Annotated in this window: 52 protein-coding genes, 1 other RNA gene, 1 pseudogene and 1 riboswitch; of the genes and pseudogenes, 34 read left to right on the plus strand and 20 right to left on the minus strand. The window is 61.4% G+C overall.

What is annotated here, in order from left to right:
• Positions 1-308: 308 nt before the first annotated feature.
• The 13 genes from JMA46_RS04190 (at position 309) to ssrA (ending at position 10,997) form a co-directional block, all read left to right on the plus strand.
• Positions 309-569, plus strand: a complete 261-nt coding sequence (locus JMA46_RS04190) for a hypothetical protein (protein WP_247647062.1) — start codon at positions 309-311, stop codon at positions 567-569.
• Positions 570-574: 5 nt separating this feature from the next.
• Positions 575-1,045 carry a TadE/TadG family type IV pilus assembly protein gene (locus JMA46_RS04195; RefSeq protein WP_207344049.1) on the plus strand — a complete coding sequence of 157 codons (471 nt, stop codon included), beginning with the start codon at positions 575-577 and terminating at the stop codon, positions 1,043-1,045.
• A complete protein-coding gene (locus tag JMA46_RS04200) occupies positions 1,026-1,544 on the plus strand; it encodes a hypothetical protein (RefSeq protein WP_207344050.1) in 519 nt (172 codons plus the stop codon). Before JMA46_RS04195 ends, JMA46_RS04200 begins: the two co-directional genes overlap by 20 nt.
• On the plus strand, positions 1,541-2,011 hold the full coding sequence (locus JMA46_RS04205) for a pilus assembly protein TadG-related protein (RefSeq protein ID WP_210768546.1): 471 nt from the start codon (positions 1,541-1,543) through the stop codon (positions 2,009-2,011). The genes JMA46_RS04200 and JMA46_RS04205 overlap by 4 nt, the downstream gene beginning before the upstream one ends.
• Before the next feature lie 48 nt (positions 2,012-2,059).
• A complete protein-coding gene (gene prfB / locus JMA46_RS04210) occupies positions 2,060-3,178 on the plus strand; it encodes a peptide chain release factor 2 (protein ID WP_207344051.1) in 1,119 nt (372 codons plus the stop codon).
• Positions 3,179-3,290: 112 nt separating this feature from the next.
• Positions 3,291-4,151 carry a VanW family protein gene (locus JMA46_RS04215; RefSeq protein WP_207344052.1) on the plus strand — a complete coding sequence of 287 codons (861 nt, stop codon included), beginning with the start codon at positions 3,291-3,293 and terminating at the stop codon, positions 4,149-4,151.
• A 143-nt stretch (positions 4,152-4,294) separates the two neighbouring features.
• A complete protein-coding gene (ftsE, locus tag JMA46_RS04220) occupies positions 4,295-5,227 on the plus strand; it encodes a cell division ATP-binding protein FtsE (RefSeq protein WP_207344153.1) in 933 nt (310 codons plus the stop codon).
• The gene (gene ftsX, locus JMA46_RS04225; protein ID WP_207344053.1) at positions 5,224-6,138 is read left to right on the plus strand and encodes a permease-like cell division protein FtsX; all 915 of its coding nucleotides are present in this window, start codon (positions 5,224-5,226) and stop codon (positions 6,136-6,138) included. The genes ftsE and ftsX overlap by 4 nt, the downstream gene beginning before the upstream one ends.
• Positions 6,139-6,226: 88 nt before the next feature.
• Positions 6,227-7,747 carry a M23 family metallopeptidase gene (locus tag JMA46_RS04230; protein ID WP_247647039.1) on the plus strand — a complete coding sequence of 507 codons (1,521 nt, stop codon included), beginning with the start codon at positions 6,227-6,229 and terminating at the stop codon, positions 7,745-7,747.
• Positions 7,748-7,865: 118 nt separating this feature from the next.
• Positions 7,866-8,339 carry an SsrA-binding protein SmpB gene (smpB, locus tag JMA46_RS04235; protein ID WP_207344054.1) on the plus strand — a complete coding sequence of 158 codons (474 nt, stop codon included), beginning with the start codon at positions 7,866-7,868 and terminating at the stop codon, positions 8,337-8,339.
• A 3-nt stretch (positions 8,340-8,342) separates the two neighbouring features.
• Positions 8,343-9,224 (plus strand): cytochrome c oxidase assembly protein, encoded by an 882-nt coding sequence (locus tag JMA46_RS04240; protein WP_207344055.1) that lies wholly within the window; start codon positions 8,343-8,345, stop codon positions 9,222-9,224.
• Positions 9,225-9,239: 15 nt separating this feature from the next.
• Positions 9,240-10,514: a glycoside hydrolase family 3 N-terminal domain-containing protein gene (locus JMA46_RS04245; protein ID WP_247647040.1), complete on the plus strand. Its 1,275-nt coding sequence runs from the start codon at positions 9,240-9,242 to the stop codon at positions 10,512-10,514.
• A gap of 116 nt (positions 10,515-10,630) precedes the next feature.
• Positions 10,631-10,997: a transfer-messenger RNA gene (gene ssrA / locus JMA46_RS04250) on the plus strand.
• Positions 10,998-11,269: 272 nt separating this feature from the next.
• On the opposite strand, the gene JMA46_RS04255 is transcribed toward ssrA, so the two are convergent.
• From JMA46_RS04255 to JMA46_RS04265, 3 genes are read right to left on the minus strand one after another with little or no spacing between them, the layout of a single operon-like run.
• Entirely contained in the window at positions 11,270-11,977 is a 708-nt protein-coding gene (locus JMA46_RS04255) for a hypothetical protein (protein WP_207344056.1), read from the minus strand.
• Positions 11,974-12,708 (minus strand): hypothetical protein, encoded by a 735-nt coding sequence (locus JMA46_RS04260; protein ID WP_207344057.1) that lies wholly within the window; start codon positions 12,706-12,708, stop codon positions 11,974-11,976. The genes JMA46_RS04255 and JMA46_RS04260 overlap by 4 nt, the downstream gene beginning before the upstream one ends.
• Before the next feature lie 54 nt (positions 12,709-12,762).
• Positions 12,763-13,155 carry a hypothetical protein gene (locus JMA46_RS04265; protein ID WP_207344058.1) on the minus strand — a complete coding sequence of 131 codons (393 nt, stop codon included), beginning with the start codon at positions 13,153-13,155 and terminating at the stop codon, positions 12,763-12,765.
• 291 nt (positions 13,156-13,446) lie between these two features.
• Here JMA46_RS04265 and JMA46_RS04270 point away from each other — a divergent pair, with 291 nt between their 5' ends.
• The 3 genes from JMA46_RS04270 to JMA46_RS04280 all read left to right on the plus strand — a co-directional run bounded on the left by JMA46_RS04270 (position 13,447) and on the right by JMA46_RS04280 (position 15,897).
• Positions 13,447-13,746 carry a DUF4193 domain-containing protein gene (locus JMA46_RS04270; protein WP_203313340.1) on the plus strand — a complete coding sequence of 100 codons (300 nt, stop codon included), beginning with the start codon at positions 13,447-13,449 and terminating at the stop codon, positions 13,744-13,746.
• A 63-nt stretch (positions 13,747-13,809) separates the two neighbouring features.
• Entirely contained in the window at positions 13,810-15,480 is a 1,671-nt protein-coding gene (locus JMA46_RS04275; RefSeq protein ID WP_207344059.1) for an AMP-binding protein, read from the plus strand.
• Between the two features lie 15 nt (positions 15,481-15,495).
• A complete protein-coding gene (locus JMA46_RS04280; protein ID WP_207344060.1) occupies positions 15,496-15,897 on the plus strand; it encodes a YrdB family protein in 402 nt (133 codons plus the stop codon).
• 50 nt (positions 15,898-15,947) lie between these two features.
• Here the strand turns inward: JMA46_RS04280 and JMA46_RS04285 are convergent, their stop codons facing one another.
• The 8 genes from JMA46_RS04285 to JMA46_RS04320 all read right to left on the minus strand — a co-directional run bounded on the left by JMA46_RS04285 (position 15,948) and on the right by JMA46_RS04320 (position 24,741).
• Positions 15,948-16,715, minus strand: a complete 768-nt coding sequence (locus JMA46_RS04285) for an iron dependent repressor, metal binding and dimerization domain protein (RefSeq protein WP_207344061.1) — start codon at positions 16,713-16,715, stop codon at positions 15,948-15,950.
• Between the two features lie 17 nt (positions 16,716-16,732).
• Positions 16,733-17,986: an Nramp family divalent metal transporter gene (locus JMA46_RS04290; protein ID WP_207344062.1), complete on the minus strand. Its 1,254-nt coding sequence runs from the start codon at positions 17,984-17,986 to the stop codon at positions 16,733-16,735.
• A 120-nt stretch (positions 17,987-18,106) separates the two neighbouring features.
• Positions 18,107-18,877, minus strand: coding sequence for a class I SAM-dependent methyltransferase (locus JMA46_RS04295; protein ID WP_207344063.1), 771 nt, complete (start codon positions 18,875-18,877; stop codon positions 18,107-18,109).
• A 279-nt stretch (positions 18,878-19,156) separates the two neighbouring features.
• Positions 19,157-20,572 carry an aminotransferase class V-fold PLP-dependent enzyme gene (locus JMA46_RS04300; RefSeq protein ID WP_207344064.1) on the minus strand — a complete coding sequence of 472 codons (1,416 nt, stop codon included), beginning with the start codon at positions 20,570-20,572 and terminating at the stop codon, positions 19,157-19,159.
• Between the two features lie 42 nt (positions 20,573-20,614).
• Positions 20,615-20,728, minus strand: a riboswitch (SAM riboswitch).
• Positions 20,729-20,874: 146 nt separating this feature from the next.
• Positions 20,875-21,690: a histidinol-phosphatase gene (gene hisN / locus JMA46_RS04305; protein ID WP_207344065.1), complete on the minus strand. Its 816-nt coding sequence runs from the start codon at positions 21,688-21,690 to the stop codon at positions 20,875-20,877.
• 86 nt (positions 21,691-21,776) lie between these two features.
• Positions 21,777-22,895 carry a ribosome small subunit-dependent GTPase A gene (rsgA, locus tag JMA46_RS04310; RefSeq protein WP_207344066.1) on the minus strand — a complete coding sequence of 373 codons (1,119 nt, stop codon included), beginning with the start codon at positions 22,893-22,895 and terminating at the stop codon, positions 21,777-21,779.
• A gap of 4 nt (positions 22,896-22,899) precedes the next feature.
• Positions 22,900-24,219, minus strand: coding sequence for a 3-phosphoshikimate 1-carboxyvinyltransferase (aroA, locus tag JMA46_RS04315; protein WP_207344067.1), 1,320 nt, complete (start codon positions 24,217-24,219; stop codon positions 22,900-22,902).
• A 6-nt stretch (positions 24,220-24,225) separates the two neighbouring features.
• A complete protein-coding gene (locus tag JMA46_RS04320; RefSeq protein WP_207344068.1) occupies positions 24,226-24,741 on the minus strand; it encodes a DoxX family protein in 516 nt (171 codons plus the stop codon).
• 327 nt (positions 24,742-25,068) lie between these two features.
• Here JMA46_RS04320 and JMA46_RS04325 point away from each other — a divergent pair, with 327 nt between their 5' ends.
• Entirely contained in the window at positions 25,069-25,779 is a 711-nt protein-coding gene (locus JMA46_RS04325; RefSeq protein ID WP_282099523.1) for a sigma-70 family RNA polymerase sigma factor, read from the plus strand.
• A 2-nt stretch (positions 25,780-25,781) separates the two neighbouring features.
• The gene (rsrA, locus tag JMA46_RS04330) at positions 25,782-26,042 is read left to right on the plus strand and encodes a mycothiol system anti-sigma-R factor (RefSeq protein ID WP_207344069.1); all 261 of its coding nucleotides are present in this window, start codon (positions 25,782-25,784) and stop codon (positions 26,040-26,042) included.
• 12 nt (positions 26,043-26,054) lie between these two features.
• On the opposite strand, the gene JMA46_RS04335 is transcribed toward rsrA, so the two are convergent.
• The 4 genes from JMA46_RS04335 to JMA46_RS04350 all read right to left on the minus strand — a co-directional run bounded on the left by JMA46_RS04335 (position 26,055) and on the right by JMA46_RS04350 (position 31,861).
• The gene (locus tag JMA46_RS04335) at positions 26,055-26,579 is read right to left on the minus strand and encodes a group III truncated hemoglobin (protein ID WP_207344070.1); all 525 of its coding nucleotides are present in this window, start codon (positions 26,577-26,579) and stop codon (positions 26,055-26,057) included.
• Complete coding sequence (locus JMA46_RS04340; protein ID WP_207344071.1) at positions 26,580-27,047, minus strand: hypothetical protein; 468 nt, start codon at positions 27,045-27,047, stop codon at positions 26,580-26,582. It abuts the gene before it with no gap.
• Positions 27,048-27,374: 327 nt separating this feature from the next.
• Positions 27,375-27,974, minus strand: a complete 600-nt coding sequence (locus JMA46_RS04345) for a GDSL-type esterase/lipase family protein (protein ID WP_207344072.1) — start codon at positions 27,972-27,974, stop codon at positions 27,375-27,377.
• An 83-nt stretch (positions 27,975-28,057) separates the two neighbouring features.
• On the minus strand, positions 28,058-31,861 hold the full coding sequence (locus JMA46_RS04350) for a multifunctional oxoglutarate decarboxylase/oxoglutarate dehydrogenase thiamine pyrophosphate-binding subunit/dihydrolipoyllysine-residue succinyltransferase subunit (RefSeq protein WP_207344073.1): 3,804 nt from the start codon (positions 31,859-31,861) through the stop codon (positions 28,058-28,060).
• 333 nt (positions 31,862-32,194) lie between these two features.
• On the opposite strand from JMA46_RS04350, the gene JMA46_RS04355 reads away from it, so the two are divergent.
• The 10 genes from JMA46_RS04355 (at position 32,195) to JMA46_RS04400 (ending at position 42,535) form a co-directional block, all read left to right on the plus strand.
• A complete protein-coding gene (locus JMA46_RS04355) occupies positions 32,195-33,694 on the plus strand; it encodes a GuaB1 family IMP dehydrogenase-related protein (RefSeq protein WP_207344074.1) in 1,500 nt (499 codons plus the stop codon).
• Positions 33,695-33,786: 92 nt separating this feature from the next.
• Positions 33,787-34,386 carry a gluconokinase gene (locus JMA46_RS04360; RefSeq protein WP_207344075.1) on the plus strand — a complete coding sequence of 200 codons (600 nt, stop codon included), beginning with the start codon at positions 33,787-33,789 and terminating at the stop codon, positions 34,384-34,386.
• Entirely contained in the window at positions 34,376-34,909 is a 534-nt protein-coding gene (soxR, locus tag JMA46_RS04365) for a redox-sensitive transcriptional activator SoxR (RefSeq protein WP_282099524.1), read from the plus strand. The genes JMA46_RS04360 and soxR overlap by 11 nt, the downstream gene beginning before the upstream one ends.
• A 136-nt stretch (positions 34,910-35,045) precedes the next feature.
• On the plus strand, positions 35,046-35,564 hold the full coding sequence (locus JMA46_RS04370) for a flavin reductase family protein (RefSeq protein WP_207344077.1): 519 nt from the start codon (positions 35,046-35,048) through the stop codon (positions 35,562-35,564).
• Positions 35,565-35,884: 320 nt separating this feature from the next.
• A complete protein-coding gene (locus tag JMA46_RS04375) occupies positions 35,885-37,246 on the plus strand; it encodes a hemolysin family protein (RefSeq protein ID WP_207344078.1) in 1,362 nt (453 codons plus the stop codon).
• Positions 37,243-38,301 (plus strand): CNNM domain-containing protein, encoded by a 1,059-nt coding sequence (locus JMA46_RS04380; protein ID WP_207344079.1) that lies wholly within the window; start codon positions 37,243-37,245, stop codon positions 38,299-38,301. Before JMA46_RS04375 ends, JMA46_RS04380 begins: the two co-directional genes overlap by 4 nt.
• Before the next feature lie 76 nt (positions 38,302-38,377).
• Entirely contained in the window at positions 38,378-39,319 is a 942-nt protein-coding gene (locus tag JMA46_RS04385; RefSeq protein WP_247647041.1) for a zinc ABC transporter substrate-binding protein, read from the plus strand.
• Complete coding sequence (locus JMA46_RS04390) at positions 39,316-40,155, plus strand: ATP-binding cassette domain-containing protein (RefSeq protein ID WP_348770056.1); 840 nt, start codon at positions 39,316-39,318, stop codon at positions 40,153-40,155. Before JMA46_RS04385 ends, JMA46_RS04390 begins: the two co-directional genes overlap by 4 nt.
• Positions 40,152-41,027 carry a metal ABC transporter permease gene (locus JMA46_RS04395; protein ID WP_207344080.1) on the plus strand — a complete coding sequence of 292 codons (876 nt, stop codon included), beginning with the start codon at positions 40,152-40,154 and terminating at the stop codon, positions 41,025-41,027. The genes JMA46_RS04390 and JMA46_RS04395 overlap by 4 nt, the downstream gene beginning before the upstream one ends.
• 74 nt (positions 41,028-41,101) lie before the next feature.
• Positions 41,102-42,535 (plus strand): lipase maturation factor family protein, encoded by a 1,434-nt coding sequence (locus JMA46_RS04400; RefSeq protein ID WP_207344081.1) that lies wholly within the window; start codon positions 41,102-41,104, stop codon positions 42,533-42,535.
• On the opposite strand, the gene JMA46_RS04405 is transcribed toward JMA46_RS04400, so the two are convergent.
• A complete protein-coding gene (locus tag JMA46_RS04405; RefSeq protein ID WP_207344158.1) occupies positions 42,504-42,944 on the minus strand; it encodes a Fur family transcriptional regulator in 441 nt (146 codons plus the stop codon). The genes JMA46_RS04400 and JMA46_RS04405 overlap by 32 nt on opposite strands.
• Before the next feature lie 112 nt (positions 42,945-43,056).
• On the opposite strand from JMA46_RS04405, the gene JMA46_RS04410 reads away from it, so the two are divergent.
• On the plus strand, positions 43,057-43,710 hold the full coding sequence (locus JMA46_RS04410) for an MBL fold metallo-hydrolase (RefSeq protein ID WP_207344082.1): 654 nt from the start codon (positions 43,057-43,059) through the stop codon (positions 43,708-43,710).
• 36 nt (positions 43,711-43,746) lie between these two features.
• Here the strand turns inward: JMA46_RS04410 and JMA46_RS04415 are convergent, their stop codons facing one another.
• A complete protein-coding gene (locus JMA46_RS04415; RefSeq protein WP_207344083.1) occupies positions 43,747-44,877 on the minus strand; it encodes a PLP-dependent cysteine synthase family protein in 1,131 nt (376 codons plus the stop codon).
• Between the two features lie 86 nt (positions 44,878-44,963).
• Between JMA46_RS04415 and JMA46_RS04420 the strand changes: the two are divergent.
• From JMA46_RS04420 to JMA46_RS04435, 4 genes and pseudogenes are all read left to right on the plus strand, one after another.
• Positions 44,964-45,731 (plus strand): annotated as a pseudogene (locus JMA46_RS04420) (sulfurtransferase); the annotation flags it as partial.
• Between the two features lie 63 nt (positions 45,732-45,794).
• A complete protein-coding gene (locus JMA46_RS04425; protein ID WP_207344159.1) occupies positions 45,795-46,844 on the plus strand; it encodes an NAD(P)-dependent alcohol dehydrogenase in 1,050 nt (349 codons plus the stop codon).
• A 67-nt stretch (positions 46,845-46,911) separates the two neighbouring features.
• On the plus strand, positions 46,912-47,340 hold the full coding sequence (locus tag JMA46_RS04430) for an HIT family protein (protein ID WP_207344084.1): 429 nt from the start codon (positions 46,912-46,914) through the stop codon (positions 47,338-47,340).
• A gap of 340 nt (positions 47,341-47,680) precedes the next feature.
• Positions 47,681-49,675 carry a BCCT family transporter gene (locus JMA46_RS04435; RefSeq protein WP_207344085.1) on the plus strand — a complete coding sequence of 665 codons (1,995 nt, stop codon included), beginning with the start codon at positions 47,681-47,683 and terminating at the stop codon, positions 49,673-49,675.
• A gap of 101 nt (positions 49,676-49,776) precedes the next feature.
• On the opposite strand, the gene JMA46_RS04440 is transcribed toward JMA46_RS04435, so the two are convergent.
• Positions 49,777-50,832 (minus strand): 2,3-butanediol dehydrogenase, encoded by a 1,056-nt coding sequence (locus JMA46_RS04440; protein WP_207344086.1) that lies wholly within the window; start codon positions 50,830-50,832, stop codon positions 49,777-49,779.
• Between the two features lie 357 nt (positions 50,833-51,189).
• Here JMA46_RS04440 and JMA46_RS04445 point away from each other — a divergent pair, with 357 nt between their 5' ends.
• Positions 51,190-51,396: a hypothetical protein gene (locus JMA46_RS04445; protein WP_207344087.1), complete on the plus strand. Its 207-nt coding sequence runs from the start codon at positions 51,190-51,192 to the stop codon at positions 51,394-51,396.
• 1,007 nt (positions 51,397-52,403) lie between these two features.
• Here JMA46_RS04445 and hrpA read toward each other — a convergent pair.
• The gene (gene hrpA, locus JMA46_RS04450; RefSeq protein ID WP_207344088.1) at positions 52,404-56,372 is read right to left on the minus strand and encodes an ATP-dependent RNA helicase HrpA; all 3,969 of its coding nucleotides are present in this window, start codon (positions 56,370-56,372) and stop codon (positions 52,404-52,406) included.
• Between the two features lie 135 nt (positions 56,373-56,507).
• A complete protein-coding gene (locus JMA46_RS04455; RefSeq protein ID WP_207344089.1) occupies positions 56,508-57,464 on the minus strand; it encodes a hypothetical protein in 957 nt (318 codons plus the stop codon).
• Positions 57,465-57,671: the final 207 nt, after the last annotated feature.

Raw genomic sequence — 57,671 nt, forward strand, 5'->3', positions numbered from 1 at the left:
TTGAGCTGGCCTGTAGTCTTGTTCATGTGTCCGGTCCTATTCACTGGATGCCACACCCCGGAGCGTTTGCAGCGCTGCCGGGGTATTTATTTGCCATTTAGTAATAGGAACTATGGTGCATCGTGGTTCCACTCATTTTTGGGGTGCTTCCCCTCACCGTTGTTTTTGCCGTGTTCCCCGGACTGGCACTGCTGCAGTTTGGATTCTAGCTGCGAACACTTAGGACATGGAAAGAAAACCATCATCACAACTCGCACACCACCCGTTGGAGGGAAAACACCATGGAAGTCACGAACAAGATAACGGCAATGGCATTAGCACTGCTCATAGCGCTCAATCGAGCGCTGGTCCATGTGGGCGCAAACGTGGCCGAATGGCTGCATGAGAAATTCTCGAGACTGTTTCCCAGCCAGGCCCTGCGACCCGCCACGGACAGGACACGCGGTGATGTCCCCGGCTGGGTTCTCATAACCCTCATGAGTGCTGTGCTCGTGGCCGGGTTGCTGGCCATTGCCGGACCTGCGCTCGAACGATTGTTCACCCAGGCGATGGAACAAGTTCAACCGTAGGGGCCATGGCAACGACAAAGAGCCAACCACCCGGCTTAGGCGGAGGTCTCCACCTGCCGGACGCGCCCCAAAGATTGCCCCGCCATCGGGGGAAATCTATTGCCGGCGTGCGGGAGGCGGGGGCCGCCGTTGTGGATTTCGTGCTGGTGGGCGCATTGGTGACCGTGATCTTTGTGGCCTTGATCCAGCTGGCGCTGGTGCTGCACGTTCGCAATACAGTGGCCGACGCCGCCGCCTCCGCCGCCCGTTACGGAGCGTTGGGGGACAGGACAGCAGCAGACGCCCAAGAGCGGGCCGCAATGCTGATATCCACTGCACTTGGCCCGAACTACGTCCAGGATGTTGCAGCAAACGTGGAAACACGCAACGGGCTGGCCGTGCTTACGGTGTCCATCAAAGCGCCACTGCCCGTGCTGGGATTGCTTGGGCCTGCCCGCACCTTGGAGATGACGGGCCATGCTGTCATCACGAAGTAGGACAAATCCGCCAAGACGCCGTGCCGGATTTCTGTTGCCCGGAGCCGGTGGGCCCGTGCTGGCTGCGTCCGAGGGAGAACTGGACCAGGCGCTGGAGCGCGGTAGTGCCATTGTGGAATTCATTTTTCTGGCCGTCCTGCTCATGGTGCCTGTGGCGTATCTGATTCTGACGGTCGGCCAAGTACAAGGCGGCGCGTATGCCGTGGTGGGTGCGGCCGACCAAGCCGCCAAGGTGTTCGTCTTGCACAAGGATCCGGCCTCCGCACACCAAGCAGCTGAACAAGCAGTGCAGCTGGCCGTCGAGGACATGGGCTTTAGGGCAGTCAACGCGGAACTGACCATCAGCTGCGATGGGGACTGCCTCACAGCCGGGACCACCGTCAGAGTTCGCGTGCAGTTGCGCGTGGAACTGCCCGTCGTGACTGCCTTGCCGGGCATCAACGCCACTGCCGCAACTGTCCACGCCACAGCAACGCAGAAGGTGGGCCGCTTCAAATGAGGTTGCACCCTGTGCCGCGACGTCACCGGGCAGCACCGCGCAATGAAGAAGGCCACATTATGGTGCTGCTGATCGGCTACGTCCTTCTTGCCCTGCTGCTCGTGACGGTGGTGGCGGCCGCCGGGAGCCTCTACCTCGGCCAAAAGCGGCTGCTCTCCGTTGCCGACAGCGCCGCGCTCGCAGCCGCAGACACTTTTGAACTCAACGGCGGCAGCGCCGGAAGTGACCCCGGAACACTGCTCACCGACGAAGGAGTCTTTGCGGCGGCCCAAGTCTATTTGTCCGGCATTGAACCCCGCGAAGCGCTGGGGAACATTGTCCTGAACCCGTCCACCGGAGCCGGGGATGGACGAACAGCGCAAGTGAGCATGAGCGCCGTCGTGCATCCCCTGTTCATCAACTTTCTGGTGCCAGGGGGCATCCCCATCACCGTGACAAGCACGGCCCGGGCCAATCTGGTGTTGTGAACGGTGCGAGCAGTCACCACGCCTGCTCATGCCGTAGGCTTGAATATCATGGCAGAGATTGACTTTCCCGCAGAACTCCGGGCGCTACGCGCCACTTACACTTCGATCGAGCAAGTCTCCGAGGTGGCAAAGCTCATGGAGGACATCGAGGATCTGTCCGACCAGGCCGGCTCGCCCAATTTGTGGGACGATCCCGCCGCCGCGCAAAAAGTGACCTCCAAGCTCAGCCACGCCCAGTCGAAACTGGAGAAATTGCGCACCTTGGAGTCCCGGATTGACGACCTTGAGGTGCTCGTGGAGTTGGCGCAGGAAGAGGGCGACGCTGACGCCCTCGCCGAAGCTGCCAAGGAACTTCCGGGATTGCAAAAATCGCTGCAGGACTTGGAGATCGTGACGCTGCTGGCGGGGGAGTACGACGAACGCGAGGCCGTCATCACCATCCGTTCCGGCGCAGGCGGGGTGGATGCTGCCGACTTCGCCCAGATGCTGCTGCGTATGTACCTGCGCTGGGCCGAACGCCACGGCTACCCAACATCTGTCCTGGACACGTCCTATGCCGAAGAAGCCGGGCTGAAGTCCGCCACATTCGAAGTCAAGGCCCCTTACGCCTTTGGCACGTTGAGCGTCGAGGCCGGCACCCACCGCCTCGTGCGCATCAGCCCCTTCGACAACCAGGGCCGCCGCCAGACCTCCTTTGCCGCAGTTGAAGTCATCCCGCTCATCGAGTCAACAGACAGCATTGAGATCCCTGATAACGACATCCGCGTTGACGTGTTCCGCTCCTCCGGGCCCGGCGGGCAGTCCGTGAACACCACGGACTCCGCCGTCCGACTGACGCACCTTCCCACCGGCACCGTGGTGTCGATGCAGAACGAAAAGTCGCAGATCCAGAACCGTGCCGCAGCCATGCGCGTGCTGCAGTCGCGCCTGCTTTTGTTGAAGAAGGCAGAGGAAGACGCCACGAAGAAGGCCATGGCAGGGGATGTGAAGGCATCGTGGGGCGACCAGATGCGCTCCTACGTCCTCAACCCCTACCAAATGGTCAAAGACCTGCGCACCGAACACGAGGTGGGCAACGCCGCGTCCGTGCTCGACGGGGAAATCGACGACTTCATTGACGCCGGCATCCGCTGGCGTGCAGACCAGCGCAACGCTGCGAAGGGCTAACCGCCGCGTAGCAAGCGCAACGCTGCGAATAACAAGGTCCCGGGAGCCGTCGGGGACAGTCCGTTGTCTGTCGTGGCAATCCCTGTGATTGCCGTAGAAGTGAGGTAGTTGGGTGGGGCGGAAGTTGTTTGGGGACATTTCCCCGCTGACGTATGCCATCGCCGTCAAGCGCCAAATCCTGCAGCGGAAGCTGAACGACGTCTTGAAGCGAACACGACTTTCGCAAACTCGGGACCCTCTTGATCTCCCCGTTGTTGTCTACCGGCACAATTCCTTGATTCGCCGCAAACTTGGCGACGTTGACCTCGCCTTACAGGAAAACAAAGCCGTGAGTTTGAGTTTGGCTGCCCCTCACATTGACGGGATCCTTATCCGTCCGGGGAAAACCTTTTCATTCTGGAAGCTGGTGGGTCCCTGCACTGCGGCCAAGGGATATCAAACCGGTTTGACCATCAACAACAACGGACCTGCTTCAGGGATTGGCGGCGGCCTGTGCCAATTCACGAATCTGCTGCATTGGATGGTGCTCCACAGCCCCTTGGATATTGTTGAGCACCACCACCACGGTGAAATTGATCTGTTTCCTGACTTCAACCGGCAAATCCCTTTTGGCACGGGAACTTCTGTTGTGTACAACTACTTGGACTACCGTGTACACAACTCCACGGACAACACGTTCCAATTCCGTGTTGCGCTTACACAGGAGCACCTGCGCGGGGAATTGCGGGCAATGGTGGCGCTGGGAGTGAAGTACCACATCAAGGAGCGTGAGTCATACTTCCAAGAAGTGGGAGACACGGTCTACCGGCACAACACGGTTTATCGCAGCGTCAGGGACAAGCGCACCGGCAACGAGATTGCGAATGAACTCATTGTGCAGAACAACGCCAGAGTTTTGTATGACCGCAAACTGATCAATGCCCCCATTCGCCAGGAGCAGGGCGACACATCCGATGGCCCCGCTTTGGGCTAACGCCGCCCTTAGACACACCAGCACGGAAGCGGCGTTCAGGGGCCGCTACGCGTATAGTCATTAAGCTGGTGGTTTCTTCCCCCGAGCCCCTGCCCGGCCGTCAGCTTCCCGGCGCGATCCGCTGGACGGGCAATGAAAAAGTCATGATTCGTTTTGAAAATGTGAGCATTGCTTACGACCGCAAGTCCCAACCTGCGCTCGATGACGTTTCCATCGATATCCAACGCGGCGAGTTTGTCTTCCTCGTTGGCTCCTCGGGATCAGGGAAGTCGACCATGCTGCGGTTGGTGCTACGTGAGTACAAGACCCCGCACGGTCAGATTTACGTTGCCGGCCAGAATGTGGCCAACGTGCCCAGCTGGCGCGTACCCAAGTTCCGCCGCGGCATAGGCGTGGTTTTCCAGGACTTCCGCCTGATCCAGACCAAGACTGTTTTTGCCAACGTCGCCTACGCCATGCAGGTCCTGGGGACGCCCCGGGCTACCATCCGTGCAGAAGTTCCGCGCGTCCTTGAACTCGTGGGCCTAGCCGGCAAAGGCCACCGCAAGCCGACGGAACTCTCCGGCGGCGAGCAGCAGCGCGTCGCTATTGCCCGCGCCATCGTCAACCGGCCCGCCATTCTGCTGGCCGACGAACCTACCGGAAACCTGGACCCGATTACCAGCGCGGGCATCATGGACATTCTGGAGGAGATCAACCAAAATGGCACCACCGTGGTCATGGCCACCCACGACGATGACATTGTTGACTCCATGCGCAAGCGCGTCATTGAGCTGCGCCACGGCAAAGTTGTGCGCGATGAGGCCACGGCCCAGTACACCTCGCTGATTCCGATTGTGCCGGCGGCAACTTGGCAGTCCGCCGTCGGCCCTGCAGAGAAGCCCGACCCCGGACCACAGGCCCGCCGTGAACGTGCCGACAGTGTCCCGGGAGTCAGTGACGCGCCATCAAGTGAGACCACTGCGGAGGAAGAGTCCATGCCGCCGATGTTGGAACACCGGCGGGGTCGGGAAACACCGTTAGACGGGGACGCGCACACAAGTACCGGCAATTTCATGGATGAGGACCAAAAGTGAGACTTGCTTTCATTATGAGCGAGTTGGGCAGCGGCCTGCGCCGCAACCTGACAATGGTCATTTCGGTGATCCTGGTGACTTTCGTGTCGTTGACATTTGTTGGCGCAGCGGGACTGTTGCAAATGCAGATTGGCCAGCTCAAGGGTTTTTGGTATGACAAGGTGCAGGTCACCATATACCTGTGCAACGATGTGCCGGCCAACACCAATTGCATCGCGGGTCCGGTGACCGACGAGCAAAAAAAGACCATTGAGGGGCTTTTGGAATCCGATGCAGTCAAGCCGTACATAGAGACGTGGAGCTATGAAAGCCAGGCCGAGGCCCTGGTTCACTTCCAGGAGCAGTTCATCAACTCGCCCATGGCTGATTCAGTTGAGGCCGCAAACTTGCCCTCGTCCTTCCGTATCAAGCTGACGGACCCGGAAAAGTACCAGATCATCAACGAGACATTCTCGGCCACGCCCGGCGTTGATTCGGTGGTTGACCAACGTGCTGTCCTTGAGAAGCTATTTTCATGGATGTACATAGCCACGTATGTGGCCGTTGGTGTGGCCGGGCTGATGATTGTCTGCGCCGCATTGTTGATTGCCACCACCATTAGACTCTCGGCCCAGTCGAGAACCCGGGAAATTGAAATCATGCGCTTGGTGGGCGCCTCCAGAACAGTCATCCAACTGCCGTTTGTGCTCGAAGGTGTCATTGCCGCAACCATCGGGGCGCTGTTGGCTTCGGGTGCCGTGTGGGCCATCGTGCAATTTTTCGTGGGTGGCGAGTTGGCGAGAGCCAACTCCGGTACACCGTTCATTTCCACCAGCGACGCCTTTGTGATTTACCCCGTGCTGGTCCTGCTCGGCGTGGTGCTCGCAGGAGTTGCTTCAGCGGTGTCTTTGCGAAAAAACCTGAAAGTGTAAGATTGGTGATGGTCATGTTCCGCGAGTGGCCCATGTGACTGGTGATGGCACGTTGCCCCCGACAGTAATTTTGAAGGAGTTCTACGGCATGTTTTCGAAATCAAGCGGGGGAATTGGATCCGTGAAATCCCCCCGGCTTGGGCAGATCATGCCCGCCGCCCAACCGGCGGCTCAACCCCAGTCACCCCCTCGCGGACGCGTATTGACTAGGCGTTTGACGGTGGCCGTGGCGGCCGTTCTCGCCGTCGGACTGTTGGGCCTTGTGCCACCTGCGCAGGCCAATGATTTGAACGACCAGGCAGCGGCGCTGGAACAGCAAGCCCACGAAGTGCAGTCGTCGTTGGAGTTTGTTGATTCAGGAATTGCCAAGTCGGCTGCAGACCTGGTCATGTACCAGGGTCAGCTCCCCGGTGCCCAGGCTGCCCTGGTGGACGCCCAGAACCGGGTGAGTGTCGCCACCGGTGAAGTGAATGCGCTTGCGGGAAGGATCGCACTGGCGCAGCAGAGCAAAGACAAGATCACAGCTCAAATCGCCACTGATGCCAAGCAATCCACGGAAACGAAGGCGCTGATCGGGCAGATCGCTGCCCAGTCCTATAAAGCTGGCGGACTGCCCGTGAACCTGAGGTTGATTCTCGGGGCAGACTCAACAAGCGACCTTGCCAACTCCATTGATTTGGCCGAGCAGGCGCTGCGCAGCCAAACTGCTGCACTTGAAAAATTGACTGCACAGAAGGCCACCAACCAGAATGCTGAAGCGCGCCTAGTAGCCGTGGAAGCAGAGATCAAGGATCTGAAGAAGCAGGCGGACGCCGCGCTTGTTGCCGAGCAGGTGGCACGTGATGCGGCCGCCGTGCAGAAGGCTGCTGTAGACAAGCTCATCAGCGACTCCGCCGCCTTGAACGCCAAGCTTGAGGCAGAGAAGCCGCGCATCCAAAAGCAGCTCAAGGCAGTTCAGGTGCAGCAGGATTCCGTCGCTGCACAGATCGCCGAGATCCAGCGCAAGGAACGTGAAGCCGCGGCAGCTGCCGCCAAGGCTGAAGCCGAGCGCGCCGCCCGTGCGCAGGCTGCCGCGCAGGCAGCTGCCGACGCAGCAGCCAACGCCGGCAACAGCGGCTATGTACCGCCCGCGTATGTACCACCTGCGTATGTGCCGCCAGCACTCGGGAACGTCTCAGGGTTTGGTTTGCAGCATCCCTTTGCTGCCAACGTCCCCATCACGTCCCCGTTCGTGCGCAACCGCCCCGTTCCTACGGGAACGGCTGATTTCAATGGCACAGGCTTCTACGACCACACGGGCATAGACTTTGGTGCCCCCTGCGGCACACCCATCTACGCCCCCGCCGATGGCACCGTAACCCTCGCCGGCCAGACAAACGCGGTTTCCGGCGGTGGTAACGTGTTGTGGATCAGCCATGGCGTCGTCCAGGGCAATGCGCTCATGACCGTTTACTACCACAACTCCTCCGTGCTGGTCTCCGCAGGGCAGAACGTGAAGCGCGGCCAGCTTGTTGCTTACTCGGGCAGCACCGGAAATTCCACCGGTTGCCACGCGCACTTTGAAACGTGGCTCAACGGAACACCCGTGGATCCCATGGGACTGCTCTAATCCATTGCTAAACTAAGGGCTTGTGCCGGGGAAATTCCTCCGGCGCAAGCCCTGATGCATTTCCAGCTTCTCGGCCAGCAGCGACTATGCGGTCGTGTCAAACAAAAAGGAGTCAGCTGTGCCCAAGGAAAGTGGCCTGAAAGTGGTGGCCACCAATCGCAAGGCCCGGCATGATTACCACATCATGGACACCTACGAGGCCGGCTTGGTGTTGATGGGCACCGAAGTGAAATCGCTGAGGGAAGGCCGTGCCTCGCTTGTGGACGGCTTTGCCACCTTTTACAACGACGAGTTGTGGCTTGAAGCCGTCTACATTCCGGAGTATCTCAACGGCAGCTGGACCAACCACACCGCACGCCGCCGCCGCAAGCTGTTGTTGCATCGTGAAGAGCTGGAGAAGATTGCCAGCAAGACGCGTGAATCAGGATTCACCATTGTGCCGCTGCGGCTTTACTTCCTGGACAGCCGAGCCAAGGTGGAGATCGCCATTGCCCGAGGCAAGAAGGACTACGACAAGCGCCAGTCACTGCGGGAGAAACAAGACAACCGTGAGGCCTTGCGGGCCATGCGCGAGAAGAACCGCGGACAATGACAGATGCCGACACTTGGTGATTTTCTTGGAACATGGAGCCTGGACCCTTGGGCGCTGGGCTTCATACTGGCCCTGGGCGGTCTCTATGCTTGGGGACTGGCCAAGGCCTCCCGTGCTGGTGTCAGCTGGCCGCTTTGGCGCATTGCTTCTTTCTATATTGTGGGACTGGGCTGCTATGCGGCCATCAGTTTTGGCTTCCTTGGTACCTATTCCCTTGAATTGCGCTGGGCGTTTTCCATCCGGATAGCACTTTTGCTCTTTGTGGTACCCTCGGGCTTGGCCTTGGGGCTGCCCTTGGGGTTGGCCAGGCTGACTATTCGCCAGGGACGCGTGCGCCGTGTTGTAGCCGCACTAGTCCGCAAACCGGTGCAACTATTTTCCAACAGTGCCGTCCCCCCGATCCTTGGCCTGTTGGTGCTCTCGATGATGTTGACTCCACTAGCGGGGATCACCCGCATGAGTCCGGTTTGGGAGGGTGTGTTGGGGATTGGCATCCCACTGCTGGGGTTGTTGATGGTGTTGCCCATGGTGGAAGAGAAGACTCGCGTCAGTTCTGCGTTGATCATGCTCCAGTTCGTATTTGCCTTCATTGAGCTGTTGGCTGATGCCATTCCGGGCCTGTTGATGCGCCTGACCCCCACAATTTTTGACGGTGCCACAGCTGTGGGCGGTGCCCGGGCAAGCTGGTTCCCCAGCGCCTTGGTGGACCAGCAACTGGCGGGCGACTGGATGTGGTTCATTGCCGAGATCATGGACCTGCCGATCCTGATTCTGCTCCTTGTCCGCTTGGCCAAATCTGACAAGGGCGAACGTACAATTCTGGACGAACTCACTGACGAGCAGATGGACGAACTCAACGCCGCCCACCTGCACCTGCGCGGATAAGGAGCTCCCATGGCCATGAGCAGTAAACACTGGTGGATTATTGCTCTGTCTGCAGTGGCGCTGGTGGCCGTGGTGGTCCTGGTGGTGGTTGGCTCCAACGCGCCACGTTCGACGTCGGCCAACTCCAGTCCGCCTGTCCCCGCCGCCACGATGGTGCCCAGCGCCTCAACAGCGGGACCACAGCCGGCTTCGACAACGCAAGCTCCGGCGTCGAGCCCCTCAGCGTCACCGGCGCATGACCAAGGCGTTGCCGCGCAAAAGCTGGCTGCCATGACACTGGAACAAAAGGTGGGCCAGGTGCTGATGGTCTCCTCGCCTGCTACCGGTGCCGATGCGGCTGCCCTGTATGCCCTCGACACGTTGCATGTGGGCAATGTGTTCATGAAGGGGCGCAGTGAGGCCGGAACGGCGGGGATTGCCGCAGAAGTGGGCGCTGTTGCAGGACATGTTTCCGGGGCGCGAACAGTGGGTGTGCGCCCGTTCGTTGCAACGGACCAGGAAGGCGGTTTCGTGCAGATCATGCGCGGACCGGGCTTCTCCGACATACCCCAGGGCATCGTGCAGGGGCTGCTCCCTGCTCCTGCACTGCTGGCTGATGCAGCGATGTGGGGACAGCAATTGGCAGCTGTAGGTGTGAATGTGAACTTGGCCCCTGTCCTGGACACTGTACCGAGTGCAGAATTTGCGCCGCAAAACGCCCCTATTGGTGCGTTTGGACGTGAGTACGGCTACACGCCTGAGGCAGTCTCCAGCCATGGCATAGCCTTCGCCCAAGGCATGGCTGCGGCCGGGGTCGCAGCCACCGTGAAGCACTTCCCTGGCTTGGGCCGCGTGACAGCGAATACGGACGTTGCCGCAGGGGTTGTGGATAGCACCACCGTCCGCAACGATCCCTACATTCGCCCGTTCCGCGATGCCGTGCAGGCGGGGGTACCGTGGCTGATGGTCTCCAACGCTTCCTACCCGCTGATCGATCCCAAAGCCATGGCCCCGTTTTCTTCCGTGGTCGTCCATGACATGGTCCGTGGGGACCTTGGATTCAAGGGCATCATTGTCAGCGATGATATTTGCGACGCCGTGCAGGTTGCGGTGGTGCCGGTGGCCCAACGCGGCGTGCAGTTCATAGCCGCCGGCGGGACCATGGCTCTGTGCACGAACCAGACGCTGCTGCCGCAGATGTATCAAGGGATGGTGGCTGCCGCGCAAAGTGATCCAGCTTTTGCCAAACAGGTGGATGCTGCGGCGCTTTTGGTGCTGGCGTCCAAGTCGGTCAATGGACTCATCGACTAGGTGCGTCGGCCAAGGATCTGGCAGGCCGGGAATAATTACTACCCGGGATGCGCTATGCTGAATAGTCCACGAGCAGTTCCGTCACAGGTGCTGGACGTGGGTTTGAAAAAACAATAGGGGATGATCGGTTTCGACGGTGTTTTTCGAGACAGGTGAAGCGGGTCGAGGATACAGGGTTATCTCGTTAACGATCTCTGTAAAACAATAAGTGCTGAATCAAATCGCACTGACTTCGCTCTTGCTGCCTAAGCAGTAAGACAGTCCGTCAGCCCGGGAATGCTCTCGTCCCGGATCCTGGCGTCATTTAGAGGGCCACTGCTCTAAGTTCTTGTTGTAGGCGCTTAGGGGACTTTTATACAACTGGGCCTGGCAGCTACTTGTTTGCGAGATAGCTGGGGCCGAGAAAAACCGACGCAAACTGCACCCGGAGAAGACCTGACAACACAACATCGGACGGGAGTTCAATTCTCCCCATCTCCACATCCCTATTGGGACCTGTTCCTCGCCACAGCGGCGGGGGACAGGTCCTTTTTTTGTGCGTATTGGGCGGCTATGCTCGGCCCGCAGCCTATGGGTTTTGGGTTGACCGTGGCGGTTAAATACTTGAGTGGTGGCCCGGTCATGAAGACCCGGCCACCACTCACCCCCAAAGATCGTGTAAGACATCTGGCAAACTCTGTTCACACAATCATTATTGTGTCAGAAACTAATGGATATGTGTACAAATGTCAGTGACATTGGCCAAATGTGACCAACTAGAAGCTGGCTGCGCCTTTCATGGGCCTGCGGATGAAGGACAACCACACGATGACAAAGCCTGTAGCGACGAACAAAATAGAACCAAAGGAGACCGCTTTGACGATGAAGCCATCGTGCGGCGGTAGCAACCTCAGCGGAATAGTGAGGAAGATGAGAAAGAAGCCAATGCACAGACTTGATGCTGCCGCCCGGTCAATGACCGGCCGGTTTGAAAACACAGCCTTGGCGGTGGGCTGCACGAGGCAAGCCGATGCATACCCCGGGTAACACATACCAAACCACATATAGGCAATCGCCATGGGCTGATCTCCGAATCCTACCAACCCTGGACTTGACCCGTGGAAGTCGGAAAAGAAGTAAGTGGCCAAAATACCCAACGAGCAGACGGCGATGACGGCAAGGCCAATGGGGCCGCGGATGAGACGCAACGAAGACGGAGATTTGTAGGCAGCCGCCACTTTGACAGCCATGAGGTAGAAAACTGCAAACGAGCTGAATCTAAGGATGACATTTGCAAGGTTCGCTTCGCCCAGTAAGGCATCAAACGGCAGGTATAGGGATGGAATACTCAGAGCCACGCAGGCAGAAGCCAAGAGGCAAACCCAGAACAAACCGCGGTTGCGACCCTTGACCATACTGGGGACGCGCCAGATGGTGCAGGCGAGGCAGGTGCCGAGCGCTGTCCATTGCAAAGCGGCGATCATCCGAGATTCTCCCATATGCTTCGTGCAGCGGCTGAGTCGGCTTCCGTACGCCGCAATGTCCGGCTCAGGGCATCTAGGCGTTGAGCCGCAAGAGAAACCAGCGCACTGTTGGAGGTTTCCCATAGGGCCCCTTCCCGTGCCCCCGGGGCCCACCCTGCCTCTGCAGGTGACAGGAACCCAGTGGCCACAAGGCCGTTAGTCAGCCCAACGTTGGCTATCCGAGCACTTTCGATGGCCAGCTCTGCAGTGAGGCGGTTAGCACTTATTTGAGCCGACAAATTCTGTGGAGCGATCGCCGCCTGGCGGGCAACTTTCTGCCGTAGATCGGCCGTGCCCACGGCGTCCAGCCACGCACGGACAGAAGACCTGTGGGGCACGGGAGACAGGTGCACGCGAATTGGCTCGGACAAGGTTTCTGCCGCAACATTTCGGTTCAGAATTTCCTGAAGTAGGTCGGTGTCGGAAATTTGGCTCAGCAGCTCGGCTGCGCTTGGCGGCCTCATCCCCGCCGTCAAGTCGGTAAACGTGGGAAAAACAGCCAGAGAGGCCACCACGGGAAGGTCCAAGGATCGGCTCACGGCTGCCACTGTTGCCACTGATACCCGCCCGCGCACCAGCTGTTGGGCCAAGGTTGAGCGCTTGATGCCCGCGGCCCTGCACAGCGCTGCGTGGCTGGTGGTGCCGGCCACGCTTGATAACCACTGTTGAAAGAGCTTTGCCGGGACAGTCACGGCTTGTTCCCTCCTCGCCGGTGATGGTGCACGCTGTGTTAAGTCGTTGCTTGGCTATTGATCTTGGGTGTCGACGATGCCGCGGAACCGGCTGCCGACGCCGTCGTACTCGCTGCGGCGCCAACCAGCGGGAGGATCAGGCAGTTCGTCATTGTTGTGGAAGTCGCAAATCACATAAGTGAATTCAGGCCACCACTTCTTCGGGCGGGCAACTTCCAGAAAATCACACAGGTAGCAGCGCAGGTCCACCCATACGGGGCGCTTACCGGTGAAATTTGCCCGGGACTGTGCCAGCCATGCCGGTGGATTCGCGTCCATGGCGGCGACATCAGCGGCACTCATGCGTGAGGGAATACCGTTTCGCGTTGCCATTTCAGGAGGAATGTTCAAAGCCTGCGCCACCTGGCGGCGGTTCAGTGAAGAGCGGGGGGAATTGTTGTTTACCATGTTCCTCTAAGGATAAGGCGCCCCATGGCCCATGGCGATCCGCAACGCAAGTAATGGGCTAGGCCGCGGCTGGGAAGCCACCTTGGGCAGCGTGAGAATCACCACTTTGGCGGGACAATTTAGTGTGTAATTGACAGAAGTTTCGCGACAATACACCAAAGTTGCTCTTCGTATCCTATGCTGTGGGAAAACAATACGGAGTTTAGTGCGCAATTCCAGCCTTCAAGGGCTATGATGGGGCGCTGAAACACCCCGCCAATACCACGAACACTTCAGGAGTTTGAAAACCGAATGGCAACGGATTACGACGCACCCCGCAACAAGGACGAAGACCACGAGACAGAGTCACTTCAGGCGCTGCAGGTCCAGCGTGGCGGTGCCCAAACGGCGCATATTGACGTCGAAGACTCAGACACCGCCGAAGGCACGGACCTTCCCGGCGCGGACCTCTCCAACGAGGAACTCATCATTCAGGTCATTCCGGCACAGGACGACGAGTTCACCTGTGCTTCGTGCTTCCTGGTTCGCCACCGCAGCCAGGTGGCACGTGAAAAGAACGGACTGTTCTACTGCAAGGACTGCGAAGGCTAAACTGCCGCTAACACAGCAGCACAGCCAAGCGGTGCCGCGAAACAATGTGGGGAGTGGGACACGATGGTGGATGTGCAGGAGCTATTGGACACGTTCGCAGTGCCCGGGGCCAATGCCGCGCAGCTTTTGTGCGATCGGCATCCGGCCGAGGACACGGCTTTCACCGTTATCGCAGCCGATCTGAGCTTCGTTGACCTCAGCTACGGCGAACTGCGGGAGAAGTCTACGCAGTTCGCCACTGCCTTGACTTCGCTGGGAGTCAGGCGCGGGGACCACGTTGCCACGCTCATGGGCAAATCGGCGGAGCTGGTCATCGCACTGCTGGGTATTTGGCGTGTGGGGGCCGTCAACGTGCCGCTCTTTACCGCCTTCGCCCACGACGCCATTGACTTCAGGCTCCAGGCCAGCGGTGCGCGCCTTGTCATTTGCGACGCCGACCAGCGCACGAAGCTGCTCCCGCCTGGGGAAGTTCCCACCGATGCCTCCCGGCCCGTGGTGGTTGCCCGCGGCGAGGCGTTTGGTTATGACCTCTCATTGGCTGAGATGGTGGCCGGTACGGGTTCCTTCTCGGGCCTTGAGCCCTTCGCTGTAAAGCACGACGGCGACTCTCACGACGGCGGATCCGTGGCCGCGGGTGGTGAGGGTGCACTCGTGCAGCTTTTCACCTCCGGAACCACGGGCACGCCCAAGGGTGTGCCGATTCCACTAAGTGCGGTGGCTTCCTTTGTGGGCTATCACCGCTTTGGTCTTGACGTCCGCGATGAGGACGTCTTTTGGAACGTTGCCGACCCCGGCTGGGCTTATGGACTGTATTTTGCGTTGCTGGCACCCATGGCTGCAGGCAACCGTTCCCTTTTGCTGTCCGCCGGGTTCTCTCCGGAGCTGATGTGGGCCGTCATGGGGAAATTTGGGGTCACCAATCTTGCCGCCGCACCCACCGTGTACCGTGCCCTACGTGCAGGATCTACTGGTGGCCAAGGCCATGCACTCCGCTGTGCCTCAAGTGCCGGTGAGCCGCTGACTCCGGACGTCATTTCTTGGGGACGTGAGGCGTTTGGGCTCGAGGTTCGGGACCACTATGGTCAAACAGAACTGGGCATGGTTGCTGGAAATGCTTGGGCGAAGGGATTGCAGGAGCCCCTTCGGCCCGGCTCCATGGGACGGACATTGCCCGGCTGGAGCGTTGACGTCTTGGCTGCGGACAATGATGAGCCTGCCGTCGACGGCGAACCTGGCCGTGTCGCCGTCAATGTGCCAGACAGCCCGTTCATGTGGTTTGGGGCCTATGTTGATGCGCCGGAAAAAACAGCCGAGCGTTACAGCGCCGACGGTCGTTGGTACATCACCGGGGATTCTGGACGCCGGGATGCGGACGGTTACATCTATTTCTCCTCCCGTGACGACGACGTGATCATCATGGCCGGGTACCGCATTGGTCCCTTCGACGTTGAATCCGTCCTTGTTACCCATTCCGCTGTTGCCGAAGCTGCCGTCATTGGTGCTCCCGATGAAATCCGCGGCGAAGTTCTTGAGGCTTTCGTTGTGCTCCGCGACCCGGAGGCCGCCTCGGATGCCTTGGCACATGAATTGCAGAAATTGGTTAAAACTGGTTTCGCGGCCCATGCCTATCCCCGCCGGATCCACTTTGTTGCCGAACTGCCCAAGACACCGAGCGGAAAAGTCCAGCGATACGTGCTGCGTCAGGACCGTGCGGCCATGACGGACCTTAACTAGGAGTACCGGTAAACAGTGGGACGTCGCAGTGTTGTCGGGGCGGGGGCTGCCTGGATTGACCGTGCAACCATCACGCCTGTGGTGGACATGGTCAACAAGGTTCTAGGTTTTTTGCTTGAAGTTGCCATGCTGGCAGCTTTTTTGTTCTGGGGCTTTCAGCAGGCTTCGCCCTGGAACCTGATCCTCGGACTCGGGGTTCCCGCAGCAGTGGTGGTGCTGTGGGGCGCATTTTTGGCCCCGCGCAGCCCACGCCGCCTGCCACAGGCCACAGTCAGCTGGGCCTCGTTGGGACTGTTCCTGGCTGCCGCCGCAGCGCTGGCCGGAGCCGGACTACCCGGGTGGGGCATCGCGATGGCTGTCCTGTCCATTGCCCATTTTGCGGCTACGTACTGGTTCAGCGGAACCAGCCAGGGCTGAGCCCTTCGGCCAGTGCCGCCTAGCGCTGATCCCGAGCCCTGATCCGCAGCCTAGTGCGTGGCTATCGAATTCATCAGTGAACCGCCAGTCAACTCCTGAACGGTGCAGCCCTCATGGTTTTCTGTCGAGGCCAGCCACAAGGAGGCCGAGACTTCCTCGCCCAAGGTCAGGGGGCCGACGTCGTGCGTGGAACCAGGCTGCGTGGAATCAAGAAGGGTGACTTGCAGACCGCCGCCAAAAGGCAGGCGAGGGCCGACGCGCAGCCTGGTGTCAACGCCGATGCCAAGCTTTTCAAGGTGGCGCAGTAGTTCGGGGTTGTGGTCGCTGATGCGGGTGATCCGGCCCGTGTGTCCGGGGTCGAGCTCATCGAGGCGGTGGGAAGGCGCCATGATGATCCGGCCCTGCGCATCGGGGATGGGATCGCCGTGCGGGTCCCGGTCGGGGTGTCCCAGCTTGGCGCTCATGCGTTCAATGAAGTGCTCGGACACGGCGTGTTCAAGCTGCTCCGCTTCGTCGTGGACCTCGTCCCAGGTGTAGCCAAGCTCCTGCACCAGATACGATTCCAGCAGCCTGTGCCGGCGCACCATGGAGAGCGCCAGTGCCAGCCCCTGCTCGGTGAGCCGAATGGGGCTGTACGGCTGGTGGTCAACCAGGCCCTGATCCTTGAGTTTGCGCACCATCTCCGAGACGGAAGAGTTCGCTACACCCAGCCGCGTGGCCAGCGCGGTGGATGTGATGGGCTTGTCCTGCCACTCCGTGTAGGCGTAGATGACCTTGACGTAGTCTTCGATGCTGGAGGAAGTGGCAGAGTGTTTCACGGCACCAAGCCTACCGGTTAGACGTGCCCGGTGAACGTCAGCCACAGCAGCAACACATTCAATGCCACGATGAGTGCCACGCTGATCAGGGCGGCGGTGCGCAGAACCAGTCCGTCGCGGTGTTCACCCATGACCTTCCTACTGGCGGTTAGGCGCAGCAGCGGGATGAGCGCGAAGGGTATGCCGAAGCTCAGCACCACCTGGCTGACGATCAACGCCCACGTCGGGTCCACCCCCACCCAGAGCAGGACTACGGCAGGAATAAGGCTGACGAGTCGCCGTGCCTGTAAAGGAATGCGCACCTTCAGCAGGCCGTGCATGATCGTGGCGCCGGCGTACGCGCCTACCGAAGTCGATGCCAGCCCCGAGGCAAGCAGACCCACGGCAAAAATGATGCCGATTGCCGGGCCGAGGCTGTTCACGATGGCCGCGTGGGCACCCTCGATGGAGTCGGTCCCTGGGACCCCGCTCAGCGTGGAGGCGGCCAGCAGGAGCATTCCAATGTTGACAGCGCCGGCGAGGACAAGTGCCACGACCACGTCAATGCGGGTGGCCTTGATGATCCTGCGCAGCTTCGCGGGGGTGCTGCGGGCATCGGGGTGGCGGTCCTTCGCCAGTTGTGAATGGAGGTAGATGGCGTGCGGCATCACGGTTGCGCCCAGCATGCCTGCAGCCAGCGTGACGCTCTCAACGCCGTCGAAGCGGGGGATGAGCCCGCCCACCACGCCTGCCGGATCCGGCGGGCTCAATACCAGCCCGGCCAGAAAACCGATGGTGATGATCACGAGCAGGAAGATGATGATCGTCTCGAAGCGCCGTTGGCCGTGGCGGTTTTGCACTGTCAGCAGGGCCATGGAGGCCAGCCCCACGATGGCCCCGCCCAGTGGGAGCGGGATGTGGAACAACAGGTACAAGGCGATCGCCCCGCCCACCACCTCCGCCAGATCGGTGGCCATGGCCACCACCTCGGCCTGTGCCCAGTAGAGTCTGCGGGTTGTAGTTTTGTAGCGTTCGCCCAAGTGTTGGGGGAGGGACTTGCCCGTCACCACGCCCAGCTTGGCCGATTGGTATTGGACCAGCATGGCCATGAGGTTCGCAGCCACCAAGACCCACACCAGCAGGTAGCCGTAGCTGGCGCCCGAGGTCAGATTGGCGGCAACGTTTCCAGGGTCAACGTAGGCAATGGCAGCCACGAAGGCAGGCCCCAGCAACAGGAGCAACCCTCCGCGGGGTTTGCGACGTGGCTTTACCTTGACGGTGTCCAGCACCATGCACCCTTCGCCTAGCCTGTGCCCAAAGTTTAGGCCTACCGAAATAATAGGCGCTTTAGGGTGGCGTTGTCGAGACGGGTGGCCGCTCTGGGTCGTATCGGAAGTGCGTCTGAAGGTGCGCTACAGCTTGTGCGTTCGCCAGCTTTGGCTGATGTACGGCAGTTCCAGCTCCGCACCCGGGGCATGGCCCAAATGCTCGAACAGGTACCATTGCAAATTGCCCATGACCTTGGCACGGATGTGCTCTGCAGCCTTGAGGTAATAACTGCGCGACTTGGCCAACTCCATGATGTCTTCCGGCGTCGTGATGTTCACCCACCGGGTGTTGTGGGATTGCGCCGGAGCAAACTCGTGGCCAATCTCCGGCGAGAAGTCCGCTTTATGGACGTCCCCGGCGTGCATGATCCGTGCCAGCCGGTGCACCCAAGGAATTGCGACGTCTAGCTGGTTCCACACCAATCCCAGGGCGCCTCCGGGGCGGAGCACGCGCGCGATTTCCTTGCTAGCCGCTAGGGGGTCGCACCAGTGCCAAGCTTGTGCGCATACCACCAGGTCCATGGACGACGCCGACAACTCAAGGTGCTCTGTCGTCCCCACCATGGTGGTGGCGTGAGGGAGGTTCCGGGCTAGTTCTGCCAGCATGTCCGCCGAAGGGTCCAAGGCAGTCACGTTCCAGCCCCGCTCGGCCAACAGCCGCGTGTACTTCCCCGTCCCGGCGCCCACGTCCAGCACATCGTGTACAGGGGCGGCAGCGTCCTCCAGCAACCAATCAAGGGATTCCTCCGGGTAGCCCGGGCGGACCTTCTGGTAGTGGTTGCCCCCTGCCAAGAAAGCGGCGGCCATGTGCTTGCGTCGTGCCTCGTCGAAGACCGGTCCGCCGGTGCCTGCCATGCCGCTCCCTGAAATCAAACCGAAAAGTTGTGCGATAGTGCCCCACAACTTTACCCCGCACACCCCCACCTACCGACGCTCCAGCACTTTCGGGGCAGTTCTTTGCATCGCTCCAGCTCCTTTAGGGCTGCTTTTAGGAACGCTCTGGCAACTGTTGGCAGTGCGTTCGGGAGACACCACCCAAACGTGCTGGAGCGTAGGTGAGAAGACACCCAAACGTGCTGGAGGGTCGAGGGAAAACGGCCGAAAGGTGCAGGAGCGTCGGTAGGTGGGGCTGGGTTAGTCTTCTGTGGTGCAGGGGGCGGCGCCTGCTGTGCCTGGTGTGTTCGGGGCCCAGTCGGGGTAGACGCGGTTGTCGTTTGCGGGCACCCAACGGCCGGCATCAACCACGTAGTCCCACTTCAGGCCATCGCGCAGCAAAGCGGCAATGCCGTCGATCAGTCGCTGAGCGTCCTCACGCTGTGAACCTACACCGAAGCTGGCACGCAGTGAACCGGACGGCAGTCCCAGGCGGTTGAGCAGCGGGTGGGCGCAGAATTTGCCGTCGCGAACACCCACGCCGTGCTCAGCTGACAAGTATGCCGCGACGAGTCCGGCGTCGTATCCCGTGACGGAAAAGTTCACGACGCCGATGCTTCCGCATTCGGGGTAGTCCTGGCCATCGGTGAACAACGAGTGAACGTTGACGCCGTCGATCCCTTCCAGGCCGTCAATGAGATGCTTGCGCAGCAGCTGTTCGTGGTGGTGCCAGTCGTCGGCGTCCAGCGCGGCCAGGACCGAGGCTGCCTTGGCCAAGGTGGCGGCACCCAGTACGTTGGGGGAGCCGGCCTCGTGGCGGGCCGGGCCTTCGGTCCACAGGACTGACTCGAGACGGACCTCCTTGACGGCTCCGCCACCGGACAGATGCGGTGTGCCACTGTTGAGCCAGTCGGGACGGCCCACCAGCACACCTGCTCCAAATGGGGCGTAGAGCTTGTGGCCGGAGAAGGCCAGGTAGTCGATGCCGGTTGCCGCCAAGTCGATCCGGCGGTGCGGAGCCAGCTGCGCGGCGTCCACCACAATGCGGGCACCGTACTTGTGTGCCAGAGTGGCCAGTTCCGCCACGGGCAGTACCTCTCCGGTGACATTGGAAGCTCCGGTGACGGCCAGCAGCAGCACATTGCCGGCGCGCAGCTGCGTTTCAACCCGCGCCAGCGTGGAAGCGATGGAGTGCGCGGCCACCACCGATCGGTGCGGCAGTCCCTGCCACGGCAGCAGGTTGGCGTGATGTTCAATGTCCAGGTACAGCACTTCACCGTGGACGTTGGAGCGGCCCTCGGCAAAACCGCGCTGCTTCAGGAGGCTCTCCACGCAGCCGGCCAGCAGGTTCAGCGAATCTGTGGTGTGGCGGGTGAAGATGACGGTGTCGTCGGGGCGGGCACCAACGAATTCGGCCACGATCTTGCGGGCATTTTCGTACACCGACGTGCTGACCTGGGAGGCGTAGCCGGCCCCGCGGTGCACGCTGGCGTAGTAGGGCAGGATCTCGTTCAGGTGTGCGGCCACTTCCGCAATTGCAGGAGCCGATGCGGCGTAGTCAAGGTTGGCGTACCGTACCTGCCCGCCCTGGATCAGTGGGGCAGGCAGATCCTGTCCCACCACGGGCAGCAGGGGGGAATCGGCAAGGGAGGTTTTTTCCAGCAGGGCGTAGCTCATCAGTCAATCCTTTGACACCAAGAACTCTTGGGGGTGCCAAGAAGTCCGCGCTTGCCAAGACCGCTCCGGCCTGGCCAGGTCGTCACCCGGGGCACCCCGCCGCGAAAGGAGGGTTGCCGGCCAGCAAACCGGGGTTTAGCGCTGGCACTCGTGACCCATGCACCAAAGATTAGCCCAAGAATCTCGAGGATGCATTTATTACGTTTCGTCTCGGGCCCTCATATTGCAGCCGATGCGGGTGCGCCTAAAGATTACCCGCATCGACTGCAGTTTGAACCTCGGAGGCGGGCAAAAGGCCCGGGTCAGCCCAGCAGGTCGTCCCAGTTGGGGTTCAGCCGCTGCAGAACCTCGGAGTGGAGGATGGAGTTGGTGGCCAAGGCGTTGCCACCGAACGGGCCGTCCACCCCTTCGAGGGAGGTGAAGCGGCCGCCAGCTTCGGTGATGATCGGGACCAGCGCCGCCATGTCATACAGGTTCAGTTCGGGCTCGCAGGCGATGTCCACGCTGCCCTCGGCGACCATGCAGTAGGACCAGAAGTCGCCATAGGCGCGGGTGCGCCACACATCGTCGGTGAGGGAGATGAAATCATCGCGGTTGCCACGTTCGGCCCAGCCGGTCAGGGAAGAGTAGGACAGTGAAGCGTCCTTGAGCTCTGCCACGTTGGAGACGCGGATGCGGGTGGCGGCCGCCAGTGACTTGCCCATGTAGGCGCCTGTGCCCTCCGCAGCCCACCAGCGCTTGCCCAATGCGGGGGCGCTGACCAGGCCCACCACGGGGCGTCCGTCGTCGACGAGCGCAATGAGTGTTGCCCAGACCGGGACTCCGCGCACAAAGTTCTTCGTCCCGTCAATGGGATCGATGATCCAGCGCCGTGAACCGTGTCCGGAGCTGCCGAACTCCTCGCCCAGCACGGCATCGCGGGGGCGAACCCGTGACAGCTGGCTGCGGATGGACTCCTCGGCGGCCTTGTCCGCATCCGTGACCGGGGTCAGGTCCGGTTTGGTTTCAACAGCCAAGTCGAGTGCCTTGAAACGGGACATGGTCAGTGAATCCACGCTGTCCGCCAGGACATGGGCTAGGCGGAGGTCGTCGTTGTACGTCTGGGGTTCTACGCTCATACAGATCACGCTATCGCGGTTTGCGAAAAACCCTTGACGTGACGCAGCCGGTTCCTTGCACGGTTTTGATGCGGGCCCAGGCGCGCCTAGTCGATGCTGCCCAGTTCCTTCGCCTCCGCACGGCCTTCGGTGCGGTCGCTGGTGCCCAAAAGGCGGCGCAACGAGGCAAGGCGAGCCGGTCCGGCGTCGCCTGCATGTCCGGCAGCCACATACGGGTCCAGGCCGCAGTTCACGGCGACGCTGTCATGCTTGCATCCGCGTTCGCAGTCGTCGGTCCCCGGCTGCAGATCTGGGAAGGCCTGCAGGATCCTGTCGGCATTCACGTGTGCCAGTCCAAACGAGCGGATGCCCGGGGTGTCGATGATCCATGAGCCCCGCGTGCCACCCTGTAGTTGCAGCGCCAGCGCCGAGGAGGACGTGTGGCGGCCGCGTCCCGTGACGGCATTGACGCCGCCGGTGGCCCGCTGCGACCCCGTCAAGGCGTTGACCATGGTGGACTTTCCCACGCCCGAATGCCCCACCATGACGCTGACCTTCCCGTCGAGATAACCGTGCAACTGCTCGACGGCGCCCCCGGCCAACAGGGCCGAGTCGCCGTCGTCGCTGCGCGCATCAATGCCCGAGGCACCCTCGGCCGCCGTGCGGCTGATGATGACGGTCATGTCCAGGTGCTCGTAGTTGGCGAGCAGTTCCGCAGGATCCTTGATGTCCGTCTTCGTGATGAGCAGGAGTGGTTCGATCCCGGAGTCGTAGGCCGCCACCAGCGCCCTGTCGATGAAACCTGTGCGCGGCTCCGGGTTGGCTGCGGCCACCACAATGACCAGTTGGTCAGCGTTGGCGACGACGACGCGCTCCACGGGATCGGTGTCGTCGGCGCTGCGGCGCAGCAGTGTGCGCCGCTCCTGAATGCGGACTAGCCGGGCCAGCGTGTCCGGCTTGCCGGAGACGTCCCCGACCAGTGCCACAAAGTCTCCGGCCACCACGGGGGAGCGGCGCAATTCCCTGGCCCTGGCGGCAATCAAGATGCGTTCGGTGCCCAGGTCTTCATCCACGATGGCCGTGTACCTGCCGCGGTCCACCGTGACGATCCGCCCGATCACGGCATCCTCATACGCCGGCCTGTCCTTGGTCCGCGGCCGGCTGCCCTTCTTGTTGGCCCTGACCCGAACATCGGATTCGTCCCAGTTGCTGTAGTCCTTTGCCATGTGCCTATGCCCTGGTTTCAACCGCCGCGGTCTGGGCGACCATGGCCGCCCACATGGCAGGGAAATCAGGCATGGTCTTCGCCGTGGTGGCGATGTTCTCAACTTCGACGCCGGGCACGGCCAGCCCGATGATCGCCCCGGCCGTGGCCATGCGGTGATCGTGGTAGCTGTGAAACACTCCGCCGTGCAGCGGGGCGGGGTTGATGATCAGCCCGTCCGCTGTTTCTTCGGCGTTGCCTCCCAGTGCGTTGATCTCCGCCACCAGCGCGGCCAGACGGTCGGTTTCGTGCCCGCGCAGGTGCGAGATACCGCGCAAGCGCGACGGCGTTGTTGCCAACGCGCAAATGGCAGCTGCCGACGGGGCAAGTTCGCTGGTGTCCGACAGGTCCACACCTTGGATCTCGGTGCCGCCGGTGACGGTCAGAACACCGTCATCAAGGCTCACGGTGGCACCAAACTGGGGGAGAATTTCACGCCATTTGTCACCGACCTGGGTGGTGTTGGCAGGCCAGTTGGGGATGCGCACAGTTCCGCCCGTGGCCAAAGCGGCGGCCAAGAAGGGGCCGGCGTTGGAGAGGTCCTGTTCCAGGACAACGTCGAAGGCCGACACCGGGCCGGGCTGCACCACCCAGCGGTTCGGGGTGGAGTCGTCCACCACAACGCCCACCGAGCGCAGGATCTCCACCGTCATGGAAATGTGGTCACGGCTGGGCACTGAATCACCAATGTGCTCCAGTTCCAAGCCGTTGGCAAAGCGCGAACCGACTAACAGCCATGCGGAAATGAACTGTGAGGAGCCCCCGGCATCCACTGCGACGTGGCCGCCCTCCACCTTGCCGGTGCCGTGCACCGTGAAGGACAGGAAGCCGTCGCCGCCGTCCTCCACGCGGACACCCAACGCTTCCAACCCCACCACAATGGGACCCATGGGACGCACCAAAGCCGCCGGATCGCCGTCGAACTTCACCGCCCCGGACACCAGCGCAGCAAGCGGCGGCACAAAACGCATCACCGTGCCGGCGAGCCCGCAATCAACGCTGATGCCGGAGGAGCCAGCACCAAAACCAGCCGGGATGGGCGTGACCACAAGGTCCGGGACCGCCCCGCTGCCGGGCACCTCTGAGATGGCCGCACCCATGGCCCGCAACGCGCCGATCATGAGGTCGGAATCGCGGGACTGCAACGGTGCCCGGAGGCGTGACTCACCGTCGGCAAGAGCGGCGAGGACAAGATACCTATTGGTCAGCGATTTGGAGGCCGGTATGGTGACGGTGGCATCCAAGGGTGTTGGAGAAAATGGTGCGGGCCAATGGGCGGCGGTCATGGGTAATTACTGTCCTGTCACGTCGTGGGCAAGGGCACGGACGCTCTTGTCGGCACTCTTCAATTGCTTCTTCGTGTTCTTCTTGCCGCTCTCAATGAGCTTTTCCGCCCGCCATGCCAAGCCGGGGCGTCCGGCCGTGTCCACGCTGGCCAGCAGTGCCCCGCCAATGAGACCGATGTTCTTCGTCAACTGATTGCGGCGGTGCGCACGATTTTCCTTCGTGGAAGTGTCGGCGTTGCGGTACTCCACCACAGTGGTCAGCGCGGCGGTCAGGGCGAGAATGACGGCGGCGGGCCGGGCAAGCTTGCCGGTGGCCAGCAGCACGCCTGCGCCAACCTGGGTGGCGGCCAGTGCACGGGCCAGCGTCTTTTCGCTGGCCTCAATGGGCAGCGCGGAACTGAGCGGGCGCAGGACAGGTGCCAGCTGGGCCACAGTTTGATCTGCGTGGCGCAGGCGGTCGATGCCGGCGAGGATGAACGATGATGCCAACATGGGGCGGGCTAGGGCGCGAACAATGGACAACGGGGCCTCCTAAGTGGTGCTTCGGACATCCCGTTGACGGTCGGTGCGGCCGCACGGGAGACTCATGCTGCCTCCAAGTCTGCCATGACTGCCCGGTGTGATGCAGTCTTTGCTGCAGTGTTTGCGCTGTGGCTGCGGAATATACGACGGCGTTGGCAGGTTTACATGGATAGCGGCGGCCTCACAACGGGGCTGGCCAAGTGAACTCGGATGGGACGGAAGGCGGACATGCAGACTCTGAGCCATCCGGCGGAACAAAGTCTGTTGCCGCCCTTGAGCGTTTCCCCCTCACCTCTAACAGCCAGTGTGCGCATAGACTCGTCTGTGATGAACATTTCCGAGCCTGAGCAAACCATCGAGCCAGCCGCGGCGGGACTTGGCACGATCCCCCCTCCCGTGCGAACCACCGACATGGTTGAGGTGGATGTTGCCAATGAGAGCGTTGACGAACGGCGTGCCCGTTTTGAACGCGACGCCATGGTGTACGTTGACCAGCTGTACTCTGCCGCCATGCGCATGGCCCGCAACCCCAGCGACGCAGAGGATCTGGTCCAGGAGGCATACACAAAGGCCTTCTCGGCCTTTCACCAGTACAAGCCTGGAACAAACTTGAAGGCCTGGCTGTACCGGATCCTGACCAACACCTACATCAACCTGTACCGGAAGCGGCAGCGCGAGCCCCTGCAATCCAATGCTGACAGCATTGAGGATTGGCAGCTGGCCAGGGCTGAATCACACACCTCGCACGGGCTTCGATCGGCCGAGGCGGACGCCTTGGACCATCTTCCCGACTCTGACGTGAAAAAGGCGTTGCAGGCCATCCCGGAGGAGTTCCGGCTGGCCGTGTACTTTGCCGACGTGGAGGGCTTTGCGTACAAGGAAATTTCAGAAATCATGAATACCCCCATCGGGACGGTCATGTCCCGGCTTCACAGGGGTCGGAAACTTTTGCGGGAAATGCTGTCCGACTACGCCGTGGAACGCGGATACGTCAAAGACGTCAATGGGTCAGGACAAATGAAGGAAACGGAGAATTAGACATGGGTGACTGCCAAAGCCTGGGCGATTGCGACGACGAACGCATTGCACGAATTTATGAATACTTGGATGGTGCACTCTCATGCGATGACCTCAATGAGATCAAGGTGCATCTGGATGACTGCTCGGATTGTTCACACGAGTATGACCTTGAATGCGTCATCCGCTCCGTTGTGAAGCGTTCCTGCAAGGAAGCTGCCCCGGAAAATCTCAAGGCTGCCATCCTTGCGCGGCTGCACGAAGGCAAGCCCGCCCAGGTTTAGCCCTTCCCAGGTTCAGCCTGCGGCGTCGGGCCGCATCGAGATGGTGCTGTACTGGCTTGCCGGACGTCCTGTCACCCGGCGGTGCAGCGAACCGGCAATCAGATGGGCCTGCACTTTTGCCATCTCCGCCTTTTCCCCGCTGAAGAGCTCGTCAACGGTGTTCGTCCACAATTGCAGCCACCGGTTGAAATGCTCCAGCGTGAGCGGTTCCTGAGCATGGATGTCAAAATGGATTTTCAGCGCATTCCTGCTGTACAGGCCGGCTTTGAACAGCACGGTCTGCCAAAAGTCGGCCATGATGGGCATGTGGCGCGGCAGGTCCATGTGGACAACGTCGGTGAAGATGCGCCCGATCAATTCGTCGGCAAACGCCCTGGTGTAGAACGTCTCCACCAGTGTCAGGATGTCTTCCCGGCTGGAAATATCCTTCCGTTCTGGGTCCGGGGCAGTTGCCGTGGCCGGTTCATAATGAACCAGGCGCGACGCCGTTCGTCCGGAATGCAGGGGTGCGTTGCCTTGCGCTTTTTCCCTGGCCACCTACGCCGCCACTTCCAGCAGGACAAGGATTCCAGCGATGGGCAGTGCCGCAACTTTCACCAGCTCAGCGCTGATGTACGAGATGTGCGTGAGCGTGGCTACTTTGGCTTTGACGGCAATGCTCCCGCTGTGCGTCAGAGCCGTGTCAGAGAGCGCTTTGGTGCGATGACCCATCGCAGGGCGCAGCACCACCGTTTGCAGCACAAGTGCCACCATGGACAGCGCAAGCAGGATGCCTGCCGGCAGGCTCACCATGTCTGGCTGCTGAGTCCACGCACCGAGGATCAGCACTGCCAGCACAGCCTCCACCAAGTTCAGCACTTTGAACACAATCCGTCCGATGCCCACGCCAAGCGCGTGGGTCATGCCGGGGGCTCGAAACTTCAGGGGTGTCTCGATAAACGAGATGGCCGTGATCATGCCAAACCACACGAATGGAAGGATGACCAGCAAAACGACGGCGAACATTTTTCAGCTTTCTGTCAGCGCGAAGCGGCGATGTTTCCAGCCTAGCTTTGAAACAGTATTTTCCGTGTTTAATGCCTTGACTGGTTGATCACAACGCTGGTTGGCGGCATGCAAAGGCCCGCTCTGCCTGGTGGCGGAGCGGGCCTGAGCTTTGTTACGTCAAGATTTAAGTGTTGGGACGCTTACCGTGGTTAGCGCCGCCACGCTTACGATCCCGACGCTTGCGCGAACGCTTGGACATAGCTGACTCCAATCTTCTCAAAGATCTTCAAAATCGATCCGCATCTAGTTTCGCATAAGTGGCACACCTGCACCTAATGAAGGGCCTCAGGCGGCTTCTGGCAGATCCAGCCACTGGTACCAGCCGCGGTGCAACACCAGCCACGCCATGAGGCCGTAGCCGGCCTGTCCCGGGGATCCGGCGTTCGCGGCGACGTCGTTGCGCCATTGCTCATGGTTTTGCAGGGGTGTAAATGTGTCAACGTAGTGGTGCTTGCGGCGCGTTGTGACGTCGGCGAAGGCTGTGTTGAGCTCTGCCAGCTTGCGGTTCAAGGCCGGATCCAGTGACGGCGGCGGACCCACGACGAACACCGGGATGTTCAGCTGGGTGGCGCCGTCCAGGATGTTGGCCAGGTTGAGCCGGCTCCGGGCCGTTGAAAGTCCATATTCAATGTCTCGACCTGAAAGGCCGATGACGAGGCGGTTCTCATGGAAGTCGTCAAAACGGCGGCTGGCTTCTATCAGCCACCTGCTGGCCAGTGCCTCGGTGCCTTCGCGCGGACAGGCCAGCACAAACGATTCCACCGAAACTGCCTCTGCGGGCGTCCTGGCCAGTACGCGGCCAAGCCAGCCAAGCGCGCGGGGATCACCCACACCGGCGACCAATTCCTCGCCCACAGCTATTATTCGCAGTTCCCGTTTCTCCACAACGCCCTCTTTCTAGTCTACGAATATTGAATCTACATGAGACATGCCCGGCCTGCTGGTGCAGGCCGGGCATGTCCCATGTTCTAGTTGCGCTCGAACGCCTGCATGACCAGCAGTGTTTGTTCAACGGCATGGTTCTTGGCCGAACCTGTTGCGGTGGCGGCTGATGCCGGACGTGAAACCCGGTTCAACTTCCTGTCCAGTTCCGGTGCCAGATTCAAGCCCATGAACGGCCACGGTCCCTGGTTAGCAGGTTCGTCCTGAGCCCATACGACTTCAGCGTTCGGGTACTTGGCCAGTTCAGCCTTGATTTCCTCCAGCGGCAGCGGGTACAGCTGCTCGACGCGGATAATGGCAACCTTCGTGTCCGCATGCTTGTCCCGAGCGGCGATCAAGTCGTAGTACAGCCGACCCGAGACCAGCAGGACGCGGTCGACGGCGGCGTTGTCCACTGCTGCATGCTCACCGATGACGGTATGGAAGCCGCCCTGGGTGAAGTCCTCCACCGAGGATGCGGCTGCTTTCAGACGCAACAGCTGCTTCGGGGTGAAGATGATCAGCGGCTTGCGAGGGCGGTGGTAGGCCTGGCGGCGCAACAGGTGGAAGTGTGAGGCCGGTGTGGTCGGATTGGCCACGATCATGTTGTCTTCGGCACACATTTGCATGAAGCGTTCAATGCGGGCGGAAGAGTGGTCCGGTCCCTGGCCTTCGTAGCCGTGCGGCAGCATGAGCACCAGCGAGGAGCGCTGGCCCCATTTCTGTTCGGCTGAGGAGACGAACTCGTCGATGACGGTTTGGGCGCCGTTGACGAAGTCGCCAAACTGGGCTTCCCACACGACCAGTGCGTCCGGGCGTTCCACGGAGTAGCCGTACTCGAAGGCCATGGCGGCGTATTCGCTGAGCAGGGAATCATAGATCCACAGCTTCGCCTGGTCCTCGCTGAGATCCCGCAGAGGCGTCCAAACGTCGCCGTTGGCGCGGTCGTGGAACACTGCATGGCGCTGCACGAACGTTCCTCGGCGTGAGTCCTGGCCTGCCATGCGAACCGGGACACCCTCCATCAACAGAGACCCGTAAGCGACGAGTTCGCCAAAGCCCCAGTCGATGCCGCCTTCGCGGGACATTGCATCACGCTTTTCCAGCAGTGGCTTGAGCTTGTGGTGCACCTCGAAGCCCTCGGGGACGGCCAGGTGAGTTGCCCCGATGTGGGCCAGCATGTCGGCACTGATGGCAGTGACCTGGGGATCGTTCACGCTGTCCTCTTGTTGAGACATGGGGCGCTCAAGGTCGGAGACGGAATGCGAGTCCTTGGTGATGATCGGGATCGGAGAGGTCTGGGCGGCATGCGTCTCGGCGAAGACGCGTTCCAAGCGTTCCTGGTAGTCGCGCAGCAGCTGTGTGGCTTCCTCTTCAGTGATGTCGCCGCGGCCAATCAAGGCTTCGGTGTACAGGCGGCGCACTGAACGCTTGGCCTCGATGAGGTTGTACATCAGCGGCTGCGTCATCGAGGGGTCGTCGCCCTCGTTGTGGCCGCGGCGGCGGTAGCAAACCATGTCGATGACAACGTCCACGCGGAAGCGCTGCTGGAACTGGTATGCCAGCTGGGCTGTGCGGACCACTGCTTCGGGGTCGTCACCGTTGACGTGGAAGATCGGCGCCTGAATCATCTTGGCAACGTCGGTGGAGTAGACCGATGAACGCGATGAGGACGGTGCCGTGGTGAAGCCAACCTGGTTGTTGACAACAACGTGGATGGTGCCGCCAGTGCGGTAGCCGGGCAGCTGGGACAGGTTCAGCGTTTCCGCAACCACGCCCTGGCCGGCAAACGCGGCGTCGCCGTGCACCATGAGAGGCAGCACGGGGTAGTTTTCGCGCTGGTCCAGGCGGTCCTGTTTGGCGCGCACAATGCCCTCGAGGACACCGTCCACGGCTTCCAGATGGGAGGGGTTGGCTGCCAGGTAGACCCTGGTCTCGTTGCCGGAGTCCGAGGTAAAGGTACCTGAGGTGCCCAAGTGGTACTTCACGTCACCGGAACCTTGGACGCTGCGTGAATCCTGGGTGCCCTCAAATTCGCGGAACACCTGAGCATAGGTCTTGCCGGCGATGTTAGTGAGCACGTTCAGGCGCCCGCGGTGGGCCATGCCGATCGCAACCTCATCGAGGCCGTCGTCGGCGGCGTCGGAAATGATCGAGTCAAGCAGCGGAATCAAGGATTCGCCGCCTTCAAGTGAGAAGCGCTTCTGGCCGACGAACTTCGTCTGCAGGAACGTCTCAAACGCCTCAGCCGAGTTCAGCTTGGAAACAATGCGCAGCTGCTCCTCACGGCTCGGCTTGGAGTACGGGTGCTCCAGCTGTGCCTGGAACCATTCGCGCTGTTCCGGCTCCTGAATGTGCATGTACTCAATGCCGGTGGTGCGGCAGTAGGCGTCGCGCAGAACTCCGAGGATGTCGCGCAGCAGCAACTTTTGCTTGCCGCCAAAGCCGCCGGTGGGCCATTCACGGTCAAGGTCCCACAGCGTCAGGCCATAGGTCAACACATCAAGGTCGGGGTGCTTGCGCTGGACGTATTCCAACGGGTCGGTGTCGGCCATGAGGTGCCCGCGCACCCGGTAGGAGTGGATGAGCTGCTGGATGCGGGCGACCTTGTTGATCTGGTCGGCCGGGTCCACCTGAAGGTCCACACTCCAGCGCACGGGCTCGTACGGGATGCGCAGCGATTCGAAGATCTCGTCGTAGAAGTTGTCGGCGCCGAGCAGAAGCGCGTTGATCCGCTTCAGGAATTCTCCGGAACCGGCACCCTGGATGACGCGGTGGTCGTAGGTGCTTGTCAGCGTCAGAATCTTGGAGACAGCGTTGCGCGCAATGATTTTCTCGCTGGCACCCTGGAATTCGGCAGGGTAGTCGAGGGAACCGACGCCGATGATGGCGGCTTGGCCCTTGGAGAGGCGCGGCACCGAGTGCACTGTGCCAATGCCGCCGGGGTTGGTCAGCGAAACGGTGGTGCCGGCGTGGTCGTCAGCGGTGAGCTTGCCGGCGCGGGCACGCTTGATCAAGTCCTCATAGGTGCGCCAGAACTCGGCGAAGTTCATCGTCTCTGCGCGCTTGATGTTGGGCACGATCAACAGGCGGGTGCCGTCCGGCTTGGGCAGGTCGATGGCGATGCCAAAGTTCACATGCGGTGGCTGGACGGAGACGGGCTTGCCGTCAATCTCCTCGTAGTGCACGTTCATGGACGGGAACTCGCCCAGTGCCTTGACGACGGCGTAGCCGATCAAGTGTGTGAAGGAAACCTTGCCGCCACGGGCACGGGCGAGGTTGGAGTTGATGACAACGCGGTTGTCGATGAGCAGCTTGGCCGGGATGGCGCGCACGCTGGTGGCGGTGGGCACCTCCAGGCTTGTGACCATATTGGCGGCAATGGCCTTGGCCGGTCCGCGCAGGACGCTCTTGACGGACTCTTCCGGAACGGACTTGTCCTTGGCTGTCTTGGGCAACTGGGCCGGGATGGGCACGGCGCCGGTGCGGGCTGCGTCCTTGGCGGGGGTGGGCCGGCGCGGGGCACTCGGTGCCTTGGGGGCTGCAGCGGGAGTCGCCGGAACGACGGCGGGAGCTGCCGGCGTCGTTCTCGGGGCAGCAGCGCTGGGGGCAGCGGCCGCAGGAGCTGCGGGGGCTGGAACCACGGGGATCTGGGCCGTGACGGGGGCAACGTTGGCTGCAGTGTGGCGACCATTGCCGTCTGCATCGTCGGCTGCGAACCCGTTGAAGAGCGGCCACCACTTCTTGTCTACGGAATTCTTGTCGCTTTTGTAGCGCTCATACAGTTCATCGACGAGCCACTCGTTGCCGCCAAATTCTTCGGGTAGACGGTGGATGGATTGCTCTGGCACGTGTATTACGCCTCTTCCATGAGTTCTTGTTGCCCGCTGTGCAAGTATCAGCACGGCGGCATCCGACCGGGGCTGGGTGCGCGCGTAGCGAACTTGCGTAGTCTATTTGAAAAGTGGGTGGGGTCCAACAAACCCCGTCCGGCAGCAAGTCTAGTAAGCAAGATAGCCTGTAGGCCAATCTTTACTGCGGCGCGCCTGCGGAATCAACAAAATTGATCGATTTTGCGGTGAACGGCTGCGGGTGGGCAGCTAGACTCAAAATCTGGCGGCCCGGCAGTGCGCCAGAGGGCAGCAGGGGAGCTGCTTCGGGGCCATTTCAGCTAAGGGAGTGCCATGCGTTTTCTACACCAAGCGGTCACAGATTTGACGTATTCGGACGTGTTTCTGGTTCCGTCGCGTTCCACCGTCACTTCACGCATGGACGTTGACCTCTCAAGCGGGGACGGCACCGGGACCACCATTCCGTTGGTGGTTGCGAATATGACTGCGGTTTCTGGAAAACGGATGGCCGAGACGGTTGCCCGGCGCGGCGGCATGGCGATTTTGCCGCAGGACGTGCCCCTTGATGTGCTGCGCTCGGTGGCCAGCTGGGTCAAACAGCGCGACAGCCTCTATGAAACGCCGCTGCTGATGACGGCCGGTGACATTGTCATTGACGCCGTTCACCTGATGACCAAGCGTTCCCACAATGCCGTGGTGGTAGTGGACGGCCAGGACTTTGTCGGTGTGGTGCGCGGTGCCGACTGCGAGGGTGTGGACAGGTTCGCCTCATTGTCCTCGGTCATGCGCTCAAATGTGCTCACCTTGGACGCTGTGCCCTTTGACGAGATCCGGGCCCAGGCGGACTCCGGCGACCTTGACTATGTGCAGGCCAAGAAGCTCACAGACGAGGCCCTGCGCGAAGCCTTTGCTGTGCTCGACGCTGCCGGAACCGACTTTGCCCCTGTGCTGCGGGCGGGGGAGGTGGTGGGTGTGCTCACCCGAACCGGGGCGCTGCGTTCCACCATTTACCGGCCGGCCCTTGATGACTCCGGACGGCTGCGGCTCGGTGTTGCCGTAGGCGTCAACGGGGACGTGGGGAAGAAGGCCGCTGCGTTGTTGGAATCCGGTGTTGACACGCTCGTGGTGGACACGGCGCACGGACACCAGAAGAAAATGCTTGATGCGTTGCGGGCCGTGCGGCAGCTTTCCCCGTCCGTCCCTGTTGCTGCCGGGAACGTTGTCAGCGCAGCGGGCGTGCGGGATCTGGTGGACGCCGGTGCCGACATCATCAAAGTGGGTGTGGGACCCGGAGCCATGTGCACCACACGCATGATGACAGCCGTGGGCCGGCCGCAGTTTTCGGCCGTGTTGGAATGTTCGGCGGCGGCGGCGGAGCTGGGTGCCCACGTCTGGGCCGACGGCGGGGTGCGATATCCGCGGGACGTTGCCTTGGCGCTGGCAGCAGGAGCGAGCCAGGTCATGATTGGCTCTTGGTTTGCCGGCACCTACGAAAGCCCGGGTGATCTGCAGGTCGATGCCAGCGGGCGCCAATATAAGGAGAGCTTTGGCATGGCCTCGGCACGGGCCGTGCAAAACAGAACCTCGGGGGACGCGGCATTTGCGCGGGCCCGAAAAGGCCTGTTCGAGGAGGGCATCTCCACGTCGAGGATGTACCTTGACCCAGCCCGTCCTGGAGTGGAGGACCTGCTGGATATGATCACGGCCGGACTGCGCAGTTCGCTGACGTATGCGGGCGCATTGTCCCTGGCACAGTTCCGTGAGCGTGCCGTAGTCGGTGTGCAGTCTGCTGCCGGATATGAGGAAGGACGGGCGCTGCCACAGAGTTGGTAGCGGGCAAGCCGTGGTCAACGTGAGGTCAACTCACTTTCAACGAAGTGCACCCTGTTCGGTGATGTGCGCCACCTCTTGATATACAAGAAGGTATGAGTAGCCATGACTTCGTGCCCGTTCCCGACAGTGCTGTATCGGCGCATACCTCCGGGCGCGCACCAACGCCGGTTGCAGAGCCCCGGTGCGGCACGCCCCGTATTGTTGTCATGGGAGTGTCTGGGGCGGGTAAAAGCACCATTGGCGCGTTGGTGGCGGACGCCATGAATTTCCCCTTCGTGGATGCCGATTCGCTGCACCCCTTGGACAATGTACGCAAAATGGCGGCAGGAGTGGCGTTGAACGACGCCGACCGCCAGCCATGGCTTGAACTGGTGGGCCATGAGTTGGCGACGACCAGGGCGCCTGGAATCGTCGTGGCATGTTCGGCCTTGAAACGCCGCTACCGCGACATCATCCGGGCACAGGCGCCGGACACGATTTTCCTGCACCTTGAGGGGACCGCGGAGGTGCTCAGCAAACGCCTTGAGGGCCGCTCCGGACACTTTATGCCCGTCTCACTGCTGACGTCGCAAATTGCGGCGCTGGAGCAACTCACGTCCGATGAGCGGGCGGTCGTCGTTGACATCTCCGGTGGGATCGGAAAAATCGTCACCGATGCCGAAGCAGGGATCAGGCGTCTTCTTGGCTGCTGAACCAGCAAGGAAGCACGTCTCCGCGACTGCACAGTTTGAACCGGCTCGGGCAGAACCCGCAAAGTCAGACCCCGTTCACCTTGAAGAGGAGTTAAGCGTGGGCCAGGTGGCGGCCCGCAGCGGTGTCAACGTCTCAGCGCTGCATTTCTATGAGCGCCAGGGGCTGATTTTCAGTAGCCGGACAACAGGAAACCAGCGCCGATACAACCGTTCAGTGCTCCGCAGGGTAGCCGTCATCCGGGCAGCACAGCGAGCAGGCATACCCCTGGCTCTGACGGCAGAAGTCTTTGCTCAACTTCCACGTGAAGATGTCCCGGGAAAAGACGACTGGAGCAGGCTCTCCGAGGCTTGGCAGCACGAATTGGATGCCCGCATTTCCGCTCTGCAAAAGCTGCGCGGAAGCCTCAGCGGCTGTATTGGCTGCGGTTGCCTTTCGCTGGCTGAATGTGGCTTTGTGAACCCGGACGATCAAGTTGCCGGTGCAGGGCCGGGTGCCCGAGCTTTCGATGACCCCGAAATGTGACGGTATTAAGCGGCGAACAAGCCCAATTGTGACCACGGTCACGGACGCTCGACTTGACCTGAACTATAGTTGAGGTTCTAGAGTGCCTTAAGGATCTCGCCGCCCAGGCAGGTCAGGGTGAGAGGATTTTGTGGTCATGACCTTGCAGCTTCAAGAGACCCGGCTGGCCAGAGATTTCAAGGCAGCCTTTGGCGCCCATCCTGCTGGCGTCTCCATCATCACGGCAGACTCCCCCACCGGACCGGTGGGGATCACCGCATCCTCGGTGGCGTCCGTCTCCGTAGATCCGCCACTGCTGGCTTTTTCGTTGGCCGCTGGCAGTGGATCTGCCGCAGCCCTTGCCGTCGCCGACACTGTGGTGGTGCACCTGCTGCGGGTCGGGGACTTGGAACTTGCCAAATGCTTCGCCAGCTCGACTTCAGAACGCTTCACAGGTTCCATGGTGTGGACGCGCCTAGATACGGGAGAGCCGCTGCTGGCGCACAGCGGCCATGCGCTGCGCTGCAAAGTTCTTAGCCGGACCCCCGCTGGCGGCTCACTGCTGCTGGCCGCCGAGGTGTTGGAGATCGTGGTTGCCGAAACCACCGGCGAAGCCATGGTTTATCACAGCCGGGCATTCCATCGCCTGGGCGGGCACAGTATCCTTCCCGGCTAGCGCCATACCCCGCCAGTTCCTTCCCGGCAGTTTCCCAGCTGTTGTTCATTTTCTGCACACCTGTTCCCTGAAGGTCCCGCACTGTCCTGATGTACACTAAAAATCCTATGAAAAGTAAATCTAGGGGCCGGCGCACTGGCTTGCAGGGCATAAAAACGCCTTCTTGCAACCCCGCTGCCCATGCCGGCAAACCCCGCACTCGTGACCACAGTTCCGCGACCGCAGCAGTGGCCGGCCCCAGCGCCGACCACCCCCCGCCGGCGGCCAACCCCAACTTACGCGCAGCAACGCAACGCGTCGTGACAGGGGGGGAGCTGTAAATGGAATGGATATTGTTGGCGGCAGGCCTGCTGCTCATCCTTGGCACAGGGTTTTTTGTTGCCGTCGAATTCTCCCTCATAGCCTTGGACCAGACGGCCGTGCAACGCGCCGTCAACGAAGGTGACAAGGCGGCAGTGCCGCTGCTGCATTGCCTCAAAAGCCTCTCCACACAGCTTTCCAGCTGCCAGTTGGGTATTACACTGACCACGCTCCTGACAGGTTTTTTGATGGAGCCCTCGCTTGGCGCACTGTTGGCCGGACCGTTGGGGGCGCTGGGGGTTCCCGAGCCCGCCATAGCCGGTGTTGCCTTGGCCGCCGCCATGGTTGTGGCCACGCTGCTGTCCATGTTGATTGGCGAACTTGTGCCGAAGAACATGGCCATCGCCAAGTCCTTTGAAATTGGCAAGGCAGTGGCCAGGCCGCACTTGGTGTTCACCATGATCTTCAAGCCGGCCATCGTTGTTCTCAACGGATTTTCCAACAAGGTCCTGCACCTCTTCGGCATGGAAGCCAAGGAAGAAATCTCGGGTGCGCGTTCGCCAGCGGAACTGGCCTCCCTTGTCCGCCGTTCCGCCGTCATGGGCACCCTCGATAAAACAACGGCAACCTTTGTGGCCCGCACCCTGAGCTTTTCCGAGCAGACTGCCGCAGACGTCATGACCCCGCGCATGCGGGTGGAGACGATCGAAAGCACCAAGTCCGTCACGGAGATTGTCGACGTGGCCCGGCGCACCGGCTATTCACGTTTCCCCGTCATTGGCGAATCCGCTGACCAGATCCTCGGCGTCGTCCACTTGAAGAAAGCTGTCTCCATCCCGTTCCACAAGCGCCCCGACATTGAAGTGGGCGCCATCATGACAGATGTCCTGCGTGTGCCTGAAACCCTCCACCTGGACGCCCTGATCCTTGAACTGCGTGAAGGCAACCTGCAAATGGCCGTCGTCCAGGATGAATACGGCGGCACAGCGGGAGTGACGACCCTTGAAGACCTGGTGGAGGAAATCGTGGGCGAAGTCTCCGACGAGCATGACAGGGCCAAGCCCGGCATCCTGCTCAACGCCGACGGTACCTGGTTCCTGCCCGGCCTGATGCGCCCCGACGAAGTCTCCGAACGCATCGGCCAGCTCAATGTGCCCGACGAGGCCGGCTACGAAACCGTGGGCGGCTTCATGATGGCCGAGCTGGGCCGGATCGCCGTTGTGGGCGACACCGTTGCCGTTGAAGGCGGCTTGTTGGTGGTGGACAGGGTGGAACGACGCCGGATCGACCGGATCCGCTTCATTCCGGCGCCTTCCGCTGACGGCACGCAGGAAGACGGCAGACAAACTGACGGCACGACTCAGACAGGTGGTTCGCTGTGAGCCCGTGGGCAGGACTTGCCTGGCTGGTGGTGCTGTTGCTCGGCAACGCCTTCTTCGTGGCGGCTGAATTTGCCGTGATGACGGCCCGGCGCAGCCAGATTGAGCCGTTGGCCGATGCCGGCTCCAAACGGGCCAAGATCACCCTCGGCGCCATGGAAAACGTTTCACTGATGCTGGCCTGCTCCCAGCTGGGCATCACCGTGTGTTCGTTGTTGATCCTGAACGTCTCCGAACCTGCCATCCACCACCTGCTGGTCCAGCCGCTTCATGCGATCGGCGTGCAGGACAACGTCGGTGCTCCCGTGGCTTTTGTGCTGACGCTTGCGCTCGTGACGTTCCTGCACGTGACCTTTGGCGAGATGGTGCCCAAGAACATGAGCGTGTCCGCTGCGGACAAGGCGGCACTGCTGCTGGCTCCTCCGCTGGTGCTCATTGGCAAGGTGGTGCGCCCCGTTATTGTGGCGTTGAACTGGACGGCAAACCACGTGGTGCGGCTGTTTGGCATTGTGCCCACCGACGAAGTCTCCTCCAGCTTCACCCTGCAGGAAGTACAGTCGATCGTGGAGGAATCCACGCGCAGCGGAACGGTTGACGACCAGACAGGGCTGATTACCGGTGCGCTGGAGTTTTCCTCCCAGACAGCACAGGGCGTGATGGTGCCATTGGAGGCGCTGGTCACCCTTCCTGCCGACGCCACCCCCGTCGACTTCGAGCATATGGTGGGCAAGACGGGCTTCTCACGGTTTATTTTCGCCGATGCGGAAGGGTTCCTGCTGGGCTATCTGCACCTGAAGGATGTACTGCGCATTCCGCTTGAGCGTTATCAAACGCCCATCGGGGAAGGCCGCGTGCGCTCCATGGTGAACCTGCAGGCAGGGGAGGAGATTGAGGACGTGCTGGCGATCATGCAACGTACCGGATCCCACATGGCCCGTGTGATTGACGACGCCGGCCAGACCATGGGCGTCTTGTTCCTCGAGGATGTGATTGAGCAGCTCGTGGGTGAAATTCGCGACGCCACGCAAACGCAGATTCAGGACCGTCGCAGGGCTTGATGCGAATGATTCCCAATATGGGCTATGCTGGTTCTTATTGGTAACAATTCTCATTAGCACGATTTCAAGGAGTTGCATGTTTCATCCCCGCCGCACCATTCTCCTCATGGGAGCAGCTCTCGCCGCATCATTGGCGCTGGCAGCCTGTGGCGGCGGCGGGGATGCTCCGGCCGCGTCCACGGGAGGGACCATCCCGGTGGTGGCTTCCACGAACGTGTATGGCGATATTGCCAAGGCCATTGGCGGCAGCCACGTCACCGTGCATTCCATCGTTTCCAAGGCAGGGGCGGATCCCCACGGCTACGAGGCCAACGCCCAGGACAAGCTGGCCGTCTCCAAAGCCCAGATCGGGATTGAAAACGGCGGCGGCTACGACGACTTTTTCACGCAGCTGGCCAAGGGCCAGCTTGACCCGGCACAGGTGGTAAACGTCAGTGCGCTTTCCGGCCTTGATACGGGCGCGGACTTCAATGAGCACCTGTGGTACTCCTTGCCCACCATGGCCAAGCTGGCGGATGACCTGGCCGGCCGCTTCAGTGCCGCAGCACCCGCCGAAGCCGCAAGCTTTGCAACGCAGGCCGCCGCTTTCAAGGAAAAGCTGAAGCAACTTGATGAGAGGCTGCAACTTCTCAAGGGCGTCCACGGCGGCTCGGCCGTTGCCATCACTGAACCCGTCCCGCTGTACCTGCTGGAGCAGGCAGGGCTGGTCAATAGGACCCCGCCGAAGTTCACCGAGGCCGTGGAAAATGGCAGCGACGTCCCGGCGGCCGTGATGACGGAGACGCTCACGCTCATGAAATCCGGAACCCTTGTCTTGTTGGCCAACAACGAACAGACCGAAAGCCCGCAAACCATAGAGGTCAAGCAGGCCGCGAAGGCAGCAGGGATTCCCGTCGTCGACTTCTCTGAAACCCTCCCCGCAGGCACCTCCTACCTGGACTGGATGGGCGCCAACGTCACCGCGCTGGAACAGGCACTGGGATCCCCGGCCACCAGCACCGCCGGGAACGCCAGGTGAGTTCCCCAGCCGCCATTAGTCTCAAGCGGGCCACGCTCAGCTATGGGTCGCGGACACTCTGGCAGGACCTCAACCTTGAAATCCGGCCCGGTGAGTTCCTGGCCGTGTTGGGGGCCAATGGCAGTGGAAAAACCAGTTTTCTGAAGATCCTGCTCGGCCTGTCGCAGCTGAGCTCCGGCACCCTGAGCGTCGACGGCGGACCCGCCAAACGCGGCAATCGCGCCATTGGCTACGTTCCCCAGCAAAAGAACTTTGCCCCCGACACGGCTTTGCGCGCCCGTGACTTGGTGGGCCTGGGCGTCGACGGGAACAAATGGGGTGTGCGCCTCCGTGGCAGGGAATACCGCCAGCGCGTGGACGAGCTTCTGGAGCAGGTTGGCGCCACGAGCTATGGGCGCATCCCCGTCGGCATGCTCTCCGGCGGTGAACAGCAAAGATTGCGGATTGCCCAAGCCATCGCCGCCAAACCAAAAGTGCTGCTGTGCGATGAGCCGCTGCTTTCCCTTGACTTGTTCCACCAGCGGGCGGTGAGCGCGTTGGTGGGTCATCAAGCGAAGGCCAACGGGACCGCCGTCGTATTTGTCACGCATGAAATCAATCCGATTCTGGAACACGTGGACCGGGTGCTGTACCTGGCAGGCGGTCGGTTCACACTGGGCACGCCGGAGGAGGTCATGCGCACCGACGTGCTGTCCAAGCTGTACGGGACTCATGTCGAGGTGCTGAACATGGACGGCAGGCTGGTGGTGGTGGGGCGCCCCGACTCGGTGGTGGACGGGCACGGCCCGCACACCGGTGCCGCCGGGGACACCGCCGGCATGGTGGTGGTCTCGTGAGCTGGGCGGACTTTTCCGATGCGGTGCTGAACTTCACCAACTACGGGGAACTGCTGCCGCTGTTTACCGACACCTTGCTGGCCGGGGCAATCCTGGGCGTGGTGGGCGGGCTGATAGGCACGTTCGTCATGATGCGCGACCTGGCCTTCGCCGTCCACGGCATTGCCGAGTTGTCCTTTGCCGGGGCAGCCTTCGCACTGTTGGTGGGTGCCGACGTAATCATGGGCTCGCTGGTTGGCTCCATCCTGGCGGCACTGCTGCTGGGGGTCATGGGCGTGCGGGCGCGGGAGCGGAACTCCGTCATCGGCGTCATCATGCCGTTTGGGCTAGGTTTGGGCATCTTGTTTTTGTCGCTGTACCAAGGCCGTTCAGCCAACAAGTTCGGACTGCTGACGGGCCAGATCGTCTCGGTGGATTCCACTCAGCTTTCCGCGCTGGCCGGCACGGCGCTGGTGGTTGTCGTGGGGCTTGTGCTGATTTGGCGGCCGCTGACGTTTGCCAGTGCGGATCCTGACATCGCCACGGCGCGCGGGGTGCCCGTGCGGACGCTGTCACTGGCCTTCATGTTCCTGCTCGGCATCGCAGTTGCGCTGTCCATTCAGGTGGTAGGGGCACTGCTGGTGTTGGCGCTGCTGATCACCCCGGCTGCGGCGGCCCTGCAGATCACAGCCACCCCACGCATGGTGGTGCTGCTCAGCGTGGCATTTGCCATGATCTCCACCGTCGGCGGGATCATGCTGGCGCTGGGCGGCAGCATCCCGATCAGCCCCTATGTCACCACGTTGTCCTTTGCCATCTACGTGGTGTGCCGCCTCGGTGGGGCCTGGCGCCGTCGCCGAGGCTGGTCCGCCCGCCCTGCTGCCGTCGTGTAGACAGCAACCGTGTAGACGGCATGTGTGTGAGCATGCCCTCACCACTGGCGGACCTGGTGGTCTAGCGTGGGGGCATGGACTTGTTGGGTGCGGGCGGGTTGAGCGTCGGCTGGTTTGCTGCCGAGGGGGGCTTCGCCGCCCGCTTTGTGCTCCAACACGGCATTGCGGCCGTTTTTGTGGTGGCGTTCGTGTCGAGTGCACTGCAATTCCCGGCCCTGTTGGGGGAGCGCGGCCTGCTGCCGGTGCCCCTTTACGTAAAGCGAGTTTCCAAACTTCCGGGCCCCAGCTTGTTTCGCCGCCACTATTCGGATGCCCTGCTGCGGGTTGTCGCGTGGGGCGGCGCGGGAATTGGCGTGACCGTAGTGCTCGGCCTGCCGCAGCGCGGACCGCCGTGGCTGCCCATGCTCGCGTTCCTTGCCATGTGGCTGCTGTACATGTCGATCGTGAATGTGGGGCAGGTGTTTTACGGCTTCGGCTGGGAGATCCTACTCCTTGAGGCGGGCTTTTTGGCTGCCTTCCTCGGCTCAAACCAAACCATGACGCCGGTCATCACCCTCTGGCTGTTCCGCTGGCTGGTGTTCCGGCTGGAGTTTGGCGCCGGCATGATCAAGATGCGCGGAGACACAGCCTGGCGCGACCTCACCGCCTTGTACTACCACCACGAAACCCAGCCCATGCCCAACCCACTCAGCTGGTGGTTCCACCACCTGCCCAAACCGTTGCACAAGGTGGAGGTGGTGGGCAACCACTTTGCCCAACTGGTGGTGCCCTTCCTACTCTTTGCCCCGCAGCCAGTTGCCAGCTGGGCTGCGCTGGTTGTTGTTACCACCCAACTGTGGCTGGTGCTTTCTGGCAACTTTGCCTGGCTGAACCTGCTCACCCTCGTACTTGCGTGCTCGGCCGTCGGGGACTCGGTACTGGCGGTGGTGCCTGGCAGGTTGCCGGCCGGCACACCGGGCAGCGCTGGCAGCCCGCTCTGGTTCATGCTGGTGGTCCTCGCTTTAGGCGCGCTGATGGTGGTGCTCAGCTGGCGGCCGCTGCGGAACCTGTTCTCCCGTCGTCAAGCCATGAACGCCAGCTTCAACCGCTGGCGGCTGGGCAATGCCTATGGTGCGTTTGGCAGCATCACCCGCGACCGTTTCGAGGTGGTGGTGGAAGGCTGGGACGGGCAGCAGTGGCTTGAATACGGCTTTCGGGGCAAGCCCGGAGATCCTTCCCGCATGCCGCGGCAATGGGCGCCCTACCACCTGCGCCTCGACTGGATGATGTGGTTCCTTGCCTTGGGCCAGCCTGGCATGAACTGGTTTGTGCCGTTCCTACAGCAATTGCTGGCCGCGGACCCGGCAACGCTGAAGCTGCTGCGCCATGACCCCTTTGCCGGTCAGACACCGCAGCAGGTCAGGGCGCAGGTCTATGCCTACCGCTTCACATCGTGGCGTGAATGGCGACGAACGGGCAACTGGTGGGTGCGCGAGCCTATGGGGCTGCTGGTGCCGCCGCTTGGGTGACACAGGTAGCGGAGCACTCCGGACACAGTCCGTAAATTTCCACGGTGTGCTGCACCTGGGTGAAACCATGGGCTTTGGCCATGGATGCGGCCCAGCTCTCCACTTCGGGGGCTTCGAATTCCACCGTTTTCCCGCATACGCGGCACAACAGATGGTGGTGGTGGCTGGTGGCCGAACAGCGGCGGTACACGGCCTCACCCTCGCTGTTGCGCAGGGTGTCGAGCTCGCCGTCGTCGGCCATGGAGGCCAGAATCCGGTACGTGGTGGCCAGGGATACCGGCGTTCCCTGTTCGTGCAGCAGCCGGTGGAGTTCCTGGGTGCTGACAAAGTCGTCCAAGGTGTCCAACGCAGCGCTGATGGCTGTGCGCTGCTTGGTGACGCGCTGCTCCTTCACCGGTGCACCCGACATTGCCGCAACCCACTTTCCTCTTGCTGGATCCAATTATCCAGCCTAGCGCACCGGCTGTTGGGAAGCTTGCGGGGCCATGGCCCGGGCGGTGCAACAGGCATATGCTGGGGCCATGTTGCTGACAAAATTCACCCACGCCTGTATCCGACTCGAGCAGGACGGACGGGTCCTTGTCCTTGATCCGGGAATCTTTTCCGAATCCGCCGCCGCCCTTGAAGGTGCCGACGCCGTGCTCATCACACACGAGCATGCCGACCACTACGACCCTGCGGCGCTCACCCAAGCCCTGGCAGATTTATCGGAACTGACCATATACGCCCCTGCATCAGTGGTCCGCGACCTGCACTCACATGCCCCAGAGCAGTCCGCCCGGGTGGTGGAGGCTGCGCCTGGCGACAGTTTTGCGGTGGCCGGTTTTGCCGTGCAGTGCTTTGGCGGCCAGCACGCGGTCATCCACCCCACCATGGCCGCGGTGGCCAATGTGGGCTACCTGATTGACGACGTCTACCACCCGGGCGATGCGCTGATTGTTCCGCACGGGGTCAGTGTGGGAACGCTTTTGGTTCCGGTCCACGCGCCCTGGTCCAAGGTGTCCGAAGTGGTTGACTTTGTGGTCTCGGTCAGGGCCCCGCATGCCTACCAGATCCACGACGGGCTGCTGAACGAACAAGGGCTGGCTTTCACCGAATCCCACATTGAACGTATTGGCGGCCTGCACGGGGTGAAGTTCCGCCACCTGCATCCCGGGACATCGGTGGAAATCTAGGATGCTTGCGGTCCCAGCGGTTTGTGGGCCTGAGAATCAGCCTTGCCAGGGCCCGCCGGCAAAGAAGTTGTTGATCGCCGCCAGATGCGGGGCCGGGTCCAAGCCCCTTTCAGACAACCAGTCAGGGTTGTTGTAGCTGCCCGCGTAGCGTTCGCCGCCGTCGCACATCAACGTCACGATGCTGCCCTTTTCTCCGCGGGCCACCATCTGCGCCACCAATTGCCACACACCCCACAGGTTGGTGCCGGTGGAAGGGCCGGCGTGCATGCCGGTCAACTCCGAAAAGTGCATCATCGCCGCCACGGAGGCGGCGTCCGGGATGACGGACATGGCGTCGATGACGCCGGGGACAAAGCTGGGCTCCACGCGCGGGCGGCCGATTCCCTCAATGCGGGATGACGTGCCGGTGACAGTTTCGGGGTCGTGGTTCTTCCACGCCGGGTAAAACGCTGAACCTTCGGGGTCAACCACCAGCAATTGCGTGTCGTGGCCGTGGTAGCGGATGTAGCGCCCGATCGTGGCGGAGGTGCCGCCGGTGCCCGCGCCGACCACCACCCAGGACGGCTCGGGGAAGCGTTCGTGCCCCAGCTGGCTGAAGATTGATTCGGCAATGTTGTTGTTGCCGCGCCAGTCGGTGGCCCGCTCAGCATAGGTGAATTGGTCCATGTAGTGGCCATCGCACTGCGCGGCAATGTCCGCCGCCGCCGAATACACTTCATCCGCCTTGTCCACGAAATGGCAGCGACCGCCAAACTGCTCGATGAGCGCAATTTTTTCCGGGCTGGTGCTGCGGGTCATGACAGCCACAAAGTCCAAACCCAGCAAGTGTGCAAAGTAGGCCTCGGACACTGCCGTGCTGCCGGAGCTGGCCTCCACCACCGTGGTGCCTTCATTGATCCAGCCATTGACGAGGGCGAACAAGAACAATGAGCGGGCCAGCCGGTGCTTCAAGCTGCCTGTGCGGTGGCAGGACTCGTCCTTCACATACAAGTCCAACCCCCACTTCTCCGGCAGTTCTACCTTGTAGAGGTGGGTGTCGGCTGAGCGGTTGCTTTCCGCTTGGACCGTGCCAATGGCGCTGCGCGTCCAGGCCCGGGTCGCTGCCGGGTGGCGGGCTGCGGTGTCGGTGGCTGCTAGGGAAACGGGGGTTGCGGCTGCGGAGTTCATACTGCCAAGTGTAGGCTTGCCGCGTCGGACCGCAGCAGCTGTGGCAGTGCAGGAAACTTGGATGAAGGAGTCCCATGACCGTCTTGATGAGTGTTGCCGCGCTTAGTGCCCGCATGAACAGCGGCGCCCGCACTGTTGTGTTGGATGTGCGTTGGGCGTTGGGGGATCCACACGGGCATGACCACTACCTGACCGCTCATATTCCTGGTGCCGTATATGCTGACATGGACACTGAACTTGCCGCCCACGGCCTGCCGGCGGAAGGTCGCCACCCCTTGCCCGCTGAGGCAGACTTTGCCGCCTCGGTGCGCCGTTGGGGCATTAATGCACAGGACACGGTGGTGGTCTACGACGACGCAGGTTCCGCCGCCGCCGCCAGGGCGTGGTGGCTGCTGGGCTACGCCGGGCTCCCGGAAATTTACCTGCTCGACGGCGGATTGGCAGCTTGGCGCGCCGCCAGCCTTCCGCTCTCCGCAGGTGAGGAATCAGCCCTGCCAGGAGAAGCCGTCGTGCGTTTCGGGTCCAAAGGAACAATTGACGCCGATGGTGCCGCCAGCTGGGAGGGGATTCTGCTGGATGCTAGGGCAGGGGAGCGGTACCGCGGCGAAGTCGAGCCGATGGACCCCAGAGCCGGGCACATACCGGGGGCCGTAAGCGCCCCGACGAGTGAAAACTTGACTGCGGAAAAAACGTTCCTGCCAGCAGAACAGCTGCGTGCGCGGTTTACGGCCCTGGGCGTGGAACCGGACACCGCCGTAGCCGTGTATTGCGGGTCCGGAGTGACGGCTGCGCACCAAATTGCGGCGCTGGAAATTGCCGGGTTCAAGGCGGCGCTATACCCGGGGTCGTGGTCGGCATGGTCGAACCAGCCGGGGCGTCCTGTTGAGACGGGAGCGAACGACGATATGCTAAAAGGCATGACTGAAGTAAAGGCCTACGCCGCCAACTCTGCCACGTCCGGATTCGCGCCGAGCACCATTAAGCGTCGTGAACCAGGCGCCCACGACGTCGAAATTTCCATTGAATTTTGCGGCCTGTGCCACTCAGATGTGCACTCGATTCGCTCCGAATGGGGACCTGCAAAATACCCGCTGGTCCCAGGACACGAGATTGTTGGCATCGTCAGCCGCGTCGGTGATGCCGTGGAAGGCTTCAGCGTTGGTCAGCGCGTGGGCGTTGGCTGCTTGGTGGACTCGTGCCGGGAGTGCGACTCCTGCCTTGAAGGATTTGAACAATACTGTGAAGGCGGCAACGTCGGCACGTACGGGGTGGCGGACCGGCGCAATGGGGGCGGCATAACCCAAGGCGGCTACTCGCAAGCCATTGTGGTGGATGAGAACTATGTGCTGCGCATCCCCGAGGGCATGGACCCGGCCGCAGCCGCGCCGCTGCTGTGCGCCGGCGTCACCACGTATTCGCCGCTGAGTTACCTTGACGTTCAGGAAGGGGACAAGGTGGGCGTTGTGGGCCTGGGCGGACTGGGCCACATGTCTGTCAAGATCGCCAAGGCACTTGGCGCCACCGTCACCGTGTTCACTACGTCCCCTGACAAGGAGGTGGCGGCCAAGGATCTAGGGGCCGACGCAGTGGTGGTTTCCACCGACGCAGCCCAAATGGAGGCCGTGAAGGGGTCACTGAACGCAATCCTTGACACCGTGGCAGCCGTGCATGACATCAACGCCTATCTGCGCACTCTGGACCGCGACGGAGCCCTCATTCAGCTGGGGCTGCCGGCCACTGACATGCCTCCGGTGGACCCGGGCTTGCTGATCCGCAAGCGTTTGGCTTACGGGGGATCGGTTATTGGCGGCATCGCAGAAACTCAGGAAATGCTTGATTTCTGTGCCGAGCACGGCATTGTCTCCGACATTGAGATGGTCACCGCCGCGGACCTGGACAACGCCTACGACCGCATGGTTGCGGGGGACGTGCGATACCGCTTTGTCCTTGACAACAGCACTATCTAACCTGCGCCACCAGCTGGACTGCACCAGCAACTAAGCAACCTGCCAGCATAGTTTTAAGGAGCAATTCTTGAGCACCCTGTTTACGAAGATCATCAATGGCGAGATTCCCGGGCGGTTCATCTGGCAGGACGATGACTGTGTGTCGTTCCTGACCATCGGCCCGTTGACGGACGGGCATGCCTTGGTGGTGCCGCGTGTGGAAGTGGACAAGTGGACGGATGCTGCCGCAGAACTGGTGTCCAAGCTGATGACCGTTGCACAGATTGTTGGTCAGGCACAGGTGGCAGCCTTTGGAGCGCCCCGGGCCGGGCTCACCATCGCCGGATTCGAAGTGGAACACCTGCATGTGCACGTGTTCCCCGCGTACGGGATGGAAAACTTTGATTTCGGCACGGTGGACAACCATCCTGATCCTGCTGCCATGGACGCCAACGCCGAAAAGCTGCGCGACGCGCTGCGTGCGGCCGGCCACGGTGAGTTCGTTCCGGGAGAATAGTTCAGTGAGCGGGCCTGCGGAGACCCAGGATTCCAGCGCGGGCACTGTAGTGGATGTCACCCCGCGAGTCACGCCGTCGCCAGTTTTGGGGCCCTAAAAGCCGTAATATATCGAAATGTTGGCGGCATATTCCTCCCAGAATGGTTGAATATCGCGCGCTAGTGTCTACCCGCTATGGATGCCACATGCCCCATTCCGTATGACGTGCGCAGGATTAGCGGTGCGTCAATTGCGTCATGTCAAGCCCGTTTCCCCGCATTTCCAAGCCTTCCTGCTGGCCGGTATCGTTGAACCCTGTTAAGTTCAAAGACAATATTCTCCGCGGACGGGAACTCGATCGATGACGGAAAAAAAGGCTTCTGAGCAGGTCAAAGACGACGATGATCATCTGATTTCAGATGATCATCCCGTCCTGCAAAAAATTGAGGAAAACTACCCGCACGACATTCATCCGGGGCTTGTCCCTGGTATCTCGGTGGATGAGCAGCGCATTAAATACGGCACTGACAGGCTCGTTTTTACTTTGGCCGCGGTGCTTATTCTGGGATTCATTGCCTGGGGTGTCATCTCTACTGAATCACTGAAAAGCGTTTCGGATGCCGCTTTGAGCTGGGTGGTCCAGAACACCGGGTGGCTGTTCACCTCCTTGGTGTCGCTGGTCCTGGTCTTTATGATCTTCCTGGGGTTCAGCAAATACGGCCGCATTCCATTGGGTACCGATGGCGAGAAGCCGGAGTTTTCCAAGTTTTCCTGGATTGCCATGATGTTCTCAGCCGGCATGGGTATTGGCTTGTTCTTCTTCGGACCCTACGAGCCACTGACATACTTCATTACCCCGGCGCCCGGAACTGCTGAGCCGGAAACCTATGAAGCCATTCACAAGGCCATGGCACAAACCATCTTCCATTGGGGTCTGCATGCATGGGCGCTGTACGCCCTCGTGGGTGCAGCGGTTGCCTACGGTGCGTATCGCCGCGGCAGGGTTCCGTTGATGAGCTCGATTTTCACCAGTCTGTTTGGGAAACGTCAAACAGAAGGTGTCCCGGGGCGTCTGATTGACATGTTCGCGATTGTCGCCACACTCTTCGGTACCGCAGCCTCGCTGGGCATCGGCGCACTCCAAGTGGGCCGCGGAGTTGAAATCGTCAGCGGCATCGGAAAGCTTCCCAACGCGGGATTGATCGTCATTATTGCCATTCTGAGCGCCGCATTTGTGGCCTCAGCCGTGTCCGGTGTTGGACGCGGAATTCGTTGGCTTTCCAACATCAACATGTCGCTGGCCCTGGTTCTGGCCACTTTCATTTTTGTTGCCGGACCCACCCTGTTCCTGCTGAACCTGGTGCCGGCTTCGCTGACCGAATACCTCTCCGAGTTGCTGCACATGATGAGCAAGGGACCTTCCTGGGGTCCTGAAGCTGCAGACTTCTCCGGCGCATGGACCGTCTTTTACTGGGCATGGTGGATCTCGTGGTCACCCTTCGTAGGAATCTTCCTTGCACGCATCTCCCGCGGGCGGACGCTGCGCGAATACGTGCTGTACGTGTTGGGTGTTCCCACAGTGGTGTGCGCACTGGCCTTCAGTGTCTTCGGTGGAACGTCCATGTGGCTGCGCATGAACGGCGCCGACATTGGTACCAACTCCTCACCACAGGACCTGTTCTTTGCCATGCTCGATCAGCTGCCGCTGGCGCAGCTCACTCCGTTCCTGGCCATGACCTGCGTTTCGATCTTCTTCATCACGTCCGCTGACTCGGCGTCCGTGGTGATGGGAATCCTCTCACAGCGAGGCAAGGCGGAACCCGACAAGAAGGTTGTTGTGTTCTGGGGACTGGCAATGATGGGCATCGCCGTCGTTATGCTCCTTGTGGGTGGAAACACCGCTTTGGAGGGCCTGCAAAACCTGATCATTGTCTCGGCCTTGCCGTTTGCCATCATCTTGCTGCTCATGATGGTCGCCTTCGCCAAGGACTTGCACACGGATCCGATGATGATCCGGCAGGAGTTTGCCGAGCAAGCCATCGAGAACGCTGTCAAGGCCGGAATTGATGAACATGGTGACGACTTTGCCCTCACCATTGAAAAGGCGGCAGTTGGGCATGGTGCCGGGGAGGACTTCAACTCCCATGGAAGCGACGTCACGGAGTGGTACCAACGCCATGATGAGGAAGGCGCGCCCGTCGACTACGACTACAAGGCTGGCGAATATGCCGACGGGTGGGTGGCAGCAGATGCTGCAGTTCACGAGTCGCACGAACCAGCAACTGATTCGAAGCCGGCTCCAGAGCTGCATGCCGACCAGGAACCCGAACCGGATACGGGCCTTGTGAAGGCATAGCCCGCCCGCGTGGCTCCGCGGAGATCAGTTCTAAGCCCGATCGCCGTAACAGGCTCGATCACCGAAAATCGGTGGGCGAGCCTGTCTGTGTGCCGGCGCTGCTAGGGGTGCACGAGGATCTTCACGGCAGTGTCGTTGTGGTTGATGAGCGTGTCAAAGCCCTTGTCGATCAATTCGTCCAACGCAATGCGGCCGGTGATGAACGGCTTGAGATCGATCTTCCCGTCTTGGACGAGCTTGATGACTGCCGGATGGTCGCGTACGTAGGCAATGGTTCCGCGCAAGTCGATCTCCTTCAGCACGATCTTCTGCATGTCCACCGTTGCCGGACGGCCCCAGATCGAGACGTTGACCACCACTCCGGCGGGCTTGACGACGTCGAGCATGGAATCCAGCACAGCGTTCACGCCCGCGCATTCGAAGGCGCCGTCGGCACCCACGCCGTTGGTCAGTTCCAGAACCCGGGCTGTGACGTCATCCTGGCTGGGATCCAGGACGTAGTCGGCAACGCCTGAAGAAATGGCCTTGTCCTTCCTGGCCTGTGACAGCTCAGTGACGATGGTGGTCACACCCATGCCCTTCAGCACGGCTGCGGTGAGCAGGCCGATGGGTCCGGCGCCTCCAACCACTGCGAAGTTGCCAGCCACCAGTCCGCCTCGAACCACAGCATGATGGGCTACGGCCAGAGGTTCAATCAGGGCGGCCTCATCCAAGGGGATGCTGCCCACGGGGTGAACCCAGCGGGCATCCACCACGACCTTCTCGCTCAGGCCTCCACCACCGCCGGCCAAGCCGATGAAGCCCATCTTGGTGCAGAGGTTGTAATTTCCGGCCAGGCAGGGCGGGCACTCGTTGCAGACAAAGTACGGTTCGACGACGACGCTCTCACCTACGCGCAGGCCCTCCACACCGTCGGCTATTTCCTCGATGGTGCCCGAGAATTCATGCCCCATGGTGACGGGCGCTTCCTCTGTGCTGAGCGGATGGGGGTGGCCTGGGGCTGGGGTGAAGATGGGCCCTTCAAGAAATTCGTGTAGGTCGGTGCCGCAAATGCCGCACCAGGCGACGGCAACCTTCACTGTTCCCGGGCGGAGCGCCGGCTCTGGGATGTCTTCGATTCGGAGGTCCTTTTGTGCGTGGAAACGTGCTGCTTTCATGACTTGCCACCTTGGGTTCGGTTGTACGAGGTCGATTTGAAGATCTGCCGGCATCGGCATCAAAATTGACCATATCCCGGGATTCCAGCCCCGGCATGGGGCTTTCGTCCCGACTATTGGTGCTTTCTGGGCGTCACCGCCTGAATCCGGACAATAGCGTTCGGAACAGTGTGGCGCGTGCGCTCGATGCCGGATGTCCACATCTACTGAGGCTGCAATCAGTCTCAGCCAGTTCCGTATAGGGACCGGGACCGAGGACTTGTCACTGCACACCCGATGAAGGAAGCACATCCAACTTCTTTTGTAGTGGCGCGGGCACTCCTTTCAATCGAGTCCAAGCAGTGAAATAATCAAGTTATGAATAGGTTACGAAATGCGCAGTTGGTCTCTGCCATCGTCTTCCTTCTCGCCGCCGTGGCTTTCACTTTCGAAGACACTGGCATCTATTGGGCGTGGAGTGACACACCCGTTGTGGGAGCGATTTTGGTCGTCATCTCGCTTATTTTCTGGGTGTTCTTCGTGTTGAACATGCTAAGAACCCATCGCACCGAAAGCCATGAGTAGTCGCGTGAGCCCTTCCCCTCTGGACACGTGGAGACACTGAAGTCAGCTTCAGGATTTCCTGGTACGACCCCGTTGGTTTTCCTGCGGAAGGCTTGGGGCGGTGTCAGTTTTAGCGATGCTACGTATTCATCGGTTCTCTCCCTGCCTGTGGAACCAGACAAAGCGGACGCTGGCTGCAGCGATGAAGAAGAACAAAAAGCCAAGCAACCCCATGCCGATCACGCTATAGCCCACACCATAAGGATCGATTAGCAGGGGTCACGACCAGCAAAAGTAGCCGCTTTAGTCAGCTCCCTACCCTAGGAGGTTCCCCTGAGAAACGTCACTTTTGCGAATCACAAAAACGACTATATTGGGCTTAGTTGTCTTATGCTCAGGCCTTCCGAAGGACAGGGTTCCCGTATTTTCGAGGATGACAGCGAAGTGGCTGGCTTGAAGCCAGGAAAGCGACACTTCGGCACCAGCGAATCGAGCGATGGGAACCACTGATTCTCAGCATTGTGTTAATCGATGTAGGCGTCAGGATTGTCAGTCGTGTTGCCACAGAGCCGGCCGGGTGGTTCACTAAGCCTCTCCCCGCAACAGGTGAGGTACCAGCCGCTGATGTGCAAGCCGCTGTCGAATCCACCGGCAATTGGATCGCGGCAACCATAGCCCTACCTGACGTACACACCGGACTCGATCTGATGGTTGCTGCTGGATTGGTCAACGATCTCGTGGGCAAGGGATCCATGGCCCTAATACTGCATCCTGGCGGGAAGTCTCGCGGTGTAGCGTGCGCACCTAGGTTCTCTGGCCCTGTTCCTGTATCCCGGACCACGTCTTAAAACCCTCAGCGGTCACTAGCGCCCGCAAGGAACCAACACGTCCCCGGTTAGCTGTCCCATAGAGGTTCCTCTGCGGACGCCTGGTGGCACAGCGTGCATCGAAACGATTATGACAGCGGGCAAGATGCCTAGAATATCCCTTTGCGTACGGACTTGCCGTTCATTGCCCCTGCAAGGCAGTCAAGCCGTCATGGCTTTGCCCAACGCCACCCGGATTCGCTTCTCGGACACCGAATAGGCCGTGCCCAGCTCCACCGCGAACAAGCTCACGCGCAGTTCCTCAATCATCCAGCGCACATGTTCCAGCGCAGCCGTGGACCGCTGCCCCGGCACCAAAGCCGCCATGGCGTCGTCGTACTCGTCTTCCAGCGCCTGCACGGCAGCCATCGACTGCCCGTCCCGTGCCACATTGCCGGGCAGCTTTTCCAGCCGCCGCTCAATGGCAGTCAGATAGCGCGGCAGCTGGCTGAGCTGGGCAAAGCCGGTCTTGGCCACAAAACCCGGGAACACGAGCAGGTCCAACTGCTGGCGGACGTCGTTCAGTGCACTGATCAGCGGCAGGCTCGAAGAGGACTTCAATGCCTTGTCTATGCGCAGTTTGGACGCCAGCACACGTTCGACGACGGCCGTCACCGAGAACACCGAGTCAAAAAGTTCAGCCCTGACGACCTCATACAACGCATCAAAGTCTTGCCTGTTCCATGGCAGCTCGGCCGGAGTGAGCTTGTCGATCGTGGCAAGCGTGCAGTCGGCAATGAGCTCCGTGACGCTACCGTGTGGGTTCTGGCTGAAAGTGAGCTTTTCCTTGTTGCTCAAGTGATCCAGCACGTACCTGTCGGGGGAGGGCACGCGCAGGGCGAGCAGCCGGATCACGCCACCGCGCATGGCCAGATCCTGGGCCGCCTGACGCTGGAACACGCGGACTCCCGCAGTTTTCCCCTCGTCGACCAGGGCCGGGTAGCCGGTGACGGTGTGTCCCGAGACCAGGCGCTTGACCTCCCGCGGCAGCGCGCCCACGGTCCAGTCGGTCAACCCGGAGCGTTCGGCTATGCCTGAGGTGGTCTCCGCCGCCACTGTGCCCGGCCCGGTGGTCCCGGGACGGGACTTGCCAGTTTTGGTGGAGCCCCCTGTCGCAAGCGGTATCCGCCCGGCCTGCGTCGTTTTCGGAGTTGCTCCGAGCGACTCGGCAATGGCTCGGCGGGTGGCACCGGCCAGCTTGGCCTGGAGATCGGAAAGGTCCTGGCCCTCATCCAATATGCGGCCATTCTTGTCCACGACGGAAAACGTCATGCGCAGGTGTGTGGGCACGGCGTCCCAATTCCAGGAGCCGGGCGGAATGATGTGCCCCTTGATCCGGCGCAGCGCCAATTCAAGCGACGGCTCCAGTGCGTCTACCGACGGGTTGAAGTCAGCGGCCAGTGCTGCGGCAGCCTGGCGAGCCACATCCGGTGCCGGGATGAAGTTTTTTCGCACTGCCTTAGGCAGCGATTTGATGAGCGCTGTGACCAGCTCGGCCCGCAGCCCCGGAATCTGCCACCTGAAAGGAGCTTCGTGCAGCTGGTTCAGGAACAACAGCGGCACTTGGACACTCACGCCGTCGGACGGGTTGGGGGCTGAACCTGGAGCCGTGGGGTGGAACTCGTAGGACAGCGGTAGCTCAAACTCGCCCTGCATCCAAATCTTCGGGAATGCGGCCTCGTCGAGTTCTGGTTCCTCGGCCATGACCACATGGGTGTCAAAGTCCAGCAGGGCCGGGTTCTGGTGCCGGGCGTCCTTCCACCACTTGTCAAAGTGCCGTTCGGAGACCACGTCGTGGCCGATGCGCTCATCGTAAAAATCAAAGAGCGTCTCGTCATCCACGCGCAGGTCGCGACGGCGCATGCGGGTTTCCATTTCCTCGACCTCGGCCAGCACGGCCTGGTTGCGGTGGAAGAACTTGTGGTTGGTGTGCCAGTCGCCCTCCACCAGGGCATGGCGGATGAACAGCTCGCGGCTGAGTTCCGGATCGATCCGTCCATAGTGGATGCGCCTGTCTGGCACGATCGGCACTCCGTACAGGGTCACCTTCTCATGCGCCATGACCGAGCCCATTTTCTTGGACCAGTGCGGCTCGCTGTACGTGCGCTTCACCAGATCCGGGGCAACCTGTTCGGCCCACAACGGGTCAAACTTGGCCGCCACCCGGGCCCAGAGCCGGGACGTCTCCACCAGTTCGGCGGCCATGACCCAATCGGGCGACTTCTTGAACAGGGCTGAGCCCGGGAACACCATGAATTTGGTTCCACGGGCGCCGGCGTATTCGCGCTTGCGCTGGTCGTAGAGTCCGATGTGGCTCAGCAGTCCGGTCAGCAGCGACATGTGGATCGCGTCGTGGTTGGTCACCGGGTCAATGTCCTTGCCGGAGACCTTGATGTCCAGCGACTTGCCCATCTGCTTCAGCTGGGCGAACAGATCCTGCCACTCACGCACACGCAAATAGTTGATGAACTCGGCCTTGCACAGACGCCGGAACGCACTGGAGGAAAGCTCAGCCTGCTTTTCCTTGATGTAGCGCCACAGGTTCAAAAAGCCGGTGAAGTCCGAGTTCTCGTCCTGGAACCGCTTGTGCTTTTCCGTGGCGAGCTGTTGCTTGTCCGTGGGGCGTTCGCGCGGGTCCTGGATGGTCAGCGCCGCGGCGAGCACCATGACTTCGGCTGCGACGCCGCGCTTGGCGGCCTCCACGATCATCCGGCCGAGCCTCGGGTCCACGGGCAATTGCGAGAGTTGGCGTCCGACGCCGGTGATCCCGCCTTGGGCATTTACGGCGCCCAGTTCGCGCAGCAGCGTCACGCCGTCGGTGATGGCCCGGGAATCCGGGGGCTGCACGAACGGGAACTTCTCCACGTCCTTGGGCCCCTTGGCCACGCCCATGGCCGTCATGGCCAAGATGACGGCCGCCAGGTTGGTACGCAGGATTTCCGGGTCGGTGAACTCGCTGCGGGCGTTGAAGTCCTCTTCGGAGTACAGGCGGATGCAAATGCCGTCCGAAACACGCCCGCAACGTCCCGAGCGCTGGTTCGCCGAGGCCTGTGACACCCGCTCAATGGGCAGCCGCTGGACCTTCGTCCTGTGCGAGTAGCGCGAGATTCGGGCCGTACCCGGGTCAATGACGTACTTGATGCCCGGCACTGTGAGGGATGTTTCGGCAACGTTCGTGGCTAACACAATGCGCCTTCGCGACGCCGGTGTGAACACGGCATGCTGCTCGGCCAGGGAGAGGCGGGCAAACAAGGGCAGGATCTCGGCATTGCGCAGCCGCGGGTTTGTTTTAACACGGCCGTGCAGTGCGTCGGCGGCGTCGCGGATTTCACGTTCTCCGGAGAAGAAGATCAGGATGTCCCCGGGCGCTTCCTTGGACAATTCGTCCACGGCGTCGCACACGGCGTCCAGCGGGTCTCTGTCCTCTTCGCTGTTGCCGCCGTCCCGTTGCCGGTCGGTGAAGCGACGGTCCGCAGCCGGGGCGTGTTCGTCGTCGTCCTCCTCTTCAGCTCCGGATGCGGGTCCTGAGAGCGGGCGGTAACGGATGTCCACGGGGAACGTGCGCCCGGAAACCTCAATGATGGGGGCGGGGCCGTCTGCGGAGGAGAAGTGCGTGGCGAAGCGCTCGGGGTCGATCGTGGCCGAGGTTATGATGACTTTCAGGTCTGGGCGCTTGGGCAGGATCTGCCGCAGGTAGCCGAGGATGAAGTCGATGTTCAGGGAGCGCTCGTGGGCCTCGTCGATGATGATGACGGAGTATTTGCGCAGCAGGCGGTCGCGCTGGATTTCCGCCAGCAGGATGCCGTCGGTCATGAGCTTGATCTTCGTCTGCGGGCCCACGTGGCCGGTGAAGCGGACCTGGAAGCCCACCTCTTCGCCGATCTTCACGTCGAGTTCGCTCGCGATGCGTTCGGCGACCGTGCGTGCGGCCAGACGGCGCGGCTGTGTGTGGCCGATCAAGCCTTTCTCGGCTAGGCCCAGTTCCACGCACATTTTCGGGATCTGGGTGGTTTTTCCGGAGCCTGTTTCGCCGGCAATGATGGTGACCTGGTTGGCGGCGATGGCGGCCATGAGGTCCTCGCGGCGCTCCGAGACGGGGAGCGTGGGCGGGTAGCTGATAGTGAAAGTCATGGTGCCTTACAGTTTATGCGCTTACCGTCTCCCCGTTGGCGGCTCGAGAGGTGCGTGGGCGTGCCTTCACCGCACATACGCAGGTTTTCTGCTCATGCGGAGGTTTCTTGCTACTTGTAAGCGGGCAAGGTGCGTTTATGCGGCAGGGGGCCGGTTGCCCCGGCGCACTGCTGCGCGAATGCCCAGCGCTGATCTGGCTGCCAGGACAAGAAGCACGACGCCGGTAAGTGCCAGTGCTGCTCCCACGACGACCGTGGCGATGCCCCAGCCATGAAGCGAGGACAACGCCGCCATGGCCCGCCCTGCGACGATGGCCGTGCCACCCAGATAACCCAAGAGGATTCCCGTGGTGATCCTGAGCAGGACTTGAATTGCAACCCTTCGCCAACGGCTGTCAAGGGCCGCCATCCCGGGGTTGGGCAGGGAAGGGTTGCGGGAAATACGTACAAAGGCCAGGAACGCCGATCCAGTCAGGAGCACGGCCACCACCAGCAGCGGTACTCCGTAGAACCATCCAGGGTACGGGGTGGCAGCGGATGATGCGTCTGCGCTCACCAATCGCAGCACGCGGTGCCGGCCAAGTTCGTCGGGGGACGAGGTCAAACCTGCAGCAACAATGAGGGCGGCGTACGCCAGCAATACGACGATGGGCAGGGCGAAAGACCAACGTGAGGCGAGCATCCGCGCCGTGGGAGCGCTCCCTGCGGGGCCGGCGCCTATGGTTGCCGGTTTTTGCGACGGTAGTCGATGGGAGCCCGGTGCCTTGGCGGCGGGGAGGGCCGAGAACAGCAGCAACCCGCCGCTGGCCGACAACCCTGCCGTGAGGGCAAGTGGCAGCCCCACTTGTCCTGTCAGGCCGATCGAAGCGCGGAGCAGGGTAAGGAACATGACAATGGCAAACACCAGGGCGGCCACCGCACGAATCTGGGCGGCGAGCATGGCCCTGTCTTCGGCATGTTTGGACGACGCCGCGGAAGCTGGTCCGGTGCCCAGAGCGCGTTGTGGCTTCCGGCGAGAAATCCAGGATGCGACGGCGGAAACGGCCATGGCGGCGAGGAGCAGCACAAGGGCCAGGGCAATCATGCGTGTCATGGAAAAGCCTTTCGGGTACTGCCCAAGTGTGGCAGGACGGTGCATTGACGGGTTAATTCACGCACGTACTTCAAGCATTAAAACGGTGGCTTTGGAATGGGCCAGATGTTTCTTGCGGTACGCACGCCGCGCCCAGGGTGGGACTTGAGAGCCAAGGCTCGTGACCGACGTCGTACTGGGACTGAAGACTGGAAAGATGGAGGAAGG

Source organism: Arthrobacter sp. E3 (assembly GCF_017353415.1).
GTDB lineage: Bacteria > Actinomycetota > Actinomycetes > Actinomycetales > Micrococcaceae > Specibacter.

Excerpts from the sequence above, each read along its gene's own strand:
- JMA46_RS04265 (WP_207344058.1), bottom strand. The coding sequence starts at position 13,155 with ATGGTAAACAACAATTCCCCCCGCTCTTCACTGAACCGCCGCCAGGTG.
- JMA46_RS04375 (WP_207344078.1), top strand. The coding sequence starts at position 35,885 with ATGGAATGGATATTGTTGGCGGCAGGCCTGCTGCTCATCCTTGGCACA.
- JMA46_RS04355 (WP_207344074.1), top strand. The coding sequence starts at position 32,195 with ATGCGTTTTCTACACCAAGCGGTCACAGATTTGACGTATTCGGACGTG.
- JMA46_RS04290 (WP_207344062.1), bottom strand. The coding sequence starts at position 17,986 with ATGGTGCTGGACACCGTCAAGGTAAAGCCACGTCGCAAACCCCGCGGA.
- JMA46_RS04340 (WP_207344071.1), bottom strand. The coding sequence starts at position 27,047 with ATGTTCGCCGTCGTTTTGCTGGTCATCCTTCCATTCGTGTGGTTTGGC.
- JMA46_RS04195 (WP_207344049.1), top strand. The coding sequence starts at position 575 with ATGGCAACGACAAAGAGCCAACCACCCGGCTTAGGCGGAGGTCTCCAC.
- JMA46_RS04400 (WP_207344081.1), top strand. The coding sequence starts at position 41,102 with ATGGACTTGTTGGGTGCGGGCGGGTTGAGCGTCGGCTGGTTTGCTGCC.
- rsrA (WP_207344069.1), top strand. The coding sequence starts at position 25,782 with ATGGGTGACTGCCAAAGCCTGGGCGATTGCGACGACGAACGCATTGCA.
- JMA46_RS04385 (WP_247647041.1), top strand. The coding sequence starts at position 38,378 with ATGTTTCATCCCCGCCGCACCATTCTCCTCATGGGAGCAGCTCTCGCC.
- JMA46_RS04425 (WP_207344159.1), top strand. The coding sequence starts at position 45,795 with ATGACTGAAGTAAAGGCCTACGCCGCCAACTCTGCCACGTCCGGATTC.
- aroA (WP_207344067.1), bottom strand. The coding sequence starts at position 24,219 with ATGACCGCCGCCCATTGGCCCGCACCATTTTCTCCAACACCCTTGGAT.
- ftsE (WP_207344153.1), top strand. The coding sequence starts at position 4,295 with ATGATTCGTTTTGAAAATGTGAGCATTGCTTACGACCGCAAGTCCCAA.
- JMA46_RS04245 (WP_247647040.1), top strand. The coding sequence starts at position 9,240 with ATGAGCAGTAAACACTGGTGGATTATTGCTCTGTCTGCAGTGGCGCTG.
- rsgA (WP_207344066.1), bottom strand. The coding sequence starts at position 22,895 with ATGGCAAAGGACTACAGCAACTGGGACGAATCCGATGTTCGGGTCAGG.
- JMA46_RS04370 (WP_207344077.1), top strand. The coding sequence starts at position 35,046 with ATGACCTTGCAGCTTCAAGAGACCCGGCTGGCCAGAGATTTCAAGGCA.
- JMA46_RS04440 (WP_207344086.1), bottom strand. The coding sequence starts at position 50,832 with ATGAAAGCAGCACGTTTCCACGCACAAAAGGACCTCCGAATCGAAGAC.
- JMA46_RS04230 (WP_247647039.1), top strand. The coding sequence starts at position 6,227 with ATGTTTTCGAAATCAAGCGGGGGAATTGGATCCGTGAAATCCCCCCGG.
- JMA46_RS04205 (WP_210768546.1), top strand. The coding sequence starts at position 1,541 with ATGAGGTTGCACCCTGTGCCGCGACGTCACCGGGCAGCACCGCGCAAT.
- JMA46_RS04300 (WP_207344064.1), bottom strand. The coding sequence starts at position 20,572 with ATGAGCTACGCCCTGCTGGAAAAAACCTCCCTTGCCGATTCCCCCCTG.
- JMA46_RS04435 (WP_207344085.1), top strand. The coding sequence starts at position 47,681 with ATGACGGAAAAAAAGGCTTCTGAGCAGGTCAAAGACGACGATGATCAT.
- JMA46_RS04360 (WP_207344075.1), top strand. The coding sequence starts at position 33,787 with ATGAGTAGCCATGACTTCGTGCCCGTTCCCGACAGTGCTGTATCGGCG.
- JMA46_RS04240 (WP_207344055.1), top strand. The coding sequence starts at position 8,343 with ATGCCGACACTTGGTGATTTTCTTGGAACATGGAGCCTGGACCCTTGG.
- JMA46_RS04255 (WP_207344056.1), bottom strand. The coding sequence starts at position 11,977 with ATGATCGCCGCTTTGCAATGGACAGCGCTCGGCACCTGCCTCGCCTGC.
- JMA46_RS04270 (WP_203313340.1), top strand. The coding sequence starts at position 13,447 with ATGGCAACGGATTACGACGCACCCCGCAACAAGGACGAAGACCACGAG.
- JMA46_RS04445 (WP_207344087.1), top strand. The coding sequence starts at position 51,190 with ATGAATAGGTTACGAAATGCGCAGTTGGTCTCTGCCATCGTCTTCCTT.
- hrpA (WP_207344088.1), bottom strand. The coding sequence starts at position 56,372 with ATGACTTTCACTATCAGCTACCCGCCCACGCTCCCCGTCTCGGAGCGC.
- prfB (WP_207344051.1), top strand. The coding sequence starts at position 2,060 with ATGGCAGAGATTGACTTTCCCGCAGAACTCCGGGCGCTACGCGCCACT.
- JMA46_RS04190 (WP_247647062.1), top strand. The coding sequence starts at position 309 with ATGGCATTAGCACTGCTCATAGCGCTCAATCGAGCGCTGGTCCATGTG.
- JMA46_RS04295 (WP_207344063.1), bottom strand. The coding sequence starts at position 18,877 with ATGGCAGGCACCGGCGGACCGGTCTTCGACGAGGCACGACGCAAGCAC.
- JMA46_RS04200 (WP_207344050.1), top strand. The coding sequence starts at position 1,026 with ATGCTGTCATCACGAAGTAGGACAAATCCGCCAAGACGCCGTGCCGGA.
- JMA46_RS04325 (WP_282099523.1), top strand. The coding sequence starts at position 25,069 with ATGAACATTTCCGAGCCTGAGCAAACCATCGAGCCAGCCGCGGCGGGA.
- JMA46_RS04405 (WP_207344158.1), bottom strand. The coding sequence starts at position 42,944 with ATGTCGGGTGCACCGGTGAAGGAGCAGCGCGTCACCAAGCAGCGCACA.
- JMA46_RS04415 (WP_207344083.1), bottom strand. The coding sequence starts at position 44,877 with ATGAACTCCGCAGCCGCAACCCCCGTTTCCCTAGCAGCCACCGACACC.
- JMA46_RS04275 (WP_207344059.1), top strand. The coding sequence starts at position 13,810 with ATGGTGGATGTGCAGGAGCTATTGGACACGTTCGCAGTGCCCGGGGCC.
- JMA46_RS04410 (WP_207344082.1), top strand. The coding sequence starts at position 43,057 with ATGTTGCTGACAAAATTCACCCACGCCTGTATCCGACTCGAGCAGGAC.
- hisN (WP_207344065.1), bottom strand. The coding sequence starts at position 21,690 with ATGAGCGTAGAACCCCAGACGTACAACGACGACCTCCGCCTAGCCCAT.
- JMA46_RS04455 (WP_207344089.1), bottom strand. The coding sequence starts at position 57,464 with ATGACACGCATGATTGCCCTGGCCCTTGTGCTGCTCCTCGCCGCCATG.